The organism is Acinetobacter sp. S54 (assembly GCF_016624945.1).
Classification (GTDB): Bacteria; Pseudomonadota; Gammaproteobacteria; order Pseudomonadales; family Moraxellaceae; genus Acinetobacter.
In genome coordinates, this window is record NZ_JACVUI010000017.1 from 1 (window position 1) to 41,645 (window position 41,645).

At 39.8% G+C, this 41,645-nt stretch carries 40 protein-coding genes and 1 pseudogene; 22 read left to right on the forward strand and 19 right to left on the reverse strand.

Annotated features, from left to right (window positions below; genetic code table 11):
- Window positions 1-86: 86 nt before the first annotated feature.
- From IAE20_RS16830 to IAE20_RS15460, 6 genes and pseudogenes are all read right to left on the reverse strand, one after another.
- Window positions 87-514, reverse strand: a pseudogene (locus IAE20_RS16830) (DDE-type integrase/transposase/recombinase); the annotation flags it as partial.
- Window positions 515-977: 463 nt separating this feature from the next.
- On the reverse strand, window positions 978-1,421 hold the full coding sequence (locus IAE20_RS15440) for a PaaI family thioesterase (RefSeq protein WP_200482874.1): 444 nt from the start codon (window positions 1,419-1,421) through the stop codon (window positions 978-980).
- Window positions 1,422-1,619: 198 nt separating this feature from the next.
- On the reverse strand, window positions 1,620-3,689 hold the full coding sequence (locus tag IAE20_RS15445; protein ID WP_200461780.1) for an EAL domain-containing protein: 2,070 nt from the start codon (window positions 3,687-3,689) through the stop codon (window positions 1,620-1,622).
- 275 nt (window positions 3,690-3,964) lie between these two features.
- On the reverse strand, window positions 3,965-4,981 hold the full coding sequence (ilvC, locus tag IAE20_RS15450) for a ketol-acid reductoisomerase (RefSeq protein WP_200461779.1): 1,017 nt from the start codon (window positions 4,979-4,981) through the stop codon (window positions 3,965-3,967).
- A gap of 115 nt (window positions 4,982-5,096) precedes the next feature.
- Entirely contained in the window at window positions 5,097-5,588 is a 492-nt protein-coding gene (gene ilvN, locus IAE20_RS15455; protein ID WP_200461778.1) for an acetolactate synthase small subunit, read from the reverse strand.
- Window positions 5,588-7,312, reverse strand: a complete 1,725-nt coding sequence (locus IAE20_RS15460; protein WP_200461777.1) for an acetolactate synthase 3 large subunit — start codon at window positions 7,310-7,312, stop codon at window positions 5,588-5,590. Before IAE20_RS15460 ends, ilvN begins: the two co-directional genes overlap by 1 nt.
- A gap of 533 nt (window positions 7,313-7,845) precedes the next feature.
- Between IAE20_RS15460 and IAE20_RS15465 the strand changes: the two genes are divergently transcribed.
- The 7 genes from IAE20_RS15465 to IAE20_RS15495 all read left to right on the forward strand — a co-directional run bounded on the left by IAE20_RS15465 (window position 7,846) and on the right by IAE20_RS15495 (window position 17,480).
- Window positions 7,846-8,220 carry a DUF4124 domain-containing protein gene (locus IAE20_RS15465; protein WP_200461776.1) on the forward strand — a complete coding sequence of 125 codons (375 nt, stop codon included), beginning with the start codon at window positions 7,846-7,848 and terminating at the stop codon, window positions 8,218-8,220.
- A gap of 164 nt (window positions 8,221-8,384) precedes the next feature.
- Window positions 8,385-11,024, forward strand: coding sequence for a leucine--tRNA ligase (gene leuS / locus IAE20_RS15470; RefSeq protein ID WP_200482873.1), 2,640 nt, complete (start codon window positions 8,385-8,387; stop codon window positions 11,022-11,024).
- Between the two features lie 69 nt (window positions 11,025-11,093).
- Window positions 11,094-11,618, forward strand: a complete 525-nt coding sequence (gene lptE, locus IAE20_RS15475) for an LPS assembly lipoprotein LptE (RefSeq protein WP_200482872.1) — start codon at window positions 11,094-11,096, stop codon at window positions 11,616-11,618.
- Window positions 11,619-11,638: 20 nt separating this feature from the next.
- On the forward strand, window positions 11,639-12,628 hold the full coding sequence (holA, locus tag IAE20_RS15480; RefSeq protein ID WP_200461773.1) for a DNA polymerase III subunit delta: 990 nt from the start codon (window positions 11,639-11,641) through the stop codon (window positions 12,626-12,628).
- 102 nt (window positions 12,629-12,730) lie between these two features.
- Window positions 12,731-14,071: a MacA family efflux pump subunit gene (locus IAE20_RS15485; protein ID WP_200482871.1), complete on the forward strand. Its 1,341-nt coding sequence runs from the start codon at window positions 12,731-12,733 to the stop codon at window positions 14,069-14,071.
- A gap of 2 nt (window positions 14,072-14,073) precedes the next feature.
- Complete coding sequence (locus IAE20_RS15490; RefSeq protein WP_200482870.1) at window positions 14,074-16,065, forward strand: MacB family efflux pump subunit; 1,992 nt, start codon at window positions 14,074-14,076, stop codon at window positions 16,063-16,065.
- 11 nt (window positions 16,066-16,076) lie between these two features.
- The gene (locus IAE20_RS15495) at window positions 16,077-17,480 is read left to right on the forward strand and encodes an efflux transporter outer membrane subunit (RefSeq protein WP_200482869.1); all 1,404 of its coding nucleotides are present in this window, start codon (window positions 16,077-16,079) and stop codon (window positions 17,478-17,480) included.
- 193 nt (window positions 17,481-17,673) lie between these two features.
- Here IAE20_RS15495 and IAE20_RS15500 read toward each other — a convergent pair whose 3' ends face one another.
- From IAE20_RS15500 to orn, 3 genes are all read right to left on the reverse strand, one after another.
- Window positions 17,674-18,477: an enoyl-ACP reductase gene (locus IAE20_RS15500; RefSeq protein WP_200461769.1), complete on the reverse strand. Its 804-nt coding sequence runs from the start codon at window positions 18,475-18,477 to the stop codon at window positions 17,674-17,676.
- 144 nt (window positions 18,478-18,621) lie between these two features.
- A complete protein-coding gene (locus IAE20_RS15505) occupies window positions 18,622-19,353 on the reverse strand; it encodes a Bax inhibitor-1/YccA family membrane protein (RefSeq protein WP_200461768.1) in 732 nt (243 codons plus the stop codon).
- 165 nt (window positions 19,354-19,518) lie between these two features.
- Window positions 19,519-20,070: an oligoribonuclease gene (gene orn, locus IAE20_RS15510; protein WP_200482868.1), complete on the reverse strand. Its 552-nt coding sequence runs from the start codon at window positions 20,068-20,070 to the stop codon at window positions 19,519-19,521.
- A gap of 121 nt (window positions 20,071-20,191) precedes the next feature.
- On the opposite strand from orn, the gene rsgA reads away from it, so the two are divergent.
- The 4 genes from rsgA (at window position 20,192) to secB (ending at window position 22,514) form a co-directional block, all read left to right on the forward strand.
- Window positions 20,192-21,250 (forward strand): ribosome small subunit-dependent GTPase A, encoded by a 1,059-nt coding sequence (rsgA, locus tag IAE20_RS15515; protein ID WP_200461766.1) that lies wholly within the window; start codon window positions 20,192-20,194, stop codon window positions 21,248-21,250.
- Between the two features lie 92 nt (window positions 21,251-21,342).
- A complete protein-coding gene (locus IAE20_RS15520; RefSeq protein ID WP_200461765.1) occupies window positions 21,343-21,759 on the forward strand; it encodes a rhodanese-like domain-containing protein in 417 nt (138 codons plus the stop codon).
- 10 nt (window positions 21,760-21,769) lie between these two features.
- A complete protein-coding gene (grxC, locus tag IAE20_RS15525) occupies window positions 21,770-22,027 on the forward strand; it encodes a glutaredoxin 3 (RefSeq protein WP_200461764.1) in 258 nt (85 codons plus the stop codon).
- Between the two features lie 28 nt (window positions 22,028-22,055).
- Window positions 22,056-22,514, forward strand: coding sequence for a protein-export chaperone SecB (secB, locus tag IAE20_RS15530; protein ID WP_200461763.1), 459 nt, complete (start codon window positions 22,056-22,058; stop codon window positions 22,512-22,514).
- Window positions 22,515-22,575: 61 nt separating this feature from the next.
- Here the strand turns inward: secB and cybC are convergent, their stop codons facing one another.
- Window positions 22,576-22,962 (reverse strand): cytochrome b562, encoded by a 387-nt coding sequence (gene cybC, locus IAE20_RS15535; protein WP_200461762.1) that lies wholly within the window; start codon window positions 22,960-22,962, stop codon window positions 22,576-22,578.
- A 119-nt stretch (window positions 22,963-23,081) separates the two neighbouring features.
- Window positions 23,082-24,338: a bifunctional phosphopantothenoylcysteine decarboxylase/phosphopantothenate--cysteine ligase CoaBC gene (coaBC, locus tag IAE20_RS15540; RefSeq protein ID WP_200461761.1), complete on the reverse strand. Its 1,257-nt coding sequence runs from the start codon at window positions 24,336-24,338 to the stop codon at window positions 23,082-23,084.
- A gap of 114 nt (window positions 24,339-24,452) precedes the next feature.
- Between coaBC and radC the strand changes: the two genes are divergently transcribed.
- Window positions 24,453-25,142 (forward strand): RadC family protein, encoded by a 690-nt coding sequence (radC, locus tag IAE20_RS15545; RefSeq protein ID WP_200461760.1) that lies wholly within the window; start codon window positions 24,453-24,455, stop codon window positions 25,140-25,142.
- A gap of 46 nt (window positions 25,143-25,188) precedes the next feature.
- Here the strand turns inward: radC and IAE20_RS16890 are convergent, their stop codons facing one another.
- Window positions 25,189-25,311, reverse strand: a complete 123-nt coding sequence (locus tag IAE20_RS16890; protein WP_265092553.1) for a hypothetical protein — start codon at window positions 25,309-25,311, stop codon at window positions 25,189-25,191.
- Here IAE20_RS16890 and IAE20_RS15550 point away from each other — a divergent pair.
- Together IAE20_RS15550 and IAE20_RS15555 are read left to right on the forward strand one after the other, a co-directional pair.
- Window positions 25,274-26,128 (forward strand): bestrophin family protein, encoded by an 855-nt coding sequence (locus tag IAE20_RS15550; protein WP_320159818.1) that lies wholly within the window; start codon window positions 25,274-25,276, stop codon window positions 26,126-26,128. The two genes, IAE20_RS16890 and IAE20_RS15550, sit on opposite strands and share 38 nt — an antisense overlap.
- A gap of 82 nt (window positions 26,129-26,210) precedes the next feature.
- Entirely contained in the window at window positions 26,211-26,834 is a 624-nt protein-coding gene (locus IAE20_RS15555; RefSeq protein WP_200482867.1) for a glutathione S-transferase family protein, read from the forward strand.
- A 28-nt stretch (window positions 26,835-26,862) separates the two neighbouring features.
- Here the strand turns inward: IAE20_RS15555 and IAE20_RS15560 are convergent, their stop codons facing one another.
- Window positions 26,863-27,714: a PHP domain-containing protein gene (locus IAE20_RS15560; protein WP_200482866.1), complete on the reverse strand. Its 852-nt coding sequence runs from the start codon at window positions 27,712-27,714 to the stop codon at window positions 26,863-26,865.
- A gap of 44 nt (window positions 27,715-27,758) precedes the next feature.
- On the opposite strand from IAE20_RS15560, the gene IAE20_RS15565 reads away from it, so the two are divergent.
- From IAE20_RS15565 to mnmC, 4 genes are read left to right on the forward strand one after another with little or no spacing between them, the layout of a single operon-like run.
- Entirely contained in the window at window positions 27,759-28,373 is a 615-nt protein-coding gene (locus IAE20_RS15565; RefSeq protein WP_200461756.1) for a septation protein IspZ, read from the forward strand.
- A gap of 26 nt (window positions 28,374-28,399) precedes the next feature.
- Window positions 28,400-28,702, forward strand: coding sequence for a YciI family protein (locus tag IAE20_RS15570; RefSeq protein WP_200482865.1), 303 nt, complete (start codon window positions 28,400-28,402; stop codon window positions 28,700-28,702).
- Window positions 28,703-28,706: 4 nt separating this feature from the next.
- Entirely contained in the window at window positions 28,707-29,156 is a 450-nt protein-coding gene (locus tag IAE20_RS15575; protein ID WP_200461754.1) for a hypothetical protein, read from the forward strand.
- Window positions 29,157-29,191: 35 nt separating this feature from the next.
- A complete protein-coding gene (gene mnmC, locus IAE20_RS15580; protein WP_200482864.1) occupies window positions 29,192-31,105 on the forward strand; it encodes an FAD-dependent 5-carboxymethylaminomethyl-2-thiouridine(34) oxidoreductase MnmC in 1,914 nt (637 codons plus the stop codon).
- 68 nt (window positions 31,106-31,173) lie between these two features.
- On the opposite strand, the gene IAE20_RS15585 is transcribed toward mnmC, so the two are convergent.
- Window positions 31,174-31,488 (reverse strand): rhodanese-like domain-containing protein, encoded by a 315-nt coding sequence (locus IAE20_RS15585; protein ID WP_200482863.1) that lies wholly within the window; start codon window positions 31,486-31,488, stop codon window positions 31,174-31,176.
- A gap of 91 nt (window positions 31,489-31,579) precedes the next feature.
- Between IAE20_RS15585 and IAE20_RS15590 the strand changes: the two genes are divergently transcribed.
- Window positions 31,580-32,068 (forward strand): YajQ family cyclic di-GMP-binding protein, encoded by a 489-nt coding sequence (locus tag IAE20_RS15590; protein ID WP_200461751.1) that lies wholly within the window; start codon window positions 31,580-31,582, stop codon window positions 32,066-32,068.
- A gap of 33 nt (window positions 32,069-32,101) precedes the next feature.
- A complete protein-coding gene (locus IAE20_RS15595) occupies window positions 32,102-32,596 on the forward strand; it encodes a DUF4442 domain-containing protein (protein WP_200482862.1) in 495 nt (164 codons plus the stop codon).
- A 44-nt stretch (window positions 32,597-32,640) separates the two neighbouring features.
- Here IAE20_RS15595 and IAE20_RS15600 read toward each other — a convergent pair whose 3' ends face one another.
- The 4 genes from IAE20_RS15600 to IAE20_RS15615 all read right to left on the reverse strand — a co-directional run bounded on the left by IAE20_RS15600 (window position 32,641) and on the right by IAE20_RS15615 (window position 35,030).
- Entirely contained in the window at window positions 32,641-33,120 is a 480-nt protein-coding gene (locus IAE20_RS15600) for a GAF domain-containing protein (RefSeq protein WP_200482861.1), read from the reverse strand.
- Window positions 33,121-33,279: 159 nt separating this feature from the next.
- Window positions 33,280-33,693, reverse strand: coding sequence for an acyl-CoA thioesterase (locus tag IAE20_RS15605; protein ID WP_200461748.1), 414 nt, complete (start codon window positions 33,691-33,693; stop codon window positions 33,280-33,282).
- Between the two features lies 1 nt (window position 33,694).
- On the reverse strand, window positions 33,695-34,132 hold the full coding sequence (gene trxC, locus IAE20_RS15610) for a thioredoxin TrxC (RefSeq protein ID WP_200482860.1): 438 nt from the start codon (window positions 34,130-34,132) through the stop codon (window positions 33,695-33,697).
- Between the two features lies 1 nt (window position 34,133).
- Entirely contained in the window at window positions 34,134-35,030 is an 897-nt protein-coding gene (locus tag IAE20_RS15615) for an alpha/beta hydrolase (RefSeq protein ID WP_200482859.1), read from the reverse strand.
- Window positions 35,031-35,155: 125 nt separating this feature from the next.
- Here IAE20_RS15615 and IAE20_RS15620 point away from each other — a divergent pair, with 125 nt between their 5' ends.
- On the forward strand, window positions 35,156-35,491 hold the full coding sequence (locus IAE20_RS15620) for a TIGR01244 family sulfur transferase (protein WP_200461745.1): 336 nt from the start codon (window positions 35,156-35,158) through the stop codon (window positions 35,489-35,491).
- A 140-nt stretch (window positions 35,492-35,631) separates the two neighbouring features.
- Here IAE20_RS15620 and IAE20_RS15625 read toward each other — a convergent pair whose 3' ends face one another.
- Window positions 35,632-39,966 carry an Ig-like domain-containing protein gene (locus IAE20_RS15625; RefSeq protein ID WP_200482858.1) on the reverse strand — a complete coding sequence of 1,445 codons (4,335 nt, stop codon included), beginning with the start codon at window positions 39,964-39,966 and terminating at the stop codon, window positions 35,632-35,634.
- 205 nt (window positions 39,967-40,171) lie between these two features.
- Here IAE20_RS15625 and IAE20_RS15630 point away from each other — a divergent pair, with 205 nt between their 5' ends.
- Window positions 40,172-41,551, forward strand: a complete 1,380-nt coding sequence (locus IAE20_RS15630) for a dihydrolipoyl dehydrogenase (RefSeq protein ID WP_200482857.1) — start codon at window positions 40,172-40,174, stop codon at window positions 41,549-41,551.
- Window positions 41,552-41,645 lie beyond the last annotated feature (94 nt).

Sequence of the window (41,645 nt, forward strand, 5' to 3'; positions counted from 1 at the left end):
GTAATGTCCAAAAGCATCCAGTTGAGTGAGATACACCACTTCATCAGCGATTGGACTGCTTCCAGTATCATAGGCATGAGACAACTTTATTTTGAAGCTGCTTCAAATGCTTCTGAACTTATCCCATCGAAATACGAATGACGTCTGATTCGATTGTAAAACATCTCGTTATAATCAAATACATTTGCACGAACCATTTCTCCTATTTTATAGATCCTTTTTTAATTCTTTTTCAAGCTATTACAAAAGATTCAACAACAGTATTATCACATGAGCAACTGCGCAAGGCCTCTGTGACTCATACTTAGAACCAACTTATGCTTCTGACAGAATCACTACTATATATACTGTGAGCCTTAGTCTGAGTGCATGATCACAGGTTTATTCAGCCTGCGTGCCATACCGCCATTAAAAGTGCATCTAATACGATATCCTTAGCTAGCGTAGGTTTCATTGACCAACCAATGACTTTTCTCAAATATAAATCAATAACCACTGCCAGATATAACCAGCCCGGTCATGCGAATATTATTTATATTAGTCATCTTAGAAATATCATTTCTTAAGGTACCCGGTGTGTTTAACAAACCCTGGACTTGAATGGTTAGGTGGTACAATCTGAGGAAGCACGACCATAGCTTTTATGCGTCTTATATCCTCGAATAGCAACAATGCTATCCCAGCGTGATGCGATGATAACTATAGATGCTTATAACCCACATCGTAAAAAAATGGATAAACAGCTTCATCTTTAAATTCTGGGGTATATTGTTGTCCACTCATAATGTTCCCTCCCATGAAGAAAATAGACTATATTTGTCAAAGAGAGGAATAGCAGTCCAATCCCATCACTTCAGCCAACCCAATTCATGCATTAAAGCTCTCTTACATCGGATTTAGTCAGTTTAAATTTAGATTTGATGATCATGTCCTGTATTCATCTAAGTTGGAAACTTCATCGCAACTTTGTTTGTTTTTCAGGCCTCTCTAGCTCGAATAATCATGTTAGTCGCTGTAGCATGTGCATATAGCTTACCCTCTTCATCACGTAAATAACCCTCAGAAATCACTAAATTTTTTCCAATATTAATGACCTTCCCTTCAGCAATCAGTTTTTTATTAAATGGCATGGGACGACACATTTTAATCGCTAAATCTGTGGTGCCATAAGCTTCGCCGGTAGCCAAGACGGTATGTGTGGCACAGCCTGTCACCGAGTCAAGTACAGTTGCTGCAAAACCCCCATGTACTCCCCCTAAAGGATTGGTATGGCGTTCATCCGCAATAGCTTCAAACACAATTCGCCCTTGCTCAACTTCGAGTGGTTGCATCGGCATAGTTTTGGCAATGCCTGGTGCTGGAAACAAACCTTTGGCAAAAGCTTGCATAATTTCTAATCCTGTCATTTTTTTAAGATCCATAATCACTTATCTCCTGAATCATCTTTTTAAAATTGATAAAACTATAAGTCTCACCGCATTGAAATAAACCTTTCTATTTCAGCAGGCCTAAACACTATACATAATTAAGTTCCAAAATAGAACTTGATATACGATAAAATTTTAAGCCATTGAATCTATTCAAAATTCTTCAATATCTAAGCTTTGACAAACTAAGATTTAGGCAAATTGGTGATTTTCTTTGTAAATAGTCAAACGATCTACTGAAACAGGCGTTCCCAATAAATATCCTTGTAATTGATGGCAGCCTAACCGACTTAAAATTGCAGCCTGCTGAGGCGTTTCCACCCCTTCTGCAGTTACACATAACCCCAATTTTGTTGCAAGCTGAATAATACTTTCCAAGATAATTTCTTCTTTAGAACCGGGTTCCAGATTAATAATAAAACCACGATCAATTTTAAGTTCATCTACAGGTAAGTCTTTTAAATATAGAAAACTAGAATGTCCTGTACCAAAGTCATCAATCGCGATACGAATCCCCAGTTCACGTAAACGTTCAAAAGTACGAATACTCATATCAATATGTCGCATCGCTGTGGATTCGGTAATTTCTATAATTAAATGATCAGGTTGGATATTGTATTTTTCTATAAGATCTTCGAGTGTAGAAAATAATTTTTTATTTTCAAACTGTATCGCAGAGAGATTAACCGCAATGGGATAAAACGGGACTTCCTTAGCGACCCATTCCTGAATTTGCTTACAAGCCTGTTCAAGCGCCCAATACCCCATAGGCACAATTAAACCCGTTTTTTCAGCGCCATCAATAAACATATGTGGAGTTAACAATCCTAAGGTCGGATGTTGCCAACGGATTAAAGCTTCAACGCCACAAATTTTTTGATTAATCGTAAATTTTGGCTGATAAAACAAAACAAACTGCTGATCATCGACTGCTTTATACAAATCATTAATTAATTTTGACTGACTTTTTGCTTCATTCTGTATGCTAGAGTAATTAAATAAGGTACTGGTATTACGACCCTGTTCTTTAGAGATCAACATTGCTGCATCAGCATTAATCAACAGATCCTGTAAATTGCCACCATGTTCGGGGTACATTGCAATTCCAACACTGGCAGATAAATTAATTTCTTTGCCTGTTATGAGATAAGTTTCCTGAACCTGCTGTAAAATATCTTCAGCAAGTTTTGTCGCCTCAGCCACTGTCGTATTTTCAATAATGAGTAAAAACTCATCTCCCCCTATACGTAAAAACTTAGATCTTTCATTAACATACCGATGAACACGATTCGCCATTTGAATCAAAAGTTGATCACCCACATGATGTCCAAAAGCGTCATTCACCGATTTAAACCGATCCAGATCTAAATACAAAAAAGCAATTTTTTGATCGCGTAAACGATGTTCAGCAAAAATAACCTGCGCATAATCAACTAAAAATAGTCGGTTAGGTAATTTTGTAAGGTTATCTTTGGTCGCCAATCCAGCAAGTTCTTTATTTAATTGAGATAGCGCATGATTGCGTTCTTCAAGTCTTAGCTCAAGTACGGCCACGCAAAAACCCGCAACCAAAATTAAACTTGTTACAAAGATAATGGTAAACAAGAATAGTCCCTGACCTGCCTCATAACCCACCAAAATATGGTTAATGTGGCTTGGAATAAAGGTTGTTGCGGCCATTCCCGTATAGTGCATGCCGACGATACTTAAAGCCATCGTGACTGCAATTGCCAATTTTAAACCTGTTTTTCGCTCAATCGCATTCTTATATTTAAAAATGAGAAAAAAAGCCAGTCCAGAACCACTAACTGCTATGAGCACCGAAAATACAACCATCAGGGGATCATAAGCCAGTTGATGCCTTTCAATGACCAACCCCATCATACCTGTATAATGCATGCCTGAAATACCAAGTCCCATCAACACAGAACCGATCACTAAACGTGCCAATGGCAAAGTAGGGCGTGAGGTCAGCCAAAGTGCAAATAGGGAAGCAGCAGCAGCGATTACATAGGAAAAAATGGTTAAACCCAAATCAAAAGAATAGCCTTCGGGTAACTGGCAGGCGAACATTCCTACAAAATGCATAGACCAAATTGCAAAACCTAAAATCAGGCTACTAGAAATTAAAATTAATTTTTCAAATTTTTTATAAGTATCTTTAAAAATCAGCTGTTCCATAGAAATAGCAACATAGCACACTATAACAGCGACTAGAACTGAACCGAATACAAAGGTATAGTCATAATCAACATGTACCATACAAAATTTCCATGGTTATTAGATACTTGTTTTTATTTTGAAAGTTAGATAAACAGCTATTTCCCTGCTCATCAAAACCCTCTACACATCAAGTTTTTGACGTTCTTAAACAATACCACTATCACCACGAAGGTCAAGTTTTTTTTATCTTAAAAATCAACAGAATAAAAACACAAATTCAGATGTTTTTATGAATTAAATCACGGGTTTCCATTGAACCTGTGAAAAAGAAAAACCCTGCTTTTTGCAGGGTTTTCACATAATAAAGAAAGAAATTAGTTCTTTTCTTTATCTACGATTTTATTCGCTTGAATCCAAGGCATCATCGCACGTAACTTCGCACCAGTTACTTCGATGCCATGCGCTGCATTTTGACGGCGACGTGCAGTCATTGATGGATAGTTCAATGCGCCTTCCTGAATGAACATTTTCGCATATTCACCAGACTGGATACGCTTTAATGCATTACGCATTGCTTCACGTGATTGATCATTGATCACTTCAACGCCAGTCACATATTCACCATATTCAGCGTTGTTAGACACTGAGTAGTTCATATCAGCAATACCGCCTTCAAACATTAAGTCAACAATAAGTTTAAGCTCATGTAAACATTCAAAGTAAGCCATTTCTGGTGCATAGCCAGCTTCAACCAAAGTCTCGAAGCCCATTTTAACCAATTCAACCGCACCACCACAAAGAACCGCTTGCTCACCGAATAAATCAGTTTCGGTTTCTTCTTTGAATGAAGTTTGGATAATACCTGTACGTCCACCACCTACGCCAGAAGCATAAGAAAGCGCAACATTACGCGCGTTGCCAGAAGCATCTTGATGAATTGCGATTAAATCAGGAACACCTGAACCGCGTTGGTATTCAGAACGTACTGTGTGACCTGGTGCTTTAGGTGCAACCATGATTACATCTAGATCTTTACGTGGAACAACTTGGTTATAAAGAATAGAGAAACCATGAGCAAATGCTAAAGTCGCGCCTTCTTTAATGTTTGGTTCGATCACATCACGATAAAGTTGTGACTGGAACTCATCGGGAGTCAAAATCATGACCAAGTCAGCTTGAGCAACAGCAGCTGGAACTTCAGCAACTTTCAAGCCAGCATTTTCAGCTTTTTTCCATGAAGCAGAACCAGCACGTAAACCAACAGTTACGTCAACACCAGAATCTTTCAGGTTAAGCGCATGTGCATGACCTTGTGAACCGTAGCCAATGATTGCTACTTTTTTGCCTTGGATAATAGATAAATCACAGTCTTTATCGTAAAAAATTTGCATCTGCTGTCTCCACTAAAATTTTTTCATTTCCCTTGCTTTACAAGGACAGATCTTTTGTAAACTCCCCCATTACCCTAAGGTAATTTCCTCTTTTATAAAAGGCAGGGAGAGATTGCTAAATAGTTAAAACTTTTTCACCACGGGCAATACCAGATACGCCCGAACGAACAACTTCCAAGATGGTATTCTCAGCAAGTGCATCAATAAAACCATCCAGTTTATCTGTTGTCCCCGCAATCTGAATGGTATAAGTCGTGGGCGTTACATCAACGATTTGCGCACGAAAAATATCCGCAGTGCGCTTAATCTCAGCACGTGCTGCACCCAACGCCTTGACCTTAATCAACATGAGCTCACGTTCGATATGTGAACCTTCTGAAAGATCCACAACTTTTACCACCTCAACCAGTTTATTAAGCTGTTTAGTGATTTGCTCGATCTTGTGATCATCACCATACGTGGTTAATGTCAACCGAGATAAAGTTTCATCTTCAGTAGGGGCGACATTAAGTGTTTCAATGTTATATCCACGTTGGCTAAATAAACCGACCAAACGAGAAAGCGCACCAGCTTCGTTTTCAACGAGTACAGAAATAATATGTCTCATTATGTGCGCTCCCCTTTTCCTAACCACATGTCTTGCATAGATTGACCAGCGATTAACATTGGATAAACATGCTCAGTACGATCAACCATGACATTAATAAACACACATTTATCATTAATTGCCATCGCTTCGGCTAACTTAGATTCAAGCTCATCTGCATGTTCAATTGTAATTCCAACATGACCATAAGCGTCCATGAGCTTAGCAAAGTCAGGTAATGATTCAACATAAGAACTTGAATGACGACCTTCGTAATTCATGTCCTGCCATTGTTTTACCATTCCTAATGCACGGTTATTCAGGCAAAGAATTTTGACATTTAAGCCATACTGCTTACATGTCGATAATTCTTGAATACACATCTGGATAGATGCTTCGCCAGTAATACAAACAACCTGTTGATCTGGGAATGCCAGTTTCGCTGCCATTGCATATGGCAAGCCAACTCCCATCGTTCCTAAGCCACCAGAGTTGATCCATTGGCGTGGACGTTTGTACTTATAATATAATGCACCAAACATTTGATGCTGACCAACGTCAGAAGTAATAATCGCTTCACTATTAGTAACACGATCCAAGGCTTCGACTACTTGTTGAGGCTTCATGACACCATTTTGTCCAGCCTCGTAACGCAAGCCATGAACTTTTCGCCATTCATTGATTTGAGACCACCAATCAGCAATTGCTTCTGGATTTGGCTTAGACACATTCATTTGTTTGAGTTGGGCTAGCATTTCCTGAAGAACTGGCTCTACCGCTCCCACAATTGGGATATGCGCCATAATTGTCTTAGAAATCGTTGCTGGATCAATATCAATATGAATAACTTTGGCGTTTTGACAGAACTTGGCAGGATTATTGGTCACACGGTCATCAAACCGAGCACCAATCGCCAAAATTACATCGGCATTGTGCATTGCCATATTGGCTTCATAAGTGCCATGCATTCCTAGCATACCCACGAACTGTGGATCATCCCCTGGGAACGCACCTAAACCCATTAAGGTATTAGTCACTGGATAACCCAACAAATGCGCCAGTTCAGTCAATAATGCAGAAGCATTGCCCTGAACTACACCACCCCCGGTATAGATCATTGGACGTTGTGCTGAAACTAACTCATCAATCGCTTTACGAATTTGACCAGAATGTCCACGTGAAGGCGGTTGATAAGAACGCATCTTCACTTTTTCAGGATATTCGTATGCAAATTTTTCAGCTGGGTTAGTTGCATCTTTTGGAATATCAATTACAACGGGTCCTGGACGGCCAGAAGAAGCGATATAAAATGCTTTTTTGATAATGGCCGGAATTTCACTGGCGTGACGCACCTGAAAACTGTGTTTAACGATAGGACGGGAAATACCGACCATATCCGTTTCCTGAAATGCGTCTTCCCCAATTAAATGGCTAGCAACTTGACCAGACAAAATCACCATTGGGATTGAGTCCATATAAGCTGTTGCAATTGGAGTGACGGTATTGGTTGCACCTGGGCCTGAAGTGACCAGTACTACACCAGTTTTACCTGTTACGCGTGAATAGGCATCGGCCATATGGCCTGCTGCTTGCTCATGGCGTACAAGATAATGATTGATTTTGTCTTGTTGAAAAAGCGCATCATAAATATGTAAAACTGCGCCGCCTGGATATCCAAAAACGTGTTCAACGCCCTCATCCGCAAGTGCGCGAACGAGCATTTCACCACCAGATAAAAGTTCCAACGTGATTCACCCTAGTCTTTTTGCACCATTTATGGGAGACATAAATAGTGTGTCATTCATTTACTTTCTGCACTGTTATAGCACACATACTTGCAAGTTTTTGCTGTAATAGGAAAAATTTCTAAACTGATAACCGTATAAGTTGTTTCAGCTTCATTAAAGAACTGTTGGGATAAACAGCACTTGAGCAAAATCACCCTCTCGGCTAGAGAGAATGTCCATTACAAACCATGACATTTATTCGAAGGGTGATCGAATAAAGGCATATAAAACTAAAGCGAACATTTTTTATGTTTCAACTATTAAAGTCAAGGCAAAATGTAGGCTTTTTGCCGTTTATTTTTTGTGTGTATATTTTTAAACCAAATTGAATGGGTTTTAATCGATTTATTCACACCATTTGTCGTATTTCCTCTTTTCATTTTTGTTCATTTACCGCAATTTAAATAGTATGATTTAGAGTATTGTCATTTAACTTTATTTACGGCCTTTTTCTTTGTGAAACAAGGTTGTTGTTAATGGAAATTTAGGTTATGAACCAGCAAGTATCGTATCGCCGTAAAGTATATTTTTTAGCGCAAAGCGTTGTTATGGCAACCCTGATGCTTTTTGCCACTCAAAACCATGCAGAACAATATTATAAATGGGTGGATAGCAAAGGCTCAACACACTATACGGCTACCCCTCCACCTAAAGGGTCAAAAAAACAAGGGCAAGTGAATACGTACGGTCATACTCCTCGCCCTACCCAAAACAATGAGTCAAATCATCAGCAAACTCAGCCAAATACAGAAAATGGCAACAAAAACCAGCCAGCAACGCCAGCGGTCAATACACCACAGATAACTCCTAAACCAGAACAATCTGCGCCTAGTGTTGCACCAAGAACAAATCAAGCGACCTATTAATTACAGTTAAAACATCCATACATCGACAGGCCCTGATAAATCCTCGACCTGTTTTTTTAATATTGTGCATAAAATCCGTTGCACAATATGCGCTTTTTTTCTGATTTTGCGCTATGCTGTGCAGCAATATTTTTTAACTTTACATTGTTGTCCTTAATACGTTTATGACTACATCTCACATTGACCCCGAATATCAAGCAAGTGCCATTGAGCCTCAAGTACAAACTGACTGGGAAACTCGCAAGGCATTTAAAGTTGCAGACACTGTTGAAGGTAAACATCGCTATATTCTGTCGATGTTCCCTTATCCAAGTGGCAAACTGCATATGGGGCATGTGCGTAACTATACTATTGGCGACGTGATCAGCCGTTTTCATCGTTTAAAAGGTGAAACTGTTTTACAACCAATGGGTTGGGATGCTTTTGGCTTACCCGCTGAAAATGCAGCGATTGCCCATAAAGTTGCTCCTGCAAAATGGACTTTTGAAAATATCGCTTATATGCGTGACCAATTAAAAAAATTGGGCTTGTCTGTTGATTGGGATCGTGAATTTGCAACATGTACACCCGAGTACTATCATTGGGAACAATGGTTATTCGTACAGCTCTACAAGAAAGGGTTGATCTATCGAAAACTTTCAACTGTAAACTGGGATCCTGTAGACCAAACCGTTTTAGCCAATGAACAAGTTGAAAATGGTCGTGGATGGCGTTCAGGTGCATTGGTGGAAAAACGTGACATTCCAATGTACTACTTCCGCATCACCGATTATGCACAAGAATTATTAGATGATTTAGATACATTAAAAAACGGTTGGCCACAACAAGTCTTGACTATGCAGCGTAACTGGATTGGTCGCTCTACAGGAATGGATATTACGTTTCCTTCTGCCGATCCGACAGTTTATGCAGATGGTTTAACGGTTTATACCACACGTGCCGATACTTTAATGGGTGTAACTTATGTTGCGGTTGCAGCAGAACACCCTATGGCTCTCCAAGCTGCTGCCATCCAATCAGAAGCAGGCCATCCAGAACTTGCAGCATTTATTGAAGAATGTCGTATGGGTTCAGTGGCGGAAGCAGATTTAGCTACTGCCGAGAAAAAAGGCATGGCAACGGGTCTGTTTGTGAAGCATCCAGTAACTGGCCAAGACTTGCCTGTGTGGATTGCCAACTATGTATTAATGTCATATGGTTCAGGCGCTGTAATGGCGGTTCCTGCGCATGATGAACGTGATTTTGAATTTGCCAATAAGTTCAACTTACCAATTAAACAAGTAATTGATGCCAAAGGTGCCGATGATGCTGAATATTCGGCAACACAATGGCAGGAATGGTATGGTTCAAAAGAAGGCAAACTGGTTAATTCTGCCGAATTTGATGGTTTAGATTTTCAAGCAGCATTTGATGCGTTTCTTACAAAATTAGAACCAGAAGCATTAGCTAGTGCTAAAGTTCAATTCCGTTTACGTGACTGGGGTGTTTCTCGTCAGCGTTATTGGGGTTGTCCAATTCCAATGATCAACTGTGAAAAATGTGGTCAAGTCCCTGTTCCAGAAGATCAACTGCCTGTGGTATTACCGACTGATGTCGTTCCAGATGGTTCAGGCAACCCCCTAAATAAAATGCCAGAATTCTACCAAACCACATGCCCAAGTTGTGGTGGCGAAGCACGTCGTGAAACTGATACTTTAGATACTTTTGTTGAATCATCTTGGTACTATGCACGCTATGCATCTCCTGATTTTACTGGTGGTCTGGTTAAGCCTGAAGCAGCACAAAGCTGGCTTCCAGTAAACCAGTATATCGGTGGTGTAGAACATGCCATTCTGCACTTGCTTTATGCACGTTTCTTCCACAAATTAATGCGTGATGAAGGCGTAGTACAAGGCAATGAACCCTTTACCAACTTATTAACGCAAGGCATGGTGTTGGCAGATACCTTCTATCGTGAAGCGGAAAATGGTAAAAAAACATGGTTTAATCCAGCCGACATTCTTTTAGAAAAAGATGAAAAAGGACGTATTCTTTCTGCGAAGTATTCTGGCGATGATCAAGAGGTTGTAATTGGCGGACAAGAAAAAATGTCCAAGTCAAAAAACAACGGGATTGACCCACAAGCGATTATTGATCAATACGGTGCAGATACGGCTCGTGTATTTATGATGTTTGCGGCTCCACCTGATCAATCTTTAGAATGGTCGGATGCAGGTGTTGAGGGTGCAAACCGCTTCTTGAAACGGGTATGGCGTTTAGCTGCGAGTTTCTTGGAACAAACTAACCAAGCAATTGCAATTGATACAGCAAACCTTTCTAAAGATGCGCAAGATTTACGCCGTAAAACGCATGAAACCATTCAGAAGGTGGGTGATGACATCGAACGTCGCCATGCATTTAATACGGCGATTGCCGCATTGATGGAATTACTCAATGCCAGCAATAAGTTTGAAACACAAAATGATAATGATGTTGCGGTATTACGCGAGGCCATTACTACCTTATTAACTTTGCTTGCACCATTTGCACCACATTTGAGTCAAATCTTATTGGCGCAGTTCGGTATCGATTTAGTTCAGACTGAATTTCCTTTGGTTGATGAGTCAGCCCTGACCCGCAACACCCAAACAATCGTGGTACAGGTCAACGGTAAATTACGTGGTAAATTAGAAGTTTCTGTCGATATCTCAAAAGATGATTTATTGGCGCAAGCAAAAGCATTACCAGAAGTTCAGCAATTCCTGACAGGTCCAACCAAAAAAGAAATTGTTGTACCGAACAAACTGGTTAACTTGGTGGTTTAATTTCCATTTAAATGACATCCTCTTCCGAGCGCTTTAGCCTTTGGAGAGGTTGCTGAGGTATAAGACAGCATGCATTTCGCTCAACGTATAGCAGCAGTTATCATCACTTTAGGCTTAAGTGCTAGTCTGGCTGGTTGTGGTTTTTATTTGAAAGGAACCAATCCGACTGCCGCACCACTAGCTTATCAAAAGTTAAATTTGGTGTTGCCTAAAAAAACAGATGAACTCGAGAAACAGCTCAGTGTTTACTTGGCAGCGAGTGGCGTGCAATTGAGTAATGCCAATGATGCCTATACCCTGCGTGTACTTGAGTACACTCCACGCCGTCAGTTACTTAATGGGAAGTTGACCGAAGTTTTATTACGTTTGACTGTTACCTTCCAGATTGAAGACCATCAAGGTAATCCGATTACCGCACCTCGCACACTAACTGCTGCACGCAGTTATCAATATGATCTGGCCACAGTGAATACCGAAAATCAGGAAGAGAGCTATCTAGACCATATTGTTATCGATGATATTGCTCAGCAGATTGCGCGCCAGATTGCTGCCAATCGGTTACCCAAAATTACGCCACAGAGTACATCAAACTAGATGTATCTCTTGATTGTTTTATGAAACTGGATTATTTACAAGCATTAAAACGTGTCCAAGAGGCGCGTGGTGCATGGATTTTGCACGGGCAGGAACCATTACTCGAACAAAACTTACTTGATGCATTTCGTAAAAGCTGGCAACAACAGGAAATTGAACGCCAGCGTTATGACATCAGTAGTGTGAATGACTGGAAAACTGTTTTTAATGCGCTAAATAGTTTGTCCTTATTTTCACAGCAACTTGCTATCGAAGTCCATGGCAATATCAAACCCGATGCCAATGGCTTAAAACAACTCAAGCATTATTTACAACATAATGAGTCCAATCTCCTGCTGATAGTCTTACCTAAACAGGATAGCTCAAGCTTGAAATCAGCTTTTTTTCAGACAGTGGAAGCCAATGGTGTCGTGGTTCCTTTAACTGCTACCTATCCTCAAGATCGTCAGCGTATTTTAGGAATTGAAGCAGAAAAGTTGGGAATTCAACTGGATCCTGATGCATGGGCATGGCTCATGCAGCATCACGAACATAATCTATTAGCTGCAAAAAATAGTTTAATGCGGGTGAATGATACCTTTCCAGATCAAAACCTGATTCAGATTGATCAACTTTATGCCTGTTTACAAGATCAATCACGTTATACCACTTATGATTTAAGTGATGCCTTATTGGCAGGCAATCTGGCACAATCCATCAAAATTTTTCAATATCTCGTTGCATCGGGTGAACCAAACAGTTTGATTTTATGGACACTCAGCAAAGAAATGCGGCTTTTAATGCAGTTATTTGAACAGCCACAAAACGCCTTACAATTGGGAATCTGGAAAACCAAAGTTTCCCTCTATCAACAGGCGCTACGCCGTTTAAATCCACAACAATTTTTAAGTTGGCCGACACTACTCCTTCATATTGATGCTGCGATTAAGGGAATGTCGAAAGAAAATCCAGAACATTTGATTCAGCAAGGTATTGCGGAACTATGTGGTAAAACGTTGTTTCCGCATTAAAATCATTCTTTACTGTTGCATTAAATCAATAAAAATATTCACGTTTTATCCTTAATTAACTTCTATACTAGTGCCAAATTACGTCAAACTCCAGATATTGCTATGCCAAAAATAAAAGCGTCTAAAATGATTATTGCAGTGGTATGTGTTGCCATTATTGCTGCACTCGCATGGGTATTCCTTAAGCCGAAACAACAACAACCCCAATATATTACTGAAACTGTTTCACGCGGGGATTTGGAAAATACCGTACTGGCGACAGGTACACTAGATGCAACTCGTTTGATTAGTGTCGGTGCACAGGTTTCAGGTCAGGTTAAAAAAATGTATGTGCAATTGGGAGATGAGGTGAAGCAAGGGCAATTAATTGCTCAAATCGACTCGACCACGCAAGAAAACAGCTTAAAAACGGCCGATGCCAATATTAAAAATCTGGAAGCGCAGCGTTTGCAACAAGAAGCTAACCTCAATGAAAAGCAATTGGAATTTCGTCGTCAGCAACAAATGTATGCTCAGGACGCCACCTCAAAAGCAGAATTAGAATCTGCAGAAGCGGCTTACAAAACTGCACAGGCTCAAATTAAGGCACTTGATGCTCAGATTGAATCTGGCAAAGTTACTCGTTCTACCGCACAAACCAATATTGGTTATACCCAGATTGTAGCACCTACCGATGGTACGGTCGTTGCTATCGTGACAGAAGAAGGTCAAACCGTAAACGCCAATCAGTCTGCGCCAACGATTGTCAAAATTGCAAAATTGCAAAATATGACGATCAAAGCACAGGTGAGTGAAGCGGATATTATGAAAGTTGAAAAAGGTCAGCAAGTGTACTTCACCACACTGGGCGATGATAAAAAACGTTATGCGACTTTACGTCAAATTGAACCAGCGCCAGATTCTATTGCCACTGAATCCAGTAGTTCATCTAGCTCTTCAAGTACCAGTAGTAGCAGTGCTATTTACTACAATGCACTATTTGATGTACCGAATGAAGATGGTAAATTGCGTATTGATATGACGGCTCAAGTCTATATTGTATTAGATTCAGTGAATAATGCGTTATTGGTTCCATCTTCAGCATTATCTAGTCGCCCTGCAAGTGCACAAAATCGCACTCAAACTGCTGGTGCTTCTACACCTAGCGCAGAGCACAAACGTGATAAAGACAAAAATACACCACGCCTAGAACGTCTAAATCTTAGTGCAGCACAAAAACAAGCTGTAGAAGATGGCAAGGCCAGTTTAAGTGTAGTTCGGGTGTTACAGGCGGATGGTTCAGCACAGCCTAAACAGGTATTGATTGGAATCAATAACCGTGTCAATGCCCAAGTGATTGCAGGTTTAAAAGAAGGTGATCAGGTCATTATTGCCGATAGCTCTGATACGTCAGCTGCTTCTGCCAATAGTGGTAATCGTCGTCGTGGACCAATGGGAATGTAAGCATGACTCAACAAGCTTTGCTTGAAGTCAGCAATCTGGTACGAGAGTTCCCTGCTGGCGATAGCACCGTTCAAATTTTAAAAGACATTAACCTGACGATTTATCAAGGCGAATTGGTTGCGATTGTCGGTCAATCAGGTTCAGGTAAATCAACCCTGATGAACATTCTGGGTTGTCTAGATCGCCCGACCAGTGGTAGCTATAAAGTCAGTGGTCAAGAAACTGGTAAATTAGAACCTGATGAACTGGCGAAATTACGCCGTGAATATTTTGGCTTTATTTTCCAGCGTTACCACCTACTTGGTGATTTAACGGCTGAAGGCAATGTCGAAGTTCCTGCCGTTTATGCTGGAGTCAATCCAGCTGAACGGAAACAACGGGCAAGTGCTTTACTTACTGAACTGGGGTTAGGTAGTAAAACTCAGAACCGTCCCAGCCAGTTATCTGGTGGTCAGCAACAGCGGGTTTCTATCGCACGCGCGCTGATGAATGGTGGTGATGTAATTCTTGCCGACGAACCGACAGGCGCTCTTGATTCACATAGTGGGGTTGAGGTAATGCGCATTCTCAGGGAATTAAATGCTGCGGGTCATACAGTTATTATCGTCACCCATGATATGCAGGTTGCTAAAAATGCCACCCGGATTATTGAAATCAGCGATGGTCAAATTATTGCCGATCGTGTCAATACCCCAGAATATGAAAGCGAACTGAATACAGACCCTGATGCAGCACCGGCCCTAGCCAACAAACAATCAAAAGGCAAAAGTGTCTCGGCCTTGCGTTCTGCACTGGATCGTCTTTCTGAAGCATTCCAAATGGCTTTACTGTCCATGAATGCCCATCGTATGCGTACTTTTTTGACCATGTTGGGCATTATCATCGGGATTGCATCCGTGGTAACGGTGGTCGCTTTAGGAAATGGATCACAAAAGCAAATTTTGGAAAATATTAGTAGTCTAGGAACCAATACGATCACTGTGTTTCAGGGAAGAGGCTTTGGTGATAACTCAAAAACTGCGAATTTTAAAACGCTCGTTCCCGCGGATGCAGATGCTCTAGCCACACAACCTTATGTCAGTGCCGTTACACCGATGGTCAGTACCTCAAAAACGATTCGTTATCAGGAAAATGAAGCGAACGCGACCATTAATGGTGTGGGCAATGATTACTTTGATGTTAAGGGCTTAACCTTTAAAGATGGACAAAGCTTTGATGGACGTAGTGTCCGTGATCGCACACAGGATGTCGTGATTGACACGAATACCCAAAAACAATTTTTTTCCGATGGGACCAATCCTATTGGTCAAGTTGTGTTGTTGGGAAGTGTACCTGCACGTATTATCGGGATTGTAGAACCTCAAACCAGCGCAATGGGGTCAGATGACACCCTTAATGTCTATATGCCTTATACCACGGTCATGAGTCGTATGCTTGGTCAGACCAATGTGCGTAATATTATTGTCCGGATCAATGATCAATATTCCACCAGTGCTGCGGAAAATGCCATTGTGAATTTATTGACCTTAAGACACGGTCAGCAAGATATTTTCACCATGAACAGTGACAGCATCCGCCAGACGATCGAAAAAACCACCAGCACCATGACGTTACTGGTATCCGCAATTGCCGTGATTTCATTGGTTGTAGGTGGCATTGGCGTCATGAATATTATGCTGGTTTCGGTGACTGAGCGTACTCAGGAAATTGGGGTACGCATGGCTGTTGGTGCGCGTCAAAGCGACATTCTACAACAGTTTTTAATAGAAGCCATTTTGGTCTGCTTAATTGGAGGCGTTTTAGGCGTCCTGCTGTCACTCGGTTTGGGACAGTTAATTAATAAAGTCGCTGCGGGTAACTTTGCCGTTGCTTACTCCACTACCTCTATTGTTGCAGCCTTTGTATGCTCTACTTTAATTGGTGTGGTATTTGGATTTTTACCTGCTAAAAATGCCGCAAAACTTGACCCTGTTGCAGCGCTGGCCAGAGAATAATAGGAAGCATTATGCCATCATTTAAATTAACCGCTTTATGTGCTTTATTGATTGCGTCATCGACATTAGTGGGCTGTGCTGCTGTTGTTAAAACACCCTATCAGGCTCCGGCGATCCAAACGCCTCAGCAATTCCAATATGATCAAGCAAATAAAAATGCTGCATATGACAGCTATGCAGACCGTTGGTGGACATTATTTGGTGATCAACAACTTAATCAACTGATAGATCAGGTGATTGCAAAAAATACTGATCTTGCGGTTGCGGGCATCGCAATTCAACAGGCACGTTTAAAAGCTGGACTAGCAGCTGATCAACAAGGTCCTAGAGTAAGTTCAGGCGTTTCTGCGGGACATCAGATTGACCTTAACTCCGGTGATGACAACTCACAGGGACTCTCTTTAAGTGCAGGAGTCAGTTATGAACTCGATTTATTTGGTAAACTGGCACGTCAAACCGAAGCATCTAAATGGGAAGCTCTAGCGACTGAGCAAGATTTACAGGCAACAGCTCAAACTCTGATTGGAACCACGGCGAAATTGTATTGGCAATTGGCTTATCTAAATGAGAGTCTTGCGACAGCTAAACAAAGTTTAGCAACCTCTGAGAAATTGTACAGTTTGGTAAATAGCCAATATAAAGCAGGTGCCGTTTCAGGCTTGGACCTGACTCAAGCGGAGCAATCAGTACAAAGTCAAAAAGCCAATTTAAGTCAAATTCAGCAAAGTTTGGTGGAAACGCGTACTGCCATTGCCGTGTTGTTACATATTCCTCTACAGCAATTAAATTTACAAGAACCCCAACGTCTGCCGCAAGTTAGCCTACCGCAAATTGCAGCGGGTTTGCCTGCTGATATTCTGTCACGCCGTCCTGACTTAAAAGCATCTGAACTTCGTTTACGTGAAAGTTTAGCCACCAAAGATGCCACTACTGCAAGCTACTATCCTTCTATTAACCTGACAGGAAATCTAGGTTCGAGTAGTACATCCTTGACTGAGCTGATTAAGAACCCTGCCCTGACTTTGGGTGCCAGTCTTAGCTTACCTTTTCTGCAATATAATGATATGAAAAAAAATATTGCAATCAGCCAGTTGGATTATGAAAAAGCAATTATTCAATATCGTCAGACTTTGTATCAGGCATTTGCTGATGTGGAAAATGCACTTTCGGCACGTACAGAGTTAGATAAACAAGTGCAACTACAACAGCGTAATCTTGAACTTGCAGAAAAAGCCGAGCGTTTAACGGATGTCCGTTACCGTAATGGTGCAGTAGCCTTAAAAAATGTACTGGATCAACAAGAAACCACCCGTTCTGCACGATTAAGTTTGGTCAATACTAAACAGAGTCAATACAATGCCTATCTCACATTGATGCAAGCATTAGGTGGTTCGCCTATACAGCAATTACCTTAACCTTGATAAATCACTCGATCTGCTGCACCCGAAAAACTGAATATTTTTATTCTAATTTGAAGGGTGCTTTTTTAGGGTTAAAAATAAACTCTGCTAAAGAGTACTGACCTGAAAAATATGATTTTATTTAAAAATCCAGATCAAATAAAAAATGATGCCGAAGCATCATTTTTTTTATTTTATGAATAATATTTTATTCATCATCCATCATTGATGCACTCATGCCCACTGTATTAAAGCCAGCATCAACATACATAATCTCACCTGTAATCCCTGAAGCCCAAGGTGAACATAGGAATAATGCCGCATTACCAACTTCTTCAATAGTGACATTGCGTTTCAATGGAGAAATCTTTTCATTAGCATCAAGCATTTTACGGAATGATTTAATTCCTGATGCCGCTAAAGTACGAATTGGGCCTGCTGAGATCGCATTTACACGAATGCCATCGACACCCAAACTTGAAGCTAAGTAACGCACACCCGCTTCCAGTGATGCTTTTGCCATACCCATAACATTGTAATTTGGCATAACACGTTCAGAACCTTGATAAGTCAAAGTCAATAAACAGCCCTGACGAACTTGTAATAAAGGTTTGGCTGCACGTGCCATTGCCACGAAGCTATAAGCACTAATGTCATGTGCAATACGGAAACCTTCGCGATCTGTCACATCAGTAAAATCACCATCCAATGTATGTGCGGGTGCAAAGCCAATTGAATGGACAACACCATCCAAACCATCCCAATGCTTTGCCAACTCTACAAAGGTATGTTCAATTTCAGCGTCTACACCAACATCACAAGGAAATACCAGTGATGAACCAAATTGTGCTGCGAATTCATCAACACGTTTTTTTAATTTTTCATTGGGATAAGTAAACGCCAGTTCTGCACCTTCACGATGCAATGCTTGCGCAATACCAAAAGCGATTGATAATTTACTTGCAATACCAGCAATCAAAAAACGTTTACCAGCTAATAGTCCTTGTGCCATGGGTAACTCACCTGAAAAAATTTATATGCATAATGCCAAGCTTCTAGCCTTTGCGAAATTGCATAATGCGCCTTTTTTGCATGTTCATAAAAAAATCGCTCTATTTAGAACGATTTTTTATAGACTTAGACTCAAATGCCGATTTTAGTCATTCGACAAAATACCAATCAAACGCAAGAAAGAAATATACATCCAGACCAAAGTAGACAATAAAGCAATACCACAGACCCATTCAAAAGATTTAGGGGCATGTTGTGCTGCTGCAGATTCGATCAAGTCGAAATCAAGAATCAGATTGAGTGACGCAATCACCGCTACAAATGCTGCAAACCCAATACCGAGCCAATTACTTTCAAAAATATAAGGAATAGCAGAAGAAAAAGCTAAACTCATGACCAATTGGACAACAAATACAATTGCAATTGCAATGGTGGCAGACATGACAACGGCTTTGAATTTCTCAGTCGCACGGACAATCTGGAACTTATATAAGCCAAACATCACCAATGTGGTCACAAATGTTGCTAATAAAGCCTGTAACGGCGCACCTGGAAATTTCGCCTGAAACATAAACGAAATACCACCTAGAAATGCACCTTCAAATAAAGCATAAGGAACAGCCAATACGGGTGCTTTTGAAGACTTAAAGGTCGCAACCAAAGCCAAAATCAAACCACCGATTGCCCCTACCCATGTGGCTGCAGAAGCAAGCGCAACATTCATGGTCAGAGCACAATAAAAGAACAAGGCTAAACCTGTAATGGCAGCAATAATCGTTAAACCAATTGATTTTTGTACCGCTCCAGCAACCGTCATGGACTGACTAAAGTCACTATAGGTTTCAACCCGAGTTAAAATTGGGTTATTACTTTGCATACTTATCTCATTGTTTTAATAAAATTAATCATATAAACATTGTAAGGGCGTTTTATAAAAAACCAATGTCGCAAAAATTTGTTTTTGTAACAACGTTTAGTGAAAACTGTAAAAAGAGGTGATAAAACACCTCTGATTACTTGGCTCAATTCTCTCGTAATTTTTTTAATTTTTAATGAAAAAGTATTCGCGATAGTATTTCAGCTCAGCAATTGAATCACGTATGTCATCCATCGCCAAATGTGAGGCATTTTTTTTCAAACCACTCATAATTTCTGGACGCCAGCGTTTAGCGAGTTCTTTAACACTTGATACATCCAAATTACGATAATGAAAAAACTGTTCCATTTCAGGCATGAGACGATGCAAGAAACGACGATCCTGACAAATAGAGTTACCACACATCGGTGAACTTTTGGGGCTGACCCATTTTTTTAGAAACTCAAGCGTTTGTTGTTCCGCATCCTGAGCGGTTAGCTTGCTACGGCGTACACGTTCAATCAAGCCAGATTGTCCATGTTGGCGCGTGTTCCATTCATCCATAGCATTTAAAATACGATCTGGCTGATGCACCGCTAAAACAGGGCCTTCTGCCAAGATATTTAAATGATCATCTGTAATAATTGTTGCAACTTCAATAATTTGGTCATTGTCTGTATCTAAACCCGTCATTTCAAGGTCGATCCAGATTAACCGTGTATCTAATGTGCTGCTCATGAATATGAAATCTTAAAAGCTTGAAAAACATCAATAGTAGCAAATTTATTGCATCTTGGCTGTAATTCCATAGTCAGTTCATGCTATTTTTGCCACCTCAAACAGTGGGTTTTAGGAATGAATGGCTCTAATTCGTAAACGGCGCTTAACCGAGCAACAGCAACGCCGCATAGACAAACAACATAAAGCACGACAAGAAGAGGTTGATACGTCTAATGATCTGGAAGGCTTGGTCGTGCAGCACTATGGTCGTCAGCTTGAAGTACAGGCCTTATCTGTTCAGGAACCGCATTCTGAAAAACCAGTTGTTGCTGAAGGGGAACCCGAACCTTTTTGGAAACCGATAGACATCGGTAGCGTCTGGCGTTGTCATACTCGCACCAATCTTGAACTTTTGGTTACAGGTGATCGGGTGAAATGGCAAGCCGATCCCAATACAGGTTTAGGCATTATTACGGCAATTCACCCACGTAAATCCTTACTGACTCGCCCAGATCGCTATCATAAGGTCAAGCCCGTGGCAGCGAATATTAGCCTGATTGTAATTGTAATTGCCCCTTTACCCGAACCTGCCCCTAGTCTGATTGATCGCTATTTGGTTGCCTGTGCAGATGCCAATATTCCTGCACTTTTAGTGCTCAATAAATCTGATTTACTTAAAGACAATGATCCAATTTTAACGTTGCTAGATGAATATAAAACCTTGGGCTATGAAAGTCTGATTTGTCAGGCTAAAGGCGATTTATCTGCTTTACGCGAACGTCTTGATGGTGAAACAGTCGCTTTTGTAGGGCAATCTGGTGTCGGTAAAAGCTCATTAATTAATGCCATCGTGCCAGATGCAGAGCAAAAGACCAATGTCATTTCAGAAAACTCGGCTTTGGGGCAACATACGACGACATCAACTCGTTTAATTCGCTTCGGTAAAAATGGTGCATTGATCGACTCGCCAGGAATACGTGAATTTGGACTCTGGCATTTAAATGCCGACAAAATTCGTGAAGGTTTTCCAGAAATTGCGGCACATCTGGGTCATTGTCAATTCCGTAATTGCACTCATACTCATGAAAAACAATGTGCACTTAAAGCCGCGGTTGCAGCAGGTGAAATTTTACCGCGTCGTCTGGAAAGTTATTTACGTTTAAATGAGGAAATTCAGGATGCGCAACAAAAAAGTTAATTTTCTCGCAAAATTACCCTTGAACTGGTGATTTTGATCACCATGTATATGAGCTATACTCTACGTCAATTTTGAGCTTAATTAGGTGACTTGTGGAACGCTGGTTGGAGTTTATGGGGAATCACCCCTTTTTGTTTGGAATACTTGCTGTTTTAATCGTTTTGTTCTTTGTCTTTGAAGGGCAACGTAACGGCCGCAAGATTTCACCACAATCACTTGGAATTTTAGTGAAAGCTAAAAATGCCCAATTGATTGATCTACGTGATGCAGGTGATTTTCGTGAAGGTCATATCAGCGGTAGCCGTAATATCCCTTATAGCCAACTGACAAGCCATGTTGATGAGTTAAAATCAAGTGATCGCCCATTGGTATTCATTTGTAATTTAGGTCAGGTTGCAGGGAGTGCCCTGCAAAAAGTAGGTCATTCTGATAGTTATCGTCTCGATGGCGGAATTAGCAATTGGAAAGCACAAGGCCTGCCACTGGTAAAAAGCAAAGCCAAAGCTTAAGGAGAAATTTATGTCTGCAAATATCACGATTTACTCGACCACAATGTGTCCGTATTGTGTCCGTGCAAAACAGCTTCTTGAGCGTAAAGGCGTTGAGTATAAAGAAATTAATTTATCCAAAGAAGCACCTGAAGTACGTGTTGAATTGATGCAACGCACCAACCACCGTACTGTGCCTCAAATTTTTATTAATGATCAGTTTATTGGTGGTTTTGACCAGCTTTACGCTTTAGAGCGTGATGGTAAACTCGACCCATTACTGGCCTAAACTCGCTTAAATTGTTAAGGAAAAAAGAATGAGTGAAGAACAACAAACTCAACCACAACTCGCTTTAGAACGTCTTTATACCAAAGACATTTCATTTGAGGTTCCTGGGGCACAGGTATTTACTAAGCAATGGCAACCAGAGTTAAATATCAATCTTTCATCTTCTGCTGAAAAAGTTGATCCAACTCACTTTGAAGTGTCATTGAAAGTAGTGGTTCAAGCCAATAATGATGGCGAGACTGCGTTTATTGTAGATGTCACTCAAGCAGGTATTTTCTTGATTGAAAATATTGAAGAAGAACGTCTTCCATACATTTTGGGCGCTTATTGCCCAAACATTCTGTTCCCGTTCTTACGTGAAGCAGTTAATGATATGGTTACAAAAGGCAGTTTCCCTCAATTGTTGTTAACACCAATCAACTTTGATGCTGAATTTGAAGCCAATATGGAACGTGCTCAAGCAACCGTTGCTGAAGGTCAGGCGTAATCGTCAACTCAAAAAAACCACCAAAAAGGTGGTTTTTTTGTGCCTAGTATTTACTTACCCATCATTTAAATTTTTTGTGATTTTCATTGCGAATATCTAGTAAGTTTTTAGCCTCTACTTTCGCCTGAGCTAATTGATTGTCCTTGACCAAGCCAGAAGTTTTATCAATTTCGGCAACAAGTTGATCAAGTCCAGCCTGATATGCTTTAACCTCAGCACTATTATCTGGCTGATTTTTTAATTTATTTGGTTTGGATTTTTTAGAATCAAGCGCTGCTAACCGCATTTTTGTGAGCGCAGAATTAGCATCATTACCGTTGGTTGATTTATTAAAATCTGCATATGCTGTTGCAATTGTTACCATGTTGTCGTGTAAAGTCGCTGCCGTCGCAAGGTGGCTAAATCCAAAACAACCTAGAAACAATGCACTGAACCATACTTTTTTCATCGGTGCATTTCCTATGTAGTCAATCATTTGACTGCTTAAACATAACCAGATTTAAAAAAAAGAAAAAGCTCCTTTTGTTGGAGCTTTGTCTCAAATCCATCAACCTTAAAACAGGCAATTTAAATCTTGCGTTTTAATGCATCTGCAATTGCGTCGACCAATTGCTGTGAAATTTCCTGCTTAGATGCTTTTTCAAGTTCACGTTTTTTCATATGGTAACTTTGTGCAAAAAATACAGTCATGGCATTTTCATCGGATGCAAAACCGATATCCTTACGTGATACATCGTTACAAGCAATCATATCTAGTTTTTTGGCGACAAGTTTTGCCGCTGCATATTCTTCAACATTTTGAGTTTCCGCAGCGAAACCAACCATAAATGGGCGCTGTTGTTGTTGAGCAATAGTAGCAACAATATCAGGATTTTTTATCAGAGAAACTGCTAACTCATCACCTGCTTTTTTAATTTTTTGTTCTGCCACCTGAGCTACGCGGTAATCGGCCACCGCAGCAGTCGCGATAAAAATATCACAACCTTCATCTAGCATTTGCATACTCACATCCAGCATTTGCACAGCTGAAGCAACATTGACACGTTTCACTCCATTTGGGGTATCCAGCGTCACAGGTCCAGCAATTAAGGTCACTTTAGCCCCAGCCGCATAGCATGCCGCAGCGAGAGAGAATCCCATTTTCCCTGTACTATGATTTGAGATGTAACGGACTGGATCAATCGCTTCTCGTGTAGGTCCAGCAGTAATCACGACATGCTTACCTGCCAATAAACCAAATTTTTCTGCGATGGCACGTTGCGCTTTATGGAAATATTCACGGACTTGGTAGGCCAACTGTTCAGGCTCAGGCATACGCCCCAAACCGACATCTCCACACGCTTGTGAACCGGCATCTGGCATAATCACATGAATGCCATCTTCCACCAATGTTTGTAAATTACGCTGTGTCGCTTTCGCTGCCCACATTTGCTGATTCATAGCAGGCGCAACCCAAACTGGCGCTTTAGTCGCAAGATACAATGTACTGAGTAAATCATCTGCTAAACCATGCGCAAATTTTGCCAGAGTATCGCAGCTTGCAGGCGCGACCAAAACTAAATCAGCCCACCGCGCCAATTCAATATGCCCCATTCCTGCTTCGGCTTCAGGATCCAGCAATTCGGTATGTACAGGATTACCCGAAAGAGCCTGAAAAGTTAAAGGAGTAATAAATGCCTGTGCACCATGAGTCATGACTACACGTACATCAAATCCATAATCTTTTAAACGGCGGACAATAATGGCACTCTTATAGGCCGCAATACCACCAGTAACCGCTAGAATAATGTTTTTATGAGGAATAACACTTAAATCGAAGCTCACGAACAGCTTACCTTTCTGTTGCAGTGGCGCTCACAATAGCATTAAATACGCGCATACCCAAGTAATTGGCTATGAAAATCAGAACTAAAACAATCGATATAAGTGACTTTTATAATGAATAAACCGATTAAATTATGGCCACAACAAGAACGACCTCGTGAACGACTATTGGAACAAGGTGCAAGCAGTCTCTCCGATGCCGAGTTATTGGCAATTTTTCTACGTTCAGGTTCTAGACAACATTCTGCTGTTGAACTGGCTAGACTTCTAATTCAACATTTTGGTTCTCTTAATCCAGTTTTTGATGCATCACAAGAAGAACTCTGCCAGTTCCATGGCATGGGCGCTACTAAATATTCGCAATTGATGGCAGTCAAGGAACTCGGTAGGCGTTATCTCAATAATCATTTTCATCAAGACAATTTAAATCTGGATTCATCACAACTGGTGCTGGACTATTTACGTTATGAACTACAAGGTGAAACTCAAGAAGTCTTTGCGGTATTGTGTTTAGATAGTCAGTTACGCAAGTTACATTTTAAGAAATTATTTTTTGGTTCAACTAATTTTTGCAATATATCGATTAAACAGACTTTACGTTATGCTATTCAACAGCATGCCAGTTGCATCGTGATCGCACATAATCATCCTTTCGGAGACGTGCAACCGTCCCGCGCAGATATTGAAATGACACAGCAATTAAAACATGCTTGTGAAAGCGTAGAAATCGAGCTTATTGATCATATTATTGTGGCTAGACATGCGACTTTTTCATTTGCTGAGCAACAATTGTTCAATTTATAAAATCATGCCACCATGATATTGACAAAGCCTGACCAAGTGGTAAAGATCATAAAAAATTAAATGCCTGCTGAACCATGATTGTACGTGACCAAACCGATATCATAAAATTACTGTTTTCTTGGCGCGGAACAATTTTACCCAAAATTTTACCCGCGCTTGGAGTAGTCATGCTGCTCTCCGCTATTGTGGGTGGGCTTGAATATACGCAGATTTATCATTTTCCAGAACTACCTTTGGTTGGTTTTACTCTGATTGGTGTGGTTCTTTCTATTTTTTTGGGCTTCAAAAATAGTGCCTGTTATGACCGCTGGTGGGAAGGTCGTAAACTATGGGGAGCTTTGATCGCCAATGCACGACATTTTGATCGTGATTGCCGTATTCTTCCTCAAGGCCGCCGTGAACGTGTGATTCAGCATGTTATTGTTTTTGCCAATACTCTTCGTGATCGTTTGCGGCATCAAACCGCCCATCCTACTGAACTTACAGAAACCACAGGAATGAGCCAACAGGCATTGACTCAACTTTATCAACAACATAATGCGCCACAATATACGCTCAGCCTGATTCAATGGGAATTAATGCAATCACTCAAAGAAGGTGAAATCAGTGATATTATTTACACGCAGTTGAATCGCTATGTCGCCGAACTTAGTTTGGTACAAACGGGTTGTGACCGCATTGCCAATACTCCTATTCCTTTCGCCTATTCAGTCTTACTGAATCGTACCGTTTTCTTTTTCTGTTTCATGTTACCTTTTAGCGTTGGTCCAATTTTAGGCTTAGGTACACCGTTATTGGTCGGGATTTTGACCTATACCTTTTTAGGTTTGGATGCATTGAGTACAGAAATTGAGGAGCCATTTGGCACCCAAAGCAATGACTTGCCTTTGGACTCGATGGTACGTTTGATTGAAATTGAATTATTAGGAACCTTGGGCAAGCCCACCCCACCTCCGATTCAGGCACAAGATCATAATTTACTTTAGTAGTGAGTCAACTAATTACTCAATTTTATGACAACAAACTACTTTAGCCACCTATTATTACAATCAAAAACAAGGAAAAGATGTGATCAAAATACTAGGGCGAGCAGATTCAATTAATGTGCGCAAAATCCTTTGGGTCTGTGATGAACTGAATTTAGGTTATCAACGCGAAGATTGGGGACGTGGCTTTCAATCTCCTAAGCAAGCTGAATTTCTGGCACGTAATCCTAATGCAACAATTCCTGTTTTGATAGATGACGACTTTGTTCTCTGGCAATCCAACTCAATCCTGCGTTATTTGGCCAATGCCTATGTGGGTGAGAAGCTCTACCCAACTGACCCTCGAAAACGTGCTTTGATTGACCAATGGATCGACTGGCAAGGAATCGAACTCAATAATAGTTGGGTATATGCCCTTATGCATTTCATTCGACATTCTCCTGAACATCAAGATTCTCAAAAAATTGCTCAAAGTGTTGAATCATGGAATGCAATGATGCTCATATTAGAACAACAGTTAGCTAAAACTCAGGCGTATGTCATCGGCGCTGAGTTTTCTTTGGCAGATATTGTTATCGGTCTATCGGTTCAACGTTGGTATTTAACGCCATTTGATAAGCCCGACTGTCCAAATATTAAAGCCTATTATGAATTATTAAGTCGGAGAGCGGCTTTTATGCGTTGGGGAAATAATGGTCAAAACTAATCATCAAATTTCGTGTTGATTTAAAAAATTAACGAAAACTTTCCCAAATTCCCTGTTGCTCTGTCCTCGGTACAGGAGTATTTCCTAATTTAATCCAAGGCATATTGTCTCCATGAAAATCACTGCCAATAGATACTTTTAAATCGAGTTGTTCAATCATTCGGTCTACCATTTGCCGGGTCGATAAAGACTCAATATTTGGGGGCAACTCGATCGCATCACCTTTGAGTTCAGCAAATAGCTCAATTAAATAACGAACATTCGTTGCCGATAAGTCATAACGGGTGGGATGTGCCAAAACCGCATAGCCCTGACTTTGATGAATAATTTGAATGGTATCTTCCAAACTCAAACCATCAAACTTCACAAAAGCACGTTTTCCTTCTTTTATAAATCGATCAAAAGCCTGTTGTGGACGTGACACTATTCCTTTTTCAACCAATGTTTTAGCAATATGTGTCCGGGTAATTCGATCAGCCTCATTATCCACTTGAGCAAGTACATCTTCATAAATATCTTGCCCTATACAGCCTTTGAGTAAGTAACAGATTTGTTTGGCACGTTCTGCACGAATCTTTTTTTGTATCGCAAGTGCATCAAGCAAAGGTTCAGGTTGCTGCATATCCAGCGCTACAATATGTACACCATAACTTTTTTTAGTGGCTGGACGCGACCATTGACTGGAGATTTCTACACCAGAAATAATTTGAATATCATAGTGTTGAGCGGTTTCTCTGACCTGTTCAAGACCATCCATAGTGTCGTGATCCGTCAAGGCCAGCATGTGAATACCACAATCAACCGCTGATTTGACCAACGCATCTGGTGACAAAGTTCCATCAGAAATATTGCTATGTGTATGTAAATCTATGCCTTGCATCTTTATACTATGCCACTTCGTTGATCCAGTTTAGATACTCTAACATGAAAGCACTTTTAGACTTTGTGCCCCTCATTATTTTCTTTTATTTATATAAAACCGTCGATCCCAAAGATACACACCATCCGCTCTTACAATTGATTGGTTCTGCTGGGGGGGTGGATAACAATAATATTCTAGTCGCTACGACAGGTCTGATTATTTCCATGCTGATTATTTATGGGGGATTATTTGTTACACAAAAATTTCGTCTGGAAAAACAACAATGGATTGTGTTGTTTATGACAGTGATTTTTGGCGGTATTACCCTTATGTTAAGTGATGATTTTTATATTCGTTTAAAGGCCGTCATTCTCAATCTAATTTTTGCAGGCGCTTTTTTGCTTTCACCGTTCTTTAGTAAAGATGGCAAACCATTGATTCAACGTTTATTTGGCCCTATTTTCGAATTAACCGTTCAAGGCTGGAAAAACCTGAACTTTGCTTGGGCTGCCATGTTTATTGTAATGTCGTTATTGCATTGCTTTTTTGCATTTATTTTCATGCACGGTAAATATTGGGGTGAATTTACGGCTTTCGGTGACATGATTGTCATGTTTTCCTTTATCATTATTCAGTTTATTGTATTACGTAAATACTTTAAATCACCCGATGCCTAAAAATCACCTAAAGACTGAGATCGACCATGCCATTATTTGTAGTCACCTGTACCGACAATGACGGAACCTTAGAAAAACGTTTAGCCATTCGCCCTCAACATATTGAACGACTACAAAAACTGGATGACGAAGGCCGTCTAATTGTGGCAGGTGCCATGCCAAAGGATCCTACTAACCCACAAGCTGGTTTTTATGGCAGCACCATTATTGTTGATTTTGACAACCGTGAAGCACTGGATACATGGCTCAAAGATGAACCTTTTTTGCTAGAAGGTGTTTATGGAAAAATTGAAGTCAAGTCATTTAATAAAGCGTTTCCGAAAGAGTAAGAATATGTCCGCTATGCCGAAAACGCTTATTGTATTATCACTACTCTGCTCAACCGCATGGGCTGTTGAACCTGTGCCGGCGGCACCTGCGCTGACAACATCGACAGTCACTACCAATGCTGCTGTTACGACTGAGCCAAATCCAGTTTCAACCAAGCCTTTAACTGCTGAACAAATCGCAAAAGCCAAAGCAGAGCAGGATGCGAAAATTAAAGCACTCGTCAAAGATCAGGCTGGACGACTCAAACAACTGGAACAGGCTAATCTGGATGCTTTGACTCAAAATCAGGAATTACAATTAAAAAATGATAATTTGCTGGTTCAAGTTCAAGTCTTACAAAGTGAGCGTAGTGCCCAAATGTTCCTGTATGGTGGGGCAACTATGGGCGTGGGCGTACTCCTTGGATTTTTGATTGCTAGTTATATTCATACCAAACGCCGTCGCCAATGGTAAAATCATTACTTGAATAAATTTTAAAGGTTTTTCAGGTGACAGCATCTACGGGTATCCAAACAGCTGAACTGGATTGGGAATGTGTCGATGGTATTGATATTCCAATTTCCAGACAGTTTGGTGATGTTTATTTCTCCAAAGCCAATGGTTTACTTGAAACCCGACATGTCTTTTTAAATGGCAATGATCTAAATACACGTTTAAGTCAATTACAACCTTTTCAGTATTTCTGTATTGGTGAAACAGGTTTTGGGACTGGTTTAAATATTTTAACGTTGTGGCAACTTTGGCAACAAGTACGGTCAGATAATCATAGCCATTTACATGTGATGAGTGTTGAGAAATATCCTTTAAGCAAAACCGATTTGATTCGTGCATTAAATGCATGGCCTGAACTCAAACCTCTTGCAGATCAATTAATCGCACAGTATCCCCTGCCCATCGCAGGCTGTCATCGTTTGAGCTTTCCTACAGAACGTTTTAGTCTGGATCTCTGGCTAGGTGATGCACATGATGTTTTTCCAGTGATTGAAAAAACCAAAGCAGTTGATGCATGGTTTCTGGATGGATTTGCGCCTTCATGCAATCCCGAACTCTGGGAAGAAAATGTTTTAAATCATCTTGTACGACTTTCAGATATCGGGACGACTTTTGCATCATTTAGTGTTGCGGGAGTACTTAAACGTGGTCTGAAAAAGCATGGTATTACGATTTCCAGACCCAAAGGTTTTGGTCATAAACGTGAAATGCTAAAAGCCAGATGGAATCAGTCTGAAAAAATAATGCCCCCAATAGAAGGTCATGAGCTTACCTCTTCATTGGAACCGCAGCAAATTGCGATTATTGGCGCAGGAATCGCGGGTTTAACGGTTGCATGGACTCTTGCTCAACGTGGTCATCAAATCACAATCTATGATCAAGATAAGCCACTTTCAGGCGCATCCGGTAATCCCTTGGCGTTGCTGAATCCCAAACTGTGTCCGATTGAACAGGCACATCATCATTTGATGACTCTAACATGGCAGTATGCTCTAAATTTTTATCCAAAATTTAAGGCGTTCCGTGCAATTCAGGTCAACCAACTCGCACAGAAAAATCCAGAAGAGTTACTTCGTCTAGCCGAACAATATCCAGCAGGAGTATTACAAGCACAGACCGCAAAAGAAAGTACCCTTACTACCGCATATTCTAGCTTAAAGCTGACTCAAGCAGGTGCTGTTGTACCGCACCAATTACGTGACCAAATTCTGCAACATCCCAATATTCAGCTTAAAATCGCAAGAGTTAGCCAATTACTCAGCGATAACGAAAAGATTCAGTTGATACGGGATCAAGAACATTTAATCCAAGCAGATCAAGTGGTGGTTTGTTGCGCCAAAGCCAGTCAGAATTTATTTGTGCATTATCCCAACCTCAAGCCTATACGAGGTCAAGTCAGTTGGCTTAATAACAGCAACAATCTCTTGAGCAACGATCAAGCTTACAGTTATGGGGGCTATTGTATGCAGCTCGATTCTGAACATCTAATTTTGGGAGCATCCTTTTCTCCCAATCGGGAAGATGACGATGTATTATCAAAAGACCATGTGCATAACTTTGATTTAATCCACGGCGTATTTCCAGAATATGCTGAACAATTGCCTGATCCCACTGTTTGGCAAGGACGTGCTTCAATCCGTGCACAAAGTGCTGATTATTTTCCTTTACTTGGTCAAGTTGAGGAAAATTCTAAAATATTTACTTTTGCTGGCTTAGGTTCTAAAGGATTTTTATTTGCACCGCTTTGTAGTGAAGTGTTGGCTGCATTGATGTTACATGAGGCTTGTCCCATTCCCGCCCCTTTATTGCAAAAACTAAATCCGCGTCGTTTTTTCAAAAAACTTAAAGTCAAAAAACCCTATTTTGGAACTTCATCTTTGCCGAGTGAATCATCCGATTGTTCTTTATAACACACTCATAATGAGGTTAATGTTTATAATGACACTACAATAAAAAAGCACCCGAAGGTGCTTTTTTATCAGTTGCCCTGTTCTAAAGGCAAACCAGCATCTTTTGCAGCACGGGTTCCACCCATCAAAATGACATATTCCCGTTCAGCATCAAAACCATCAAGTAATTCTGCCGCGCGAGGTGCTTTACTGCCACCACCACATAGAATATAAATTGGCTGATCCGCAGCCACCTGAGTCAGACTATCGGCCTTTAAATCATTAATCGGTTGATTTATCGCACCTTTAACATGCCCTTCAGCATATGATTTTGCGTCACGGACATCCCAGATAATGGCATTTTCTGGGAACTCAAATGTCGTAATTTCTTGTTTACGGATCATTGCGCACTCCTTTGATGTAAACAACACTTGGCAAATGAAGAAAACATCCCTAGCATCTCAGATATTCTTTCACTTTGCAAAGGTCTATGTTATGCCATCTTTCGATATTGTCTCTGAATTAGAGTTATTTGAAGTCAATCACGCTGTTCAAAATACCCAAAAAGAGATTGCAACACGTTTTGATTTTCGTGGACAGGATGTTTCCATTGAACTCAATGAAAAATCTAAAGAGATTAAAATTAGTACAGAAAGTGATTTCCAATGTGAACAGGTCTATAACATGCTGGAAAATCACTTTTATAAACGTAAAATTGATGTACAAGCATTAGACCCGCAAAAAGCAACAGCTTCAGGGAAGCACGTAGTACAAGTAATTAAACTAAAAGATGGACTTGACTCAGATACTGCAAAAAAAATTAATAAAGCCATTAAAGAAAGTGGCATCAAAGTGCAATCTTCTATTCAGGGAGACAAAATTCGCGTGACCGATAAAAAGCGTGACACTTTACAACAAGTCATGGCTTTTTTACGTGAACAGCAATTTGGAATTCCATTACAGTTTAATAACTTTAAAGATTAATTTCAGCGCTGTTATTTTTACACAGGATGCACTATGTCACAGGCCAATCGCTTATCAAAACTGGTGAAAGCCACGTCAAAATTTCCGAAAAGTATTCGTAGTACGCTTTGGAGTAAAGCGTTTGGCCGTATCGTGCCCATGGTTGGAACAGCCAATATTCGTTATCTGGAAGTCGATCAGGATCATGTTATCGTACGTCTGGAAAATCAGCGCAATATGCAAAATCATATTAAAGGTGTACATGCAGCTGCAATGGCGCTATTAGCTGAAACTGCGACGGGTTTTCTAACAGGATTACATATACCTGATAATCGAATTTTGCTGATCAAATCGTTACATGTCGATTATTTAAAAGTGGTACAAGGTGGTTTAACCGCAACCGCAACTTTATCATCTGAACAACAAAAATTTATTGGTGACAATGAAAAGGGAGAATTACTTATCCCTGTCACAGTGATGGATGATGGCGGTAATGAACCAATTCATTGTGAAATGTTGTGGGCTTGGTTACCTAAACGCGTAAAATAAATGACTAGGCCCAGAGTTGATCTGGGCTTTATTTTTTAAAACGATTAAATAAAATCTTCAACGATAGAAACCACTTCTTTTAAATAGTAAGCATCTACTTCATCAAAGCTATTTAATACATCACTATCAATATCCAACACTGCAACACATCCCCCCCCTAGCATTATCGGCAAAACAATTTCAGACTTTGAGGCTGAGCTACAAGCAATATGTCCTGGAAACTGGTCCACATCTGGGACGATAATGAGCTGCTTTTGCTGCCATGCTGTACCACATACTCCCCGTCCTTTTGCAATACGAGTACAGGCGATTGGCCCCTGAAATGGTCCCAATAGCAATTCATTCTCTCTCACCAGATAAAACCCAATCCAAAACCAGTCAAATTGTTGTTTCAGCGCAGCACAGATATTGGCAAGATTAGCAATCGTATCACTTTCATCTGCCACAATTGCTTGAATTTGTGGAATTAATCCCTGATATTGTTCAGCTTTATCACCTTGTTGTAATGATAATTCTTCTGCCATGATCATGATCCAAATCAAAACATTGTAGCGGATGAAATAATATGAGTTTTAGTAATTTATATGAAAAGTAAATAATTGAATATTTTTAGTTCAACTCGAACCCATAAAAAATCCAGCCTAGGTGCTGGATTTTTTACCAATAACAATTTTTAAAGCAGCTTAAGCGGCCAGAAATTTTTGCTTCACTTCTTCGGGAATAACACGTTTATTTCCTTTTACATCCACCGCCACAAAAGTAAAAACACCTTCCGTGACCTGTTTAGCAGGACGCGAATCGTCATGGCTATCCCAAACTTCAATCTGCATTTGAATAGAAGTATTTCCCACCCTCAAAATTTTGGTATAGCAACTAATCACATCACCCACTTTAACGGGAACTAAAAAAGTCATCTGATTAATCGAAATGGTCGCACAACGTCCCTTACTGAAACGCTCTGCATGAATTGCTCCAGCCAAATCCATTTGTGAGACAATCCAGCCGCCAAAAACATCACCACTCCAGTTGGTATCGGCAGGCATTGCAATGGTTTGAAGGGATAAAGTTCCTTCAGGCTTTTTGAGAGATTCTGACACATTAACTCCGAGCTTGGGCTTGTAATTGCTGATCCAGCCACTGCTGTAATTCACTGGATCGAAGCGCGCCACTTATTCTACCAATTTCCTTGGTCTTATTCATCAAAACTAGAGTGGGAATGCTACGAACATGGAAAGCCTGACTTAAACGTGGTGAAGCTTCTGTATCGATTTTGGCAAAAATAACATGGGGATTCTTTGCCGCAACCTGAGCAAAATGTGGTGCCATCATTTTGCATGGACCACACCAGTCCGCCCATAAATCAATCAAGATAGGTAAATCACTGTTGCTGACATAATGACTAAAATTTTGCTCGTTCAATTCGATCGGTGCTAATGGAATAAGAGCGGCATGGCATTGACCACATTTGGGATCTGCACTTAGTTTTTCTTCTGGAACCCGATTTTTAGCACGACAGCTTGGACAAACGATAATCATATTACGCCACTCCAGTATATTGATGTAAAAATTCTAATTGGGTTGCTACTGCTTTTTCAAACCATTTTCCATGATAAATATCAAAATGATACATATCCCATTCATGATAAGTCACAAAAGGCGCAATATTGGTTGCAGCTTCCCGGCTAGAGTCAATTGGAACCAGACTATCTTGTTTTGCTACAATCAATAAAACGGGGATATTAATTTCTCTAACATTTTGTATAGGCCGATAGCGAATCAGCTGAAATAATGCACGGGCTGGAACCTCTCCACTCCAATAATAGTCAGGGTTTACAATGGATAAATACCCCTGATAACTATCATTCGTGGGGAAAAATGAAAGTTGTTGCTGTGCGACTACAGGGAGTGTCCTAGGGTTTAATCCTACTTTTGAACCCATATAATCCTGACTTGATTGCTTTAAAGCCTTTGGTAATTGCTGAATAGGATAAATCTTGGCAGTTTCAGCGCCATCCACAAAAGGAACTTGTACCATAATTGAAGAAATATTTTTTAATTCACTTGCAAGATTAAGCACATAGCCCCCACTCAACCCCGTTCCCCAAAGTACAATACGCCGCTGATCAACCAACTTACAACCACTCATATATTGAATAACTGTTTTCCAGTCTTCGAGTTGATCCTTAAGAGAAACAAGTTCTCTCGGTTTTCCCGTGCTTCCACCCCAATAACGATAATCAAATAATACAACTGCATATCCAGCCTGAGCAAACTTTTGAGCATATTGAATAAGTTTAAACTGACGTAATGCAGCAAATTCATGCGCCATAATAATCACAGCAGGCTTTCTATCTGATTTTGGACGATAGAAATCTGCAGCAATGGTCTCTTGACCAATAGGGACATACAGCGGCTCAACTGTATAAGCGTGCATACGCGCTCCAATGCGTTATATTTTGGTTATCGGTAGTTATATATTTTAAAAGCACACTTTAATGTGACAGGGTGCTTAATGGTATGATACAGCATAAACGTTTTTTAAAATTTTGGAGTGACGAAATGACGGATAATGTTGGTTTTGCAGGTCAAATTGGCCCAGAACACGTCGAACAAGTGGTCGAAAAAGGCTTTAAATCCATCATTAATAATCGACCAGATCTGGAAGGTGGCCCAGAGCAACCTACCAGCGCACAAATTGAAGAAGCTTCGCGTAGCGCTGGTCTGGACTATGTGTATCAACCTGTCGTTGCTGGTCAAATTACAGAGTTGGATGTCCGCACTTTTGCCAATCATTATAATGAATTACCAAAACCGATTTTAATGTTCTGTCGCACAGGTAACCGTTCAAATAATTTGTATCAGCTTGCTAAACAAATGGACTTACTGGATGACTAAATTTTTATGTTTTAGCCTAGTATGCTTTTGTATGGCATTCACTGCTTGTAGCACGATGAATGTACGTCCTACAGCCAGCGTGATGGTGGGAACAGGAATATAAAAAAACAGCGCCGAAGCGCTGTTTTTTTATATTTATTTTATGGACACGTTGTATTGGTACCATATGGACTTGTTAAGTTCGGTCCATAGCTACCGTCAGTACTATAATCTGACTTCAATGGTGCTAGCCCTAGATTATAAACTGTCCGATTTGGAAGCGATGCAACGGTAGAAGAGGCGCCAATCTGTACATTGAGCCACTGTGCATAGATTTTTGGATAACGAATTACAAAATCAAATTTTCCTTCTGCGTCTGTCGTATATGTTGCAGTCGTACCTTGCCCCAAGAAAGTTGGGACTTTCACAGGAATATTGATTACTTCATTATTTGTAATCGGTGACCCTGATGCATTCACAGGACAGTATGCTGTTGGATGAATCACCCAGTCTTCTTTTTGATTTCCAAGTGCATCTGTAATTAGATCCCAAGAATATTTACCTTTAAGATAAAAAACGGGCGCAATATCCATTACAACTTCTTGTTTTGCCAAAGGCTTTCCATCAAAATCTGTTACACTAACCGACATATTACGTGTGTAATATACCCCGTCACTTGAAGTTCCCACTTCCGTTGGATTTACCCCAATTACAATAGAAGCTACTGGATTTTCAACTACTGCTTGTACGATATCGATACGTGAAATTTGAGTTGCAGTGAGATAGCCAGTCTCATTAAAACTTGCATTTAAGCGTAAATCATCGTTTGCAAAAGTAGCTGCACTGTAATTCATGTTACGTGCTGTTTCATCAACCTTAATTTTGAAGACAGCTTGTCCATTTGCATCCGTTGTCAATCCTGATGGGCCTACGATAAGTGCTCCATTGATATTAAAATTATCAATACCTAGCGTTATATACTGATTGGCTACACCACCGCCATTTTGGTCAACCAATGTGACTGTCACATCTGAAGTATCATTACGAACATTAAGCGTTGGTTTAGCAGAGGAAATACGTAATGAATAGCGTGCTGGTTGAGTTGATGGCTTAAAAACATTTAAACGAGAAATCTGAGTTGCAATCTCTCCATCTTCATCAGTATAAGTTGCAGCTAGTTCGATACCACTGGCAATCAGTAAATCTGCATCAACTGTCTTACCATCTACTCCAACAGAAAAGAAAGCATTCCCATTTGAGTCAGTTTTTAAAGTTTGCGGTGCACCACTTGTATTCGAAGAGGCACTGCTGCCAGGATTACCAATGATGATTCCCGCTGAATTATTTGCAGCTAATGTTACTGATTGGTCTCTAAGTGGTTGATGATTCTTATCCAATAAGGTGACTGTCACAATCGCTCTATCACCCTCAACGCTTAAATTAGTTTTTGCAGGCGTGATTGTAAGGCTATTCTGATTCACCATTTCAAAAACAGTAAAATTAATTGTAGTCTCTAACTTTTCGCCTTTAGGATTCGTGATATATCCTTTAACTTGGATTCCGTTATCTATGAGAGCTTGTTTTGCTGGATTAGCAATATCCTTAGGAATAATAACTGAAACAGAAACCATTCCATTTGCAGACGTGAGGACTGAATCATTACTAAGTTTGACCCCTGCTGCAATAGCCTCAGGATTTAAAGATAAATTTACTGGATAACCTGTATTTGCACCCAATTCATCCTTAACTGCAACATTGACCTGATATGTTTTACCTATATTCAAATTACCTAAACTCAAATAAGTTATATCGGAAGTTAAACGTAAATTGACTGAATCTTTCGGAATGGCAACTTGAATATTACCCGTTTGCTGAATACGATCACCATTATTTTGATTGGTTCCTACAACCGCAAAACCAATACCATTTTTAATTAAGCTAGCATCGTATTGACCTTCAGCCACTTTTACTGTGAATGTAGCTTCACCTTTACTATTGGTGGTTAATGCTGTATCAGACAAAGATGCACGAGAACCAGCCAAATTTGATAGAGCTATCGCAAGTGGCGTATTAGCGATTGTATTACCGTTTGCATCTTTAGCAACGACTTTTACCTGCACTTCACCACCCAATACAGAAACTGTAGGTTCATAACTAAAGCTAAGGTTTGCCAGATCAGGAATAACCACGGCTGGCTGGCTAATATCAATCTTACGGGCAATAGTATAGGCTGAACCATCTTTACGTGTCCCTTGAATCGCGACAGTAATACCATTCGCAATAAGATTTGCAAGCTCAGTGTTATTATTGGCCTTCACTTTTAAGTCAAATTTAGCTATACCATTCGCATCTGTTTGAAGAGCTGAGGCACTTACAAAACTCACGCCATTGCTGATTGCGGCGTCATTAAGACCAACTCCAACTTTCTGACCAGTAAAATTCTTTCCATCCGTCCCTGTCGCTTTTACAACAACTTGTAGCGTTTGTTCAACACCCGAAGCTAATACCATACTTCCAGGCATATCTACATTCAAATAATCTAAATCGATAGTGCCTTGATCGGTTGGGGCTTTAAAGTTTAAAGTGGTAGTTTGTTGCGCATTGCTTGAATTTGATTGGGCCGTAATACGAATTCCATTGGCTACAAGTCGTTTTTGTACATCACTGCCATTGGCTTTATATTGATAAACAAATGTTGCATACCCCGTATCATCGGTATTCTTGGATGCTTGACCTGTAAGACTGAGTCCTAAAGATTGAAGCTCTGCGGTAGACAATGCAGGAAGAGACACTGAAATATTTTCCCCTTTTAATGCACTTCCTTTTACCCCAATTGCTTTTACCTTAACGTTAATAGTCTGATCTTGTGAATAATCAAAAGCACTATTAATCGGGTCTATTGCTAAATATCCAACACCTTCTTCAGATTTTTCTTCATCTTCAACTGCAATTTGAACAGCACTTGTTAAATTATTGTCAGACTTAAACGTTGCAGTAATCCCTGCCTGAACTAAAGCCGCAACAGCGACATCCGTTTTAGCGTTAGTATGTAAAGTATAGGTAATATAGCCATTTGTTGCAGTACTAAAATCTTTCTCAGCGCTTCCATCGAAACTAACTCCGTTTGAAGTCGCTTCACTGTTCAAACTTAAAGTTAATTTGCCTTTAGTTGCAGCTTCACCTTTATTATTAATACCTTTAACTGTAATCGTAATCTGATCATTTTTAGCATTTATTTTATATGAAGAAGCAATTTCTAAACGCTGTAAAGCAAGCTGATCAATTGCACTCGTATCTGCTGTAATAACGCTAATTGTGTCTTGAGCAAAAATTTCTGCATTATCTGAATATATTGCTTTTAAATTAATGCCCTGTTGAGTCAAAGCAACGGGATAACTTGAATTTGCTTGCAATGTAAATAAAGCATATCCATTTGCATCTGTTATTGCTTCAGATTGGTTAATAGTCACTCCATATGCATCACTTTTATCTGTGAAGACAAGTTTAACTTTTTTATTTGCAAGAGCTACATCATTACTGTTTTTGGCACGTACTTTAACAGTCGTTGTTCCATTTTGTGCAACAATTGGTGCATCTGCTTTAATTAACTCAAGCTTTTGAACAACTTGAGAAATATCCTTAAAAGTAATTGATCCAGAGACTGTTTTTTCTGCTTTATTCTCATCAATCAATTTAAAACTCAAAGATTGGGATGTAGATACAAGTTTCTGAATCTCATCAGTACTTAAATCAGAATTCGCGACAATTGTGAATTTTGCCTTTCCTTGACTATCCGTACTAACATTAGAACCTGTAGCTATAGAAAATTTTCCCTGCATTTCTAGTGGAAGAGTTAAAATAATAGACTCTCCAGCTTTTATACCACCATTTTTATCTGTCACAGTTGCAGTAATATCCGTAGAGCCTTGTGGTAAATTCAATACCACTCCTTGCTGAATATTAAGATTATAATCGCTAACAATAGTACTGGTTTTCTTAATATTTAATGTATAACTTTGCTTGATCGTTGTACCATCAACTACAGCAGTTAATTGCACTTTTCCAGACGAAGCTGTAAGGGTGGGAACATTAATTTCAAATATTGCAATACCATTATCACCTGTAGAAACTAAAGAAGCTTTACTTGTTACACCAATGTTATCACTATCAGAAATTGCTAATCTAACTTGTTTATTAGCAATTCCACCCTTATCAACATTAAGCACTTGCACAGCAATTTGAACAACAGAATTATCATTTGCCTGTTGAAGATCAATGCCATTTGAATCTTTTAATTTAATATCTATACTTTCAGCTACGGTAGAGCTATCAGTTGAAGAGTTGTTGCCTCCTCCATTACTATTATTATTTGAACTATTACTAGATTGGTTATAATAACCATCGCTACCGCCACCACCACAAGCAACTAATGCCAAAGATGATGCTAAAACTGTCGATTTAACCCCTAATTTTCTCAAATTAGCTAAATAAGTCATAGTATTTTCCATTTTATATAATATATGTTGCCACCAAAAAAACATGGATGGCCTTTTATACGAAAATTTACTCAAATTAACATAATTTATCAATCTAATCCTGACACAAATTACTAAAACTTTTCATTAACAATTTTGACCAATGATTTTTTAATTAAATTTTTATTTTCTTTTATTATGAATAGAAATTTTTTTCGGATTTAATATGTACGATCTCATCATTATCGGTGCAGGCACAGCAGGTATCAGTGCATACAAAGAAGCAGTTAAATATACCCAAAATATTTTAGTCATTAACGACGGCCCATGGGATACTACTTGCGCTCGTGTCGGCTGTATGCCAAGTAAAATACTCATTTCTTCCGCTAACCGGCTTTATGATAGCCAGCATATTGATCAAGTGGGAATTGCAACTGAATCATCATTTAACGCTTCTCATATAATGTCACATGTCCAAGCATTAAGAGATCGTTTTACTACAGCAACCATTAAAGATGTACAAAGTTGGCCAAAACAGCATAAGTTATCTGGAAAAGCCAGATTCATCAATTCCAATACAGTTGATGTCAATGGAAAACATTACCAAGCTAAGTCTTTCATTCTTGCAGTTGGTTCGACACCTATAGTCAACCAAGAATGGAAAAATATTCTAAAAGATCGTTTTATTACTTCAGATGAAATATTTGAACTCAAAAAACTTCCGTCCTCTTTAGCAGTCATCGGAAGTGGAGTGATTGCAATTGAATTGGCTCAAGCTTTTTCAAGATTAGGGGTAAAAACTGCTATTTTTGCACGTAGTAAACGTATTGGAATTCTATCAAGTCCAAATTTACAACAACAAGCACAGCAACTGCTTTCTAAAGAGCTTGCTATTTATTTTGAAACATTACCTTCAAAAGTAAGCATAAATGATCAAGGAGTCGAGTTAAATTTTCGATACGACAAAAAAGAAGAAATAGGAAATTTTGATTATTTATTAAATGCAACAGGCCGTACCAGTTTATTAGACTCCTTAAATCTTGATAAAATTGATCCTCAATTTTGTGATGTAAAAAAGCTTCCCATTCATCCTCAAACAAAACAATTAGCAAATTTACCTATATTTATTGCAGGAGATGCATATACAGACACACCTCTCCAACATGAAGCAGCACATGAGGGCCGAAAATTAGTACATAATTGCCTAGATTATCCACAAGTTAAAATCGTCAAAAATTTAACACCTTTGGGTATTGTTTTTTGCTCTCCAGAGATGGCCATTGTTGGGCAAAGTTACAAACAGCTTCAAGACAAAAATATTGAATTTGTAACTGGCTATGCTTCTTATGAAAAACAAGGCCGTGCTTTAGTTTTAGGTAAAAATACAGGGGGGGCTGAAGTTTATATCGATAAAAAAACACGAAAATTACTAGGCGCTGAACTCTTTATATACTCAGCTGAACATTTAGCACATTTACTTTGCTGGATGATTGGTACAGGAATTACGTTGGATGAAATTTTAGAGCAACCTTATTATCATCCAACGCTAGAAGAAGGTTTACGCAGTGCATTTAAGCATGCTAATCGTCAATTAAATAGATTATAAATTTCTGAATTACTTGTCATGAGAACGTGGCTTTAAATAGCCCTTAACGATATCCTACACAAACCATATGATTGAATAACATTTCATAATTATT

Bases quoted from the DNA above. Each gene is read 5' to 3' on its own strand.
- IAE20_RS15440 (WP_200482874.1), bottom strand. From the start codon at position 1,421: ATGGATCTTAAAAAAATGACAGGATTAGAAATTATGCAAGCTTTTGCC.
- IAE20_RS15445 (WP_200461780.1), bottom strand. From the start codon at position 3,689: ATGGTACATGTTGATTATGACTATACCTTTGTATTCGGTTCAGTTCTA.
- ilvC (WP_200461779.1), bottom strand. From the start codon at position 4,981: ATGCAAATTTTTTACGATAAAGACTGTGATTTATCTATTATCCAAGGC.
- ilvN (WP_200461778.1), bottom strand. From the start codon at position 5,588: ATGAGACATATTATTTCTGTACTCGTTGAAAACGAAGCTGGTGCGCTT.
- IAE20_RS15465 (WP_200461776.1), top strand. From the start codon at position 7,846: ATGAACCAGCAAGTATCGTATCGCCGTAAAGTATATTTTTTAGCGCAA.
- leuS (WP_200482873.1), top strand. From the start codon at position 8,385: ATGACTACATCTCACATTGACCCCGAATATCAAGCAAGTGCCATTGAG.
- lptE (WP_200482872.1), top strand. From the start codon at position 11,094: ATGCATTTCGCTCAACGTATAGCAGCAGTTATCATCACTTTAGGCTTA.
- holA (WP_200461773.1), top strand. From the start codon at position 11,639: ATGAAACTGGATTATTTACAAGCATTAAAACGTGTCCAAGAGGCGCGT.
- IAE20_RS15485 (WP_200482871.1), top strand. From the start codon at position 12,731: ATGCCAAAAATAAAAGCGTCTAAAATGATTATTGCAGTGGTATGTGTT.
- IAE20_RS15490 (WP_200482870.1), top strand. From the start codon at position 14,074: ATGACTCAACAAGCTTTGCTTGAAGTCAGCAATCTGGTACGAGAGTTC.
- IAE20_RS15495 (WP_200482869.1), top strand. From the start codon at position 16,077: ATGCCATCATTTAAATTAACCGCTTTATGTGCTTTATTGATTGCGTCA.
- IAE20_RS15500 (WP_200461769.1), bottom strand. From the start codon at position 18,477: ATGGCACAAGGACTATTAGCTGGTAAACGTTTTTTGATTGCTGGTATT.
- IAE20_RS15505 (WP_200461768.1), bottom strand. From the start codon at position 19,353: ATGCAAAGTAATAACCCAATTTTAACTCGGGTTGAAACCTATAGTGAC.
- orn (WP_200482868.1), bottom strand. From the start codon at position 20,070: ATGAGCAGCACATTAGATACACGGTTAATCTGGATCGACCTTGAAATG.
- rsgA (WP_200461766.1), top strand. From the start codon at position 20,192: ATGGCTCTAATTCGTAAACGGCGCTTAACCGAGCAACAGCAACGCCGC.
- grxC (WP_200461764.1), top strand. From the start codon at position 21,770: ATGTCTGCAAATATCACGATTTACTCGACCACAATGTGTCCGTATTGT.
- secB (WP_200461763.1), top strand. From the start codon at position 22,056: ATGAGTGAAGAACAACAAACTCAACCACAACTCGCTTTAGAACGTCTT.
- cybC (WP_200461762.1), bottom strand. From the start codon at position 22,962: ATGAAAAAAGTATGGTTCAGTGCATTGTTTCTAGGTTGTTTTGGATTT.
- radC (WP_200461760.1), top strand. From the start codon at position 24,453: ATGAATAAACCGATTAAATTATGGCCACAACAAGAACGACCTCGTGAA.
- IAE20_RS16890 (WP_265092553.1), bottom strand. From the start codon at position 25,311: ATGACTACTCCAAGCGCGGGTAAAATTTTGGGTAAAATTGTTCCGCGC.
- IAE20_RS15560 (WP_200482866.1), bottom strand. From the start codon at position 27,714: ATGCAAGGCATAGATTTACATACACATAGCAATATTTCTGATGGAACT.
- IAE20_RS15565 (WP_200461756.1), top strand. From the start codon at position 27,759: ATGAAAGCACTTTTAGACTTTGTGCCCCTCATTATTTTCTTTTATTTA.
- IAE20_RS15570 (WP_200482865.1), top strand. From the start codon at position 28,400: ATGCCATTATTTGTAGTCACCTGTACCGACAATGACGGAACCTTAGAA.
- IAE20_RS15575 (WP_200461754.1), top strand. From the start codon at position 28,707: ATGTCCGCTATGCCGAAAACGCTTATTGTATTATCACTACTCTGCTCA.
- IAE20_RS15585 (WP_200482863.1), bottom strand. From the start codon at position 31,488: ATGATCCGTAAACAAGAAATTACGACATTTGAGTTCCCAGAAAATGCC.
- IAE20_RS15590 (WP_200461751.1), top strand. From the start codon at position 31,580: ATGCCATCTTTCGATATTGTCTCTGAATTAGAGTTATTTGAAGTCAAT.
- IAE20_RS15595 (WP_200482862.1), top strand. From the start codon at position 32,102: ATGTCACAGGCCAATCGCTTATCAAAACTGGTGAAAGCCACGTCAAAA.
- IAE20_RS15600 (WP_200482861.1), bottom strand. From the start codon at position 33,120: ATGGCAGAAGAATTATCATTACAACAAGGTGATAAAGCTGAACAATAT.
- trxC (WP_200482860.1), bottom strand. From the start codon at position 34,132: ATGATTATCGTTTGTCCAAGCTGTCGTGCTAAAAATCGGGTTCCAGAA.
- IAE20_RS15615 (WP_200482859.1), bottom strand. From the start codon at position 35,030: ATGCACGCTTATACAGTTGAGCCGCTGTATGTCCCTATTGGTCAAGAG.
- IAE20_RS15620 (WP_200461745.1), top strand. From the start codon at position 35,156: ATGACGGATAATGTTGGTTTTGCAGGTCAAATTGGCCCAGAACACGTC.
- IAE20_RS15625 (WP_200482858.1), bottom strand. From the start codon at position 39,966: ATGACTTATTTAGCTAATTTGAGAAAATTAGGGGTTAAATCGACAGTT.
- IAE20_RS15630 (WP_200482857.1), top strand. From the start codon at position 40,172: ATGTACGATCTCATCATTATCGGTGCAGGCACAGCAGGTATCAGTGCA.